Here is a 57,671-nt window from a genome sequence, read left to right on the forward strand (position 1 = left end):
TTCCTGCAAATCATCCTGAAAGGCCTTGGCGGCGTGGTCGGCAACCAAGTCGAAGGCTTCCTCGACCAAGGCATCCAAGGCTATCGTCAACGTGAAGACAACTCTATGTAACGCCCTGCGCCCGCTGATGCTGGGCGCGCTCCTCATCAGTTCCTTCGCCCGTGCAGACGTGACCCCCCTGGACCGCGTCGTGGCCATCGTCGACAACGACGTGGTCATGCAGAGCCAGTTGGACCAGCGTCTGCGCGAAGTGCGCCAGACCATCCAGAAGCGCGGCGCACCGCTGCCGCCGGAGCACGTGCTGACCCAGCAGGTGCTCGAGCGCCTGATCATCGAGGACATCCAGCTGCAGATCGGCGAGCGCTCCGGCATCCGCATCACCGACGAAGAGCTGAACCAGGCCATGGGCACCATCGCCCAGCGCAACCACATGACCCTGGATCAGTTCCAGGCGGCCCTGACCCGCGACGGCCTGTCCTATGACGACGCCCGCGAGCAGGTGCGCCGCGAGATGGTCATCAGCCGCGTGCGCCAGCGCCGCGTCGCCGAGCGCGTCCAGGTCAGCGAGCAGGAAGTGCAGAACTTCCTCGCCTCCGACCTTGGCAAGATCCAGCTCTCCGAAGAGTACCGCCTGGCCAACATCCTGATCCCGGTACCCGATGGCGCGTCCTCGCAGACGCTGCAGGCCGCCGGCAAGCAGGCCCAGGACATCTACCAGCAGCTCAAGCAGGGTGCCGACTTCAACCAGCTGGCAATTTCCCGCTCGGCTGGCGACAACGCCCTGGAAGGCGGCGAGATCGGCTGGCGCAAGGCCGCACAGCTGCCCTCGCCGTTCGACAGCATGATCAGCAGCATCGCTGTTGGCGACGTTACCGAGCCGGTACGCACGCCCGGCGGCTTCATCATCCTCAAGGTCGAGGAGAAGCGCGGCGGCAGCAAGATGGTGCGCGACGAAGTCCACGTTCGCCACATCCTGCTCAAGCCCAGCGAGATCCGCAGCGACGAAGAGACCCAGAAGCTGGCGCAGAAGCTCTACGACCGCATCAAGAGCGGCGAAGACTTCGGCACCCTGGCCAAGCAATTCTCGGAAGACCCGGGCTCGGCGCTGCACGGCGGCGATCTGAACTGGATCGACCCGGAGGCCCTGGTACCGGAATTCCGCGAAGTGATGAACAACACCCCGCAAGGCCAGCTGTCCAAGCCATTCCGCTCGCCGTTCGGCTGGCACGTGCTGGAAGTACTGGGCCGCCGCGCCACCGACAGCAGCGACAAGTTCCGCGAGCAGCAGGCCGCCCAGGTCCTGCGCAACCGCAAGTACGATGAGGAACTGCAGGCCTGGCTGCGCCAGATCCGCGACGAAGCCTACGTCGAGATCAAGCTGTAAGCCGCGCCTCGCGCGACAAGGAAACCCGGCCCAGGCCGGGTTTCTTTTTGTCCGCGCCCGGCTTCGTCGTAGAGTGAAGAACTCACGAATAATCCCGGCCGCATTCGAGCGGTCGACGCCCTGGGATACCCGCCATGCAAGACCCCAAGCTTTTCGCCCTGACCCCCGGTGAGCCAGCCGGTATCGGCCCGGACCTCTGCCTGCTGCTTGCCCGCGAAGCGCAACCGCATCCGCTGGTAGCCATAGCCAACCGCCAGATGCTCGCCGACCGCGCGAAGCTGCTCGACCTGGACATCCAACTGCTGGAAGTCGGCCCGGGACGTTGGCCGCAGCAACCGGCGCCAGCCGGCGCCCTATTCGTATGGGACACTCCGCTCGGCGCCGCAGTCGCAGCCGGTCGACTCGACCCGGCCAACGCCGCCTACGTCCTGGAGACCCTTACCCGCGCCGGCACCGGCTGCCTCAACGGCGACTTCGCCGGGATGATCACTGCCCCGGTGCACAAAGGCGTAATCAATGAAGGCGGCGTTGCGTTCTCCGGTCACACTGAATTCCTCGCCGAGCTGACCCACACCGAACAGGTCGTGATGATGCTCGCCACCCGCGGCCTGCGCGTGGCGCTTGTGACCACCCACCTGCCGTTGCGCGATGTGGCCGACGCCATCACCGCGGAGCGCCTGGAGCGCGTTACCCGCATCCTGCATGCCGACCTGCGCGACAAGTTCGGCCTGGCCAACCCACGCATCCTGGTCTGCGGCCTCAACCCCCACGCGGGCGAAGGCGGCCACCTCGGGCACGAGGAAATCGACGTCATCGAGCCCACCCTGGAGCGCCTGCGCGAAGAGGGTATGGACCTGATCGGCCCACTGCCGGCCGACACGCTCTTCACCCCCAAGCACCTGGAACACTGCGACGCCGTGCTCGCCATGTACCACGACCAGGGCCTGCCGGTGCTCAAGTACAAGGGTTTCGGCGCAGCGGTGAACGTCACCCTCGGCCTGCCGATCATCCGCACCTCGGTCGATCACGGCACCGCACTCGACCTCGCAGGCAGCGGCCGGATCGACGGCGGCAGCCTGCTGGTGGCCCTGGAAACCGCCTACCAGATGGCAGAAGCGCGCAACGCCGGCTAGGTGCAACCGGCCGCCGTTCGGCCAGCGCTACGTGCTGGCCGCCCAGGGCTGGTAAACTTACGCCTTTTTCCGCATCCAGCTGCTGTCAGCTGCTCCCCTGGAGCCTCCATGTCCGAGCTTTTCCAACACCGCGCGCGCAAGCGCTTTGGCCAGAACTTCCTGCATGACGCCGGGGTGATCCACCGTATCCTGCGCGCCATCGCCGCCAAGGAAGGCCAGCACCTGCTGGAAATCGGCCCGGGCCAGGGGGCGTTGACCGAAGGCCTGGTGGACAGCGGCGCGCAACTGGACGTAATCGAGCTCGACCTCGACCTGATCCCGCAGCTGAAATGGAAATTCGGCCTGAAGCCGAACTTCCGCCTGCACCAGGGCGATGCGATGAAGTTCGACTTCTCCACCCTGCCTCAGGCCGGCGAGAAACTGCGCGTTGTGGGCAACCTGCCCTACAACATCTCCACGCCGCTGATCTTCCACCTGCTGGAACACGCCGAGATCATCCAGGACATGCACTTCATGCTGCAAAAGGAAGTGGTGGAACGCCTGGCCGCCGAACCCGGCAATGGCGACTGGGGTCGCCTGTCGATCATGGTGCAGTACTTCTGCAAGGTGGATTACCTGTTCACCGTCGGCCCGGGCGCCTTCAACCCGCCGCCCAAGGTCGAATCGGCCATCGTGCGCCTGGCGCCGTATGCCGAGCCGCCCTACCCGGCCAAGGATCACCGCCTGCTCGAGCGCATCGTCCGCGAAGCCTTCAACCAGCGCCGCAAGACCCTGCGCAACACGCTCAAGTCCTTGCTCTCGGTGGAAGACATCGAATCGGTAGGCGTCGACCCGACGCTGCGCCCCGAGCAACTCGACGTGTCCGACTTCGTCAAGCTGGCCAACCGCCTGGCCGAGCTGAACCCCGATTCCTGATCCACCTGCCCTAGGCGACGACCCCGAGCATGAGCGATCCCCGTTACCAGATCACCGTCAGCGTTACCACCCGCCACCTGCCCGAGCAGTCGCAGCCGGACCAGCAGCGCTACGTCTTCGCCTACACGGTGACCATCCACAACCACGGCGAACAGGCTGCCAAGCTGCTCAGCCGGCACTGGATCATCACCGACGGCGACGGCCATGTGCAGGAAGTGCGGGGTGCCGGCGTCGTAGGCGAGAAGCCGCTGATCGAGCCAGGCGCCAGCCATACCTACACCAGCGGCACGGTGCTCAACACCAAAGTTGGCAGCATGCACGGTAGTTACCAGATGGTCGCCACCGATGGCCACCAGTTCGACGCGGAAATCCCCGTATTCCGCCTTGCCGTGCCCGGGGCGCTGCACTGATGACCACCTACGCCGTCGGCGACGTCCAGGGCTGCCTGGAACCGCTGAAGTGCCTGCTCGATCAAGTCCACTTCGACCCCGCCACCGACCGCCTCTGGCTGGTCGGCGACCTGGTCAACCGCGGCCCGCAGTCCCTGGAGACCCTGCGTTTCCTCTACGCCATGCGCGGCTCGGTGATCAGCGTGCTCGGCAACCACGACCTGCACCTGCTGGCCGTGGCGCACAACGCAGAGCGCCTGAAGAAAGCCGACACCCTGCGCGAGATTCTTGAAGCGCCGGAGCGTGACGACCTGCTCGACTGGCTGCGACGCATGCCGCTGGTGCACCACGACGCCGAGCGCGACGTCACCCTGGTCCACGCCGGCATCCCGCCGCAGTGGAGCATCGAGAAGTCCCTGCTACGCGCCGCCGAGGTGGAAGAAGTGCTGCGCGACGACGATCGCCTGCCGCTGTTCCTCGAAGGCATGTACGGCAACGAACCCGCCAAGTGGGACAAGAAGCTGCACGGCATCGACCGCCTGCGGGTGATCACCAACTACTTCACGCGTATGCGCTTCTGCACACCCGACGGCAAGCTCGACCTGAAGAGCAAGGAAGGCCTGGGCACCGCGCCCGAGGGCTACGCCCCCTGGTTCAGCTATGCCGAGCGCAAGGCCCAAGGACGCAAGATCATCTTTGGCCACTGGGCGGCGTTGGAAGGCCAATGCGACATCCCCGGCCTCTACGCCCTGGACACCGGCTGCGTGTGGGGCGGTAGCATGACGCTGCTGAACGTCGACACTGGCGAACGCATCAACTGCAGCTGTGCCGCCAAGCCCAGCTGACTTTTCCCGAGGTAGAGAACATGAGCGAATTCAAGCGCATAGCCCCCGAACAGGCCCAACAGCTGCGTCAGTCCGGCGCCCAGGTGGTGGATATCCGCGATCCGCAGAGTTTCGCCATGGGCCACATCACCGGTTCGCAGCACATAGACAATTACTCGGTTGCCGACTTCATCCGCCAGGCCGACCTCGACGCGCCCCTGCTGGTGGTCTGCTACCACGGCAACTCCAGCCAGAGCGCTGCGGCCTACTTCGTCCAGCAAGGATTCACCGACGTTTACAGCGTCGACGGCGGCTTCGAACTGTGGCGCAGCGTCTATCCTGCGGATACGGCCAGGGAATCGGCTGACTGAAGCGTCAGATCCCGCGCTTCAAAATTTCTGTAACTTCTCGCCCGATTCCCCTTTACAGGCCGGATAACGAACTATCCTTTTCCTCAGGCCATCCATCAAAGGGGAGAGCCGGCCCACCGGCTTCCGGGATATCGGCAGTGACCATTTTGGGGCGGTTCAGGGCGTAAGCCAGGCACCGTTGGAGTTCTGGGGGGAATCTCGCCGGCTACGCTGGCAGCCCGACCGCACCCGCACACGACCGATCCCGCGCCGGCTCCATGCATCGAGCGAGGAGACGTCATGAGTATTTTCAGTCACTTCCAGGAACGCTTCGAAGCGACCCGCCAGGAGGAATACTCCCTGCAGGAGTACCTGGACATCTGCAAGCAGGACAAGACTGCCTACGCCACGGCCGCCGAACGCATACTGATGGCCATTGGCGATCCTGAGCTTCTGGACACATCCACCGACCCGCGCCTGTCGCGGATCTTCTCCAACAAGGTCATCCGCCGTTACCCGGCGTTCGCCGACTTCCACGGCATGGAAGAGTGCATCGACCAGATCGTTTCCTTCTTCCGCCATGCCGCTCAGGGCCTGGAAGAGAAGAAACAGATCCTCTACCTGCTGGGCCCGGTCGGCGGCGGTAAATCGTCCCTGGCCGAGAAGCTCAAGCAATTGATGGAGAAGGTGCCCTTCTACGCCATTAAGGGCTCGCCGGTGTTCGAATCGCCCCTGGGGCTGTTCAACCCGGACGAAGACGGCGCCATCCTCGAAGAGGACTACGGCATCCCGCGGCGCTACCTGCGTTCGATCATGTCGCCCTGGGCCACCAAGCGGCTGAACGAATTCGGCGGCGACATCAGCCAGTTCCGCGTGGTCAAGCTGTACCCCTCGATCCTCAACCAGATCGCCATCGCCAAGACCGAACCGGGCGACGAGAACAACCAGGACATCTCCGCCCTGGTCGGCAAGGTCGACATCCGCAAGCTCGAGGAATACCCACAGAACGACGCCGACGCCTACAGCTACTCGGGCGCACTGTGCCGGGCCAACCAGGGCCTGATGGAATTCGTCGAGATGTTCAAGGCGCCGATCAAGGTCCTGCACCCACTGCTGACTGCTACCCAGGAGGGCAACTACAACAGCACCGAAGGCCTGGGCGCGCTGCCCTATAGCGGCATCATCCTCGCCCACTCCAACGAATCGGAATGGCACAGCTTCCGCAACAACAAGAACAACGAGGCCTTCATCGACCGTATCTACATCGTCAAGGTCCCGTACTGCCTGCGCGTCGCCGACGAGATCAAGATCTACGACAAGCTGCTGGTCAACAGCTCGCTGGCCCATGCGCACTGCGCACCGGACACCCTGAAGATGCTCTCGCAGTTCTCCGTGCTGTCGCGCCTGAAGGAGCCGGACAACTCCAACATCTACTCGAAGATGCGCGTCTACGACGGTGAGAACCTCAAGGACACCGATCCCAAGGCCAAGTCGATTCAGGAGTACCGCGACTCCGCCGGGGTCGACGAGGGCATGGCCGGGCTTTCCACCCGCTTCGCCTTCAAGATCCTCTCCAAGGTGTTCAACTTCGACCCGCACGAGATCGCCGCCAACCCGGTGCACCTGCTCTACGTGCTTGAACAGCAGATCGAGCAGGAGCAATTCCCGCCGGAAACCCGCGAGCGCTACCTGCGCTTCATCAAGGAATACCTGGCGCCGCGCTACGTCGAGTTCATCGGCAAGGAAATCCAGACCGCCTACCTCGAGTCCTACAGCGAGTACGGCCAGAACATCTTCGACCGCTACGTGCTGTACGCCGACTTCTGGATCCAGGACCAGGAATACCGCGACCCGGAAACCGGCGAGATCCTCAACCGTGCCGCGCTGAACGAGGAGCTGGAGAAAATCGAGAAGCCGGCCGGCATCAGCAATCCGAAGGACTTCCGCAACGAAATCGTGAACTTCGTGCTGCGCGCTCGTGCCGGCAACAACGGCAAGAACCCGAGCTGGCTGTCGTACGAGAAGCTGCGTGTGGTGATCGAGAAGAAAATGTTCTCCAACACCGAGGACCTGCTGCCGGTCATCAGCTTCAACGCCAAGGCCAGCAAGGAAGACCAGCAGAAGCACAACGACTTCGTGCGGCGCATGGTCGAGCGCGGCTATACCGAGAAGCAGGTGCGCCTGCTGTCGGAATGGTATCTGCGCGTTCGCAAGTCGCAGTAGTCTGCCATCGGCGCGGCGGATTCCGCCGCGCCGGTCGCCGTCGCATTCGGACCTCTGCGTGACGGCCGCTCGCCGCCGCGCAGCAGGCCCTGAGGAGCATTCATGAGCTACGTCATCGACCGGCGTCTGAACGGCAAGAACAAGAGCACGGTGAACCGCCAGCGCTTCCTGCGGCGTTACCGTGATCACATCAAGAAGGCGGTCGAAGAGGCCGTCAGCCGCCGCTCCATCACCGACATGGAACACGGCGAACAGATCAGCATCCCCGGCCGCGACATCGACGAACCCGTGCTGCACCATGGCCGCGGCGGTCGGCAGACCGTCGTCCACCCCGGCAACAAGGAATTCACCACCGGCGAACACATCCAGCGCCCGCAAGGCGGCGGTGGCGGCCGCGGCTCCGGCAAGGCCAGCAACCAGGGCGAAGGGATGGACGACTTCGTCTTCCAGATCACCCAGGAAGAATTCCTCGACTTCATGTTCGAGGACCTGGAGCTGCCCAACCTGGTGAAGCGCCACCTGACCGGCAGCGACACCTTCAAGACCGTGCGGGCCGGCATCAGCAATGACGGCAACCCATCGCGCATCAACATCGTCCGCACGCTGCGCTCGGCGCACGCCCGGCGCATCGCCCTGACCGGCAGCACACGGAAGAAACTACGCCTCGCAGTAGCCGAACTGGAACGCCTGAAACGCGATGAGCCAGACAACCTCGGCGACATCCAGGAACTGGAGATCGAGATCGCCCGGCTGCGTGCGCGCATCGACCGCGTGCCCTTCCTGGACACCTTCGACCTCAAGTACAACCTGCTGATCAAGCAGCCGAACCCCACCTCCAAGGCCGTGATGTTCTGCCTGATGGACGTTTCCGGCTCCATGACCCAGGCGACCAAGGACATCGCCAAGCGCTTCTTCATCCTTCTCTACCTGTTCCTCAAGCGGAACTACGAGAAGATCGAAGTGGTGTTCATCCGCCACCACACCAGCGCCCGCGAAGTGGACGAGGAAGAGTTCTTCTACTCCCGGGAAACCGGCGGCACCATCGTCTCCAGCGCGCTCAAGCTGATGCAGGAGATCATGGCCGAGCGCTATCCCACCAACGAGTGGAACATCTACGCCGCCCAGGCTTCGGACGGCGACAACTGGAACGACGACTCGCCGGTCTGCCGCGATATCCTGGCCAAGCAGATCATGCCGTTCGTGCAGTACTACACCTACGTCGAGATCACCCCGCGCGAGCACCAGGCGCTCTGGTTCGAATACGAGCGGGTACGCGAGGCCTTCGAAGAGAGCTTCGCGCAGCAGCAGATCGTCTCCGCCGCCGACATCTACCCGGTGTTCCGCGAGCTGTTCCAGAGGAGGCTAGTCGCATGAGCAAGCGCCAGCCGATCGCCACAGGGTCGGAGTGGACCTTCGACCTGATCCGCCAATACGACCGGGAAATCAGCCGTATCGCCGAGCGTTATGCGCTGGACACCTACCCGAACCAGATCGAAGTGATCACCGCCGAGCAGATGATGGATGCCTATGCATCCGTCGGCATGCCCATCGGCTACAACCACTGGTCCTATGGCAAGCACTTCCTCAGCACGGAAAAGAATTACAAGCGCGGCCAGATGGGCCTGGCCTACGAGATCGTCATCAACTCCGACCCCTGCATCGCGTACCTGATGGAAGAAAACACCCAGTGCATGCAGGCGCTGGTGATCGCCCACGCCTGCTACGGGCACAACAGCTTCTTCAAGGGTAACTACCTGTTCCGCACCTGGACCGATGCCAGTTCGATCATCGACTACCTGGTGTTCGCCAAGTCGTACATCAACCAGTGCGAAGAGCGTTACGGCATTGATGCCGTGGAAGACCTGCTCGACTCCTGCCACGCGCTGATGAACTACGGCGTGGACCGCTACAAACGTCCCTACCCGATCTCCGCCGAAGAGGAACGGCAGCGCCAGAAGGAACGCGAAGAGCTGATCCAGCGCCAGGTCAACGACCTCTGGCGGACCATCCCGCGCAGCGGCGGCAAGGACAAGGAACACGAACTGGCGCGCTACCCGAGCGAACCGCAGGAGAACATCCTCTACTTCATCGAGAAGAACGCCCCGCTGCTGGAGCCGTGGCAGCGCGAAGTCGTGCGCATCGTGCGCAAGGTCGCGCAGTACTTCTATCCACAGCGCCAGACCCAGGTGATGAACGAAGGCTGGGCGACCTTCTGGCACTACACGCTGATCAACGACCTCTACGACGAGGGCCTGGTCACCGACGGCTTCATGATGGAGTTCCTCCAGTACCACACCAGCGTGGTCTACCAGCCCGGCTTCGACAGCCCCTACTACAGCGGCATCAACCCCTACGCCCTGGGCTTCGCCATGTACCGCGACATCCGCCGCATCTGCGAGGAGCCCACCGAGGAGGACAAGCGCTGGTTCCCGGACTACGCCGGCAGCGACTGGCTGGAGACCCTCAAGTTCGCCATGAAGAGCTTCAAGGACGAGAGCTTCGTCCTGCAGTTCCTCTCGCCCAAGGTGATCCGCGAATTCAAGCTGTTCAGCATCCTCGACGACGACCAGAAGGACGACCTGCTGGTCGACGCCATCCACGACGACGACGGCTACCGCAAGATCCGCGAGACCCTGGCCGCCCAGTACAACCTCGGCAACCGCGAACCGAACGTGCAGATATGGAACGTCGACCGCCGCGGCGACCGCTCGCTGACCCTGCGCCACCAGCAGCACAACCGCCAGCCGCTGGCCGAGTCCACCGAAGACGTGCTCAAGCACCTGCACCGCCTTTGGGGCTTCGACATCCACCTGGAAACCCTCAACGGCGAACAGATCGTGCAGACCCACCACATGCCCCCAAAGGGTGAACGCGAGAGCGAGGAGGGCTACCCGCGTCTCGACCTGATCATCCCGCCCATTTGATCGGTTGACCCTCTCCGGAGCGCGACAGAGCATGGCGACTAGCCCAGTCGAGGTCGCCATGCGCCTGTTCGCCATCCTCCTGCTCTGCCTCGCCCTCGCCACCTGCACCACGCAGATTCCCCAGGCGCACGTCACCCAGCTGGCCGACGCGCGCCTGAAGGGCCTGCACGCGTTCCAGCTGATGCCGCCGGAAAATGCCGTCGACGCCCTGCCCTACGCCAGCCGCTATCCGCTGCTCAATGCCTGGCTGCGCCAGGGCATGGAACAACGCGGCTACCGGGACTCTGCCCAACCGCAACTGCGCGTCTACTACTGGCTGGCCCTGCGCGACGCGCCGCTGGAGTTCAAGGTGGATGTGCCGCCACCGCAGAGCCTCGGCCCGTACCTCGCGATCCACCGCCTGCACGACGAAACCGGCACCCTGCGAGTGCGCCTGACCGACCTGCGGGACCAGGTGCTCTGGGAAGGCACGGTCAGCACCGGCCTGAGCCCGCAGCACGCCAGCAGCGAATTGCTGCAGCACGCCACCGAGGCACTGGTCGGCCAGGTGCCGAAAGCGGCACGCTGATTTCGGCTCTGCACAGGAGCGAGCTTGCTCGCGAACCTGCACCCGGCTTGAACCCGCCCCCGTGAAGACCCAAGCTATCCCCTTCACAGGAGACAGCTTCATGCAGATCTACAAGGTGGGCGGCGCCGTGCGCGACCGCCTGCTCGGCCAACCCACCAGCGACATCGACTGGGTCGTGGTCGGCGCCAGTGCCGAAGACATGCTGGAAAAAGGCTACCGCCCGGTCGGTGCCGACTTCCCGGTCTTCCTCCATCCCAAGAGCGGCGAGGAGTACGCCCTGGCGCGCACCGAACGCAAAAGCGGTCGCGGCTACGGCGGTTTCACCTTCTACGCCAGCCCGGATGTCACCCTGGAGGAGGACCTGATCCGCCGCGACCTGACCATCAACGCCATAGCCGAGGACGACCACGGCCGGGTCATCGACCCCTACGGCGGGGAACGCGATCTCCAGGCCCGCCTGCTACGCCACGTCTCCCCGGCCTTCGTCGAAGACCCGCTGCGCGTCCTGCGGGTCGCCCGCTTCGCCGCGCGCTTTGCGCTGTTGGGCTTCCGCGTCGCGGATGAAACCCTGGAGCTGATGCGCGAGCTGTCCGACTCCGGCGAACTGGAAGCGCTGACGCCCGAGCGCACCTGGAAGGAAATCTCCCGCGCCCTCATGGAGACGCGTCCCGACGTATTCATCCAGGTGCTGCGCGACTGCAACGCCTTGAGCGTGCTGATGCCCGAAGTAGACGCATTGTTCGGCGTACCACAACCGGCCGAGCACCACCCGGAAATCGACACCGGCGAACACTTGCTGGCCGTGCTACGCCAGTGCGCCGAACACAAGCAGCCACTGACCGTGCGCTGGGCCTGCCTGCTCCACGATCTGGGCAAGGCACGCACACGGCGCGAGGACTGGCCAAAGCACATCGCCCACGAACACCTTGGCCTGCCATTGATCGACGCGGTCAACGCACGCTTCAAGGTGCCGCGCGACTGCCAGGAGCTGGCGCGCCTGGTCGGCGAGTACCACACCCACGCGCACCGTGCGCTGGAGCTGCGTCCCAATACCCTGCTCGAGTTGCTGCAGGCCTTCGACGTCTATCGCCGGCCGCAGCGCTTCGAAGAGTTCATTGCCGCCAGCGAAATGGATGCGCGCGGCCGCCATGGCCTGGAGCAACGTGCTTATCCACAGGCGGATTACCTTCGCGGCGCAGCCCAGGCCGCACGCGAAGTAGCCGTGCAACCGCTGCTGGAGAAAGGATTCAAGGGGGCGGAACTGGGCGAGGCGCTCAAGCGCGAGCGCCTGAACGCGCTCAAGACCTACAAGGCAGCGCACACGCCGGACGAATAAGCGCGCTTGTAGGAGCGAGCATGCTCGCGAACCTCCGGCGCGCCGACGGTTCGCGAGCAGGAAGTCCGGAACCGGTTAGGCGGCCGGATGCGCCTGGATCAGCTCCGCCGGGGTCAGCTCCATGCCGCGCCACTGGAAGGGCACCGGCCACAGACTCTGGTCGATCTGCGCATCGGCCCAGAGGCTGGCGAAGTCGCGATCAACACCCGGATGGCGAACGTCAGGAGCCAGCAGCGCCAACGGCCAGAGCACGAAGGCGTTCTTCAGCACCTCGGCGCGCGGCAGCACCAGGCCGTCGAAGTCGCCATGCAGGTCGCCGTAGAGCAACACGTCGATATCCAGCGGCAGGCCCTTGCGCTCCGGCGCATAGCGGCCGTTGTCGGCCTCGATGTGCTTCAGCCGCAGGCTCAGCTCGGTGAGCGGCAACTCGGTTTCGCCGGTCACCACCAGATTGAAGAAGGGACCGCTACGGATACCTACCGGCTCGCTCTCGAAGACCGGCGAGCAGCGCAGGTTGTGGACGAACCCGGTGAGCGCCTCGAGGCCGGCGTGCAAATGACGCTCGCGCTCGACGTTGCTCCCCATGCCGAGGAAAACGGTGGTCAGCGGCATCCGCGTTCGATCTCCACGCCAACGCCGGCAGCAGCGGCCACGGCGCCCGGCTTGGTCACCCGCAGGCGCAGCCAGCGGATACCGAACTCTGCCATCAGCAGCGCGGCCAGGCGTTCGGCGAAGGTTTCCACCAACTGATAGTGCGCGTCACGGGCGAACGCGCCGATGCGCTCGGACAGCACGGCATAGTCCAACGCCTTGGCGATGTCGTCGTCCGCCGCTGCCGGCTGATTGTCCCAGCCCAGGTCCAGGTCCAGCCGCAGGCACTGGCGGATCCCCCGCTCCCAGTCGTAGACGCCGATCACGGTGTCGACTTCCAGGCCCTCGATAAAAACTTTGTCCACTTGCTGCACGCTCCAAGGCAGGCGCACGACAAGCGCACGCCGCCCCGCTAGAATCGGGGCAATCTCGTCCCCGGTGGAAACCATGGTCTGGCTTTTGGCGATCCTCGCCTACCTGCTTGGCTCGCTGTCCTTCGCGGTACTCCTCAGCCGCCTGTTCGGCAGCACCGACCCGCGCGCCAGCGGCTCGGGCAATCCCGGCGCCACCAACATGCTGCGCCTGGCTGGCAAGAAGGCCGCCATCCTCACGCTTCTCGGCGATCTGGCCAAGGGCCTTTTGCCGGTCCTCGTCGGCCGCCTGTTCGACGTCGGCGCCATGCAGGAAGCCTGGATCGGCCTGGCGGCGGTACTCGGCCACCTCTACCCGCTGTACTTCAACTTCCGTGGCGGCAAGGGTGTCGCCACTGCCGCCGGCGTACTCCTGGCGCTCTACCCGCCCGCCGCGCTGCTCGCGGTCGTGGCCTGGCTCGTCACCTTCAAGCTTTCGCGCACCAGCTCGCTCGCCTCGCTGGTCGCCACACCGCTGACCTTGCCGCTACTGGCCTGGCAGATGCCGGCGGTGCTGTTCCCGATGACCCTTTTGACCGGGCTCATCGTCTGGCGCCATCGCGGCAACCTTCGCGACCTGCTGGCAGGGCGCGAACGGCACTTCTAGAAAGAAAGCTTCAAGCCGCGAGCCGCAGCCTGCAAGAAGAATGTGGCAGCGCGCCGCTTGCAGCTTGCAGCCTGTCGTTTTCAGCTCACCGTGCTCAGACGGCCGGCAGGGATTCCATCGGCCAGCGGGCGCGCACATCGATCGAGGGGCCTTCCTGTTGGCCGGCGAGCAAGCGCTGGCAGCCAGCGTAGGCGATCATCGCACCGTTGTCCGTGCAGAAGCGCGGGCGCGCGTAGAACACCTGCCCCTTCAGCTCGCCGAGCATCTTCTGCAGGTGCTCGCGCAGCGCGCGGTTAGCGCTCACGCCGCCGGCGATCACCAGGTTCTTCAGGCCCGTCTGCTTGAGTGCACGACGGCACTTGATGGTCAGCGTCTCGACCACCGCCTGCTGGAAGGCCAGGGCGATGTCGCAGCGAGTCTGCTCGCCGTCGTCGCCCTCTTCCCGGCAACGCTGCCAGGTGTTCAGGGCGAAGGTCTTGAGACCGCTGAAACTGAAGTCCAGGCCGGGACGATCGGTCATCGGCCGCGGGAAGACGAAACGCCCCGGGGTGCCCTGTTCGGCCATGCGGGCGATCTCCGGGCCACCCGGATAAGCCAGGCCGAGCAGCTTGGCAGTCTTGTCGAAGGCTTCGCCGGCGGCGTCGTCCAGCGACTCGCCGAGCACCTGGTAGCGGCCGATGCCATCCACCCGAACCAGCTGGGTGTGGCCGCCGGAAACCAGCAGGGCGACGAACGGGAACTGCGGCGGCTGCTCCTCGAGCATAGGTGCCAGCAAGTGGCCCTCCATGTGATGCACGCCGACGGCCGGAACACCCCAGGCGAACGCCATGGCCTGGGCGCAGGAAGCGCCGACCAGCAGCGCGCCAACCAGGCCGGGACCGGCGGTATAGGCGATGGCATCGATCTCGTCCGGCTTGCAGCCGGCTTCGTCGAGCACCTGGCGGATCAGCGGCAGCATGCGCTTGACGTGATCGCGCGAGGCGAGCTCGGGAACCACGCCGCCGTAGACGCGATGCAGGTCGATCTGACTGAACAGCGCATCGGCCAGCAGGCCGCGTTCGCTGTCGTAGAGGGCGACGCCGGTTTCGTCGCAGGAGGTTTCCAACCCCAGCACACGCATGGGTTCGAGCCTTCAGTTCTGGGCAAATGAGAAGCCGCGCATGATAATCGCCGGCTGCGGACGCCGACCAGCGTTTTTCGATCGGAGGCTTTGCATTCCTCGGCCCGAACCGTTAATATCCGCAACCCTTGAAAACCGCCGTCTCCCGTGCCTACTGCCAGGAGCGTGCAAATCCCCGGTAATCATTGATAGGTACGACCTGGATGCCCGCCGTCAAAGTTAAAGAGAACGAACCCTTCGACGTAGCCCTGCGTCGTTTCAAGCGCTCCTGCGAAAAAGCAGGCGTACTGGCTGAAGTCCGTAGCCGCGAGTTCTACGAAAAGCCGACCGCTGAGCGCAAGCGCAAAGCCGCTGCCGCTGTTAAGCGTCATGCCAAGAAAGTGCAGCGCGAACAGCGCCGCCGCGAGCGTCTGTACTGAGTTTTACTACTCAGTCGCACGCGCTGCACATCGCCCGGCCCACTCGCCGGGCGAGTGCCTGACAAGCTACACCGCACTCCGATTCGCGCAGGCGAAGCTCGGAGTTTTTTGCTTTTCGCGCCACTGAAAACCAAGCCCCGCGCAGCCTCGCTGCACTATGCTTGGTCCACCCCGCGTATCGCGTGAGCCTATGGCCGGCCTGATCCCGCAATCCTTCATCGACGACCTGCTCAACCGCACCGACATCCTCGATGTGGTGAGTTCGCGCATCCAGCTGAAGAAGACCGGCAAGAACTACAGCGCCTGCTGCCCGTTCCACAAGGAAAAGAGCCCCTCCTTCACCGTCAGTCCGGACAAGCAGTTCTACTACTGCTTCGGCTGCGGCGCCGGCGGCAACGCGCTCGGCTTCATCATGGACCACGACAGCCTGGACTTTCCCCAGGCCGTCGAGGAACTGGCCAAACGCGCCGGCATGGACGTGCCGCGAGAAGACGGTCGTCGCGGCAAGCCGCGCCAGCCGACCGACTCGCCACTCTACCCGCTACTCGCCGCCGCCGCCGACTACTACCGCCAGGCACTGAAGAGCCATCCGGCGCGCAAGGCCGCGGTGGAATACCTAAAAGGCCGCGGCCTGACCGGCGAGATCGCCCGCGACTTCGGCCTGGGCTTCGCTCCGCCTGGCTGGGACAACCTGCTCAAGCACCTGGGCGGCGACAACCTGCAGCTCAAAGCCATGCTCGACGCCGGCCTGCTGGTGGAGAACCCTGATAGCGGCAAACGCTACGACCGCTTCCGCGACCGGGTAATTTTCCCCATTCGCGACAGCCGCGGGCGAGTGATCGCCTTCGGCGGCCGGGTACTGGGCGACGACAAGCCGAAATACCTGAACTCCCCGGAAACCCCGGTCTTCCACAAGGGCCAGGAGCTCTACGGACTATTCGAGGCACGCAAGAACAACCGCGATCTCGACGAGATCATGGTGGTCGAGGGCTATATGGACGTCATCGCCCTCGCCCAGCAAGGCATCCGCAATGCCGTCGCAACCCTCGGCACTGCGACCAGCGAAGAGCACATCAAGCGCCTCTTCCGCTTGGTACCGAACATCCTGTTCTGTTTCGACGGCGACCAGGCTGGCCGCAACGCCGCCTGGCGCGCCCTGGAATCGGCACTGCCAAACTTGCAGGACGGGCGCAAGGTACGCTTCCTGTTCCTCCCCGAGGGCGAGGATCCGGACAGCCTGGTACGCGCCGAAGGCCCCGACGCTTTCCGCGCCCGCCTGGTGCAGCAAGCCCAGCCGCTGGCCGACTACTTCTTCCAGCAACTGACGCGCGAAGCCGACCCCAGCACGCTGGAAGGCAAGGCGCACCTGGCCACCCTGGCCAGCCCGCTGCTGGAGAAGATTCCCGGAAACACTCTGCGCCTGCTGATGCGTCAGCGCCTGGGTGAGATCACCGGCCTGAGCGGCGAAGCGCTCAACCAATTGAACGCACCGCGCAGCTCGGGCGGCAGCTCCGCCCCGAGCCATTCAGACCAACGCGCGCATGAATATGCCGATTACGACGCAGGGCAATTTGCCGATCACGGCGACTCGCACTACCAGGACAGCTCCAGCTATTTCGAAGCCCCGAGCTCACCCAGCTTCTCCAAGCAGGAGAAGAAACAGTGGAAAGGCGAGCGCAAATGGGACGGAAAATGGGACGGCAAGAAAGGTGGTAAGCGCGGTGATTTCACCCCTCGTCAACCGCGCACCGAGATCGGCGTGGAGTCGCCGACACTGACCGCCCTGCGGACTTTACTGCATCATCCGCAATTGGCGCAGAAAGTCGAAGATGCCAGCCATTTCGCCGGAGAAGACCAGACTTACTCGCAACTGCTGGTCGCCCTGCTCGAGGCCCTGCAGAAGAATCCGAAGCAGCGTTCGATGCAGTTGATCGCCCGCTGGCACGGCACCGAGCAGGGCCGCCTGCTGCGCGCCCTGGCGGAGAAGGAATGGCTGATTTCCGCCGACAACCTTGAACAACAGTTTTTCGACACTATAACTAGGATGGCTGCCAGCCAACGCGAGCGCAGCCTTGAGCAACTGATCCGCAAGGATCGCGAAAGCGGACTCAGTTCAGAGGAAAAGGGGCGCCTCCTCGAACTCCTCACTCGCACCGCAATTCCCGTCGCCCCGACCTCATCTGGCGCTTGAGGTCATCTTTCAGCTATAATGGTCAGCTTGTTTTTTGCCCGCCAAGACCTTCAGTGGATAGGGTGTTATGTCCGGAAAAGCGCAACAGCAATCTCGTCTTAAAGAGTTGATCAGCCGTGGTCGTGAGCAGGGTTACCTGACTTACGCGGAGGTCAACGACCACCTGCCGGAGGATATTTCCGATCCGGAACAGGTAGAAGACATCATCCGCATGATCAATGACATGGGGATCAACGTATTCGAGACAGCCCCGGATGCGGATGCCCTGCTGCTGGCGGAAACCGATACCGACGAAGCCGCTGCCGAAGAGGCCGCTGCGGCCCTGGCTGCGGTAGAGAGCGATGTCGGCCGCACCACCGACCCGGTGCGCATGTACATGCGCGAAATGGGTACCGTGGAGCTGCTAACCCGCGAAGGCGAAATCGAAATCGCCAAACGCATCGAGGAAGGCATCCGCGAGGTGATGGGTGCCATCGCCCAGTTCCCTGGCGCGGTTGACAGCATTCTCGACGATTACAAACGGGTGGTCACCGAAGGCGGCCGCCTGTCCGACATCCTCAGCGGCTACATCGATCCGGACGACGGCTCGGTACCGGCCGAGGAAGTCGAACTCGACCTCAAGGACAGCAGTGCTGCTGCCAAGGAAGAAGAGGACGAGGAAGAGGAAAGCGAAAGCGACTCCGAGGAAGAAGAAGGCGATGGCGGTCCGGATCCGGAAGAAGCCGCGCGTCGTTTCGGCCTGGTCGCCGATCAGCTTGAGAAATTCAAGAAGGCCCTGAAGAAGCACGGCCGTGGCACCAAGCAGGTCGACGAAGAACTGCTCGCCCTGAGCGAGCTGTTCATGCCGATCAAGCTGGTACCCAAGCAGTTCGACGCCCTGGTCGCCCGTGTCCGCGATGCACTGGATCGCGTACGCCAGCAAGAACGCGCCATCATGCAACTGTGCGTGCGTGATGCGCGTATGCCGCGCGCCGACTTCCTGCGCCTGTTCCCGGGCAACGAAACCGACGAAGGCTGGGTCGACGCCGTACTCAAGGGCAAGCCCAAGTACGCCGAAGCCCTGGAGCGCCTGAAGGCCGACGTAGTTCGCAACCAGCAGAAAATGTCTGCCCTGGAAAGCGAAGTCGAGCTGAAGGTCAACGAGATCAAGGACGTCAACCGCGCCATGTCCATCGGCGAGGCCAAGGCCCGCCGTGCCAAGAAGGAAATGGTCGAGGCGAACCTGCGTCTGGTGATCTCGATTGCCAAGAAGTACACCAACCGCGGCCTGCAGTTCCTCGATCTGATCCAGGAAGGCAACATCGGCCTGATGAAGGCGGTGGACAAGTTCGAATACCGTCGCGGCTACAAGTTCTCGACCTATGCCACCTGGTGGATTCGCCAGGCGATCACTCGTTCGATCGCCGACCAGGCGCGCACCATCCGTATCCCGGTGCACATGATCGAGACGATCAACAAGCTCAACCGTATTTCCCGCCAGATGCTGCAGGAAATGGGTCGTGAACCGACCCCGGAAGAGCTGGGCGAACGCATGGACATGCCGGAAGACAAGATCCGCAAGGTCCTGAAGATCGCCAAGGAACCGATCTCCATGGAAACCCCGATCGGTGACGACGAAGATTCGCACCTGGGCGACTTCATCGAGGACTCCACCATGCAGTCGCCGATCGAAGTGGCGACCAGCGAGAGCCTCAAGGAAGCCACCCGCGAAGTCCTCGCCGGCCTCACCGCCCGGGAAGCCAAGGTCCTGCGCATGCGCTTCGGCATCGACATGAATACCGACCACACCCTCGAGGAAGTCGGTAAACAGTTCGATGTAACCCGCGAGCGTATCCGCCAGATCGAAGCCAAGGCGCTGCGCAAGCTGCGTCACCCGTCGCGAAGCGAGCATCTGCGCTCCTTCCTCGACGAGTGAAGACGAACCCCCGGCCCGAAAGCCGGGGGTTTTTCTTTGGGGTTCCAGCAGGCACGGGGGCACGACTACACTTCGCCAATACTCCCTTGACCGAGGCCCCGCTATGCCGCGTCTGCAGGCAGTCTTGTTGTGCTTTGCGTGCTGGGTCGCGCAGGCGGACGCCTTTACCCTCAGCACCGATGAGCAGGCCTGGCTCAAGCAGCATCCGCAGCTACGCCTTGGCGTCGACGCCTCCTGGCCACCCTTCGAATTTCGCGACGACCAGGGCCGCTACCAGGGCCTGGCGGCCAGTTACGTCAAGATCCTCGGCGAGCGCCTGCAGATCCAGCTGATCCCCACCGAATCGCATAGCTGGGCCGAGGTGCTGGACAAGGCCCGGCACGACCAGGTCGACCTGCTGCCCGGCGTGATGTCCACGCCCGAACGCAGCGAATACCTCAGCTTCACCCGTCCTTATCTGGACTTCCCGATCGTCATCCTCAGCCGCAAGAACGGGCCCAGTCCGAGCAACCTGAAGCAGTTGTACGGACTCAAGGTCGGCGTGGTCGACCACTACGCCTCCCACGAACTGCTGATCGCCAATCACCCGGACCTCAATCTGCAGCCCTTGCCCAACGTCCCCGCCGCCCTGCAGGCGCTGGCCACCGGACAGGTCGACGCCTTCGTGGGCGACTTCGCCTCCAGCGTCTGGAGTCTGCGACAACTGAAGATCGAAGGCATTCTGGTGAGCGGCGAAACGCCCTACCGCTATCAACTCGCCATGGCCGTGCCGCATAACGAGGCGATCCTAAGCGGCATCCTCGACAAGGTGCTTGCCGACCTCAGCCGCGACGAGATCGAAGCCCTGCAAACGCCCTGGGTCGGCGGCCTGGTCGACAACCGCACCGACTGGGGCCAGATCCTCAAATTCGGCATACCAGCCCTGCTTCTCGGCACCGCCATCGTCACCATGCTGGTGGCCATGAACCGCCGCCTGCGCGGCGAAGTGGCGCGCCGGGAAAAGCTCGAACAGGCCCTGCGCGACAGCGAGCAGCACTACCGTGGCCTGGTCGAAAGCATGACCGCCATCGCCTGGGAAATGCGCCTGTCGGAGAACCGCTTCACCTACGTCTCGCCACACGCCCAGGCGCTACTCGGCTATCCGTTGAGCGAATGGCTGAAGCCGGGCTTCTGGCAACGCACGCTGTACCCCGACGACGCAGAGCAGGCGATGAGCTACTGCCTCTCCGAGAGCCGCGCCGGGCGCAACCACAGCATGGACTACCGCATGCTCGCGGCCGACGGCCGAGTGGTGTGGATTCGCGACATCATCACCCTGATCCACCACGGCGAAGAACTCATCCTGCGCGGCCTGATGGTCGACATCACCGAAACCAAGCGCACCGAGCAGGCGCTGCGCCTGTCCGAACAGAAGTTCGCCTCGGTCTTCCACCACTGCCCCGACATCATCGTCCTCGCCCGGCGCATCGACGGCCGCCTGCTGGCGGTGAACAGCACCTTCGAGCAACAGGTCGGCATTCCCGCCAGTGAAGCCCTCGGCAGCACCGCCACGGAACTGAACATCTGGGGCGAACCGGGCATGGGCCCGCGCATGCTCGCGCGCCTGCAGGGCGAGAACCTCAACAACATCGAGACCACCCTGCATCGCCGCGACGGCAGCCATTTCACCGCCCTGCTCTCGGCCCAGCAGATCGCCCTGGACGACACCCCCGCACTGGTCGTGGTGGTCCGCGACATCTCCCAGCTCAAGGCCACCCAGGAACAGCTGCGCACCTCCGAAGAGAAGTTCGCCAAGGCCTTCCACGCCTCGCCCGACGGCATGCTCATCACCCGGATCCACGACGGCATGCTGCTGGAAGCCAACGAAGGCTTCACCCGCATCACCGGCTACAACCGCGACGAAGCCAACGACCGCTCGACCCTCGAACTGGGCCTCTGGGCCAATCCGGCGGACCGTCGGCGCCTGCTGCAACTACTGGTCGAGCGCTCGTCCGTGCAGGGCTTCACCGCGTTCATCCGCACCCGCGAGGGCGCCGCACGGCTCTGCGAGCTTTCAGCGCACCACATCGTCATCGGCGAAGACGACTGCCTGCTGACCATCGCCCGCGACATCACAGAACGCCAGCAGATGCAGGAAAAGCTCACCCTGGCCGCCACCGTGTTCGAAAGCACCGCCGAAGGCGTGATGATCACCGACGCGAGCCAGCGCATGATCGCGGTCAACCGCGCGTTCAGCGAAATCACTGGCTACGGCGAAGACGAAGTGCTCGGCCAGTCGCCCCGCCTGCTCGCTTCCGGCCAGCACGACAGCAGTTTCTACCTGGCCCTCTGGCACCACCTCAACGCCGAAGGGCATTGGCAGGGCGAGATCTGGAACCGGCGTAAGAGCGGCGAGCTTTACCCCGAATGGCTGACCATCAGCGCGGTCCGGGACGGCCAGGGCGAGATCAGCCACTACGTTGGCGTCTTCGCCGATATTTCCACGCTCAAGTACGCCCAGGCCCGCCTCGACTACCAGGCCCACCACGACCCGCTCACCGGCCTGCCCAACCGCCTGCTGTTCGAGGCCCGCCTGACCACGGCGCTCAAGGAGGCGCAGGAAGAACACCAGCAAGGCGCCGTGCTCTTCCTCGACCTGGACCGCTTCAAGCACATCAACGACAGCCTGGGCCACCCGGTCGGCGACCAGCTGCTCAAGTCCATCGCCCAACGCCTGCGCGAACAACTGCGCGACGTCGACACAGTGGCACGCCTGGGCGGCGACGAATTCATCATCCTGCTTCCCGGCCTGCACCAGCCGCGCGACGCGGAGCTGGTGGCGAACAAGCTCCTGCAGTGCTTCGGCAAACCTTACCAGGCCAACAACCAGGAGTTCTTCGTCAGCGCCAGCATCGGCATCAGCCTGTACCCCGGCGACGGCCGGGACGTCGCCACCCTGGTGAAGAATGCCGACGCCGCCATGTACCGGGCCAAGGCCCAGGGCCGCAACCGCACCGAGTTCTACACCCGCGAACTGACCTTCCAGGCCACCGAGCGCGTGGCCCTGGAAAACGAACTGCGCCGCGCCCTGGAAACCCTCCAGCTGCAGCTCTACTACCAGCCCAAGCAATCGCTGCTCGACGGCTCGCTGGTCGGCGCCGAAGCCCTGATCCGCTGGCACCACCCGCAGCTGGGCAGCATCCCGCCGGACCGCTTCATCCCCCTCGCCGAGGAAACCGGGCTGATCCTGCCGCTGGGCACCTGGGTGCTGGAAGAAGCCTGCCGGCAAATGAGCCGCTGGCAGCAAAGCCACGCCGCCTTCGGCCCGCTCTCGGTGAACCTCGCCGGCGCCCAGCTGCACCAGGTGGACCTGGTGGAACAGGTGCGCGAACTGCTGCAGCGCTTCAACCTGCACGCGCCCCGGCTGCAACTGGAGATCACCGAGAACTTCCTGATGCACCAGACCGAAGAAGCCCTGATCACCCTCCACGCCCTCAAGGGCCTGGGCGTGCAACTGGCGATCGACGACTTCGGCACTGGCTACTCCTCGCTCAGCTACCTCAAGCGACTGCCGCTGGACATCCTGAAGATCGACCAGTCCTTCATCCACGGCCTCCCCGAAGATGCCCAGGACGCGGCGATTACCCGAGCCATCATCGCCCTGGGCCGCAGCATGGGCCTGACGGTGATCGCCGAAGGCGTCGAGCGCGAGGAGCAGGAGCAATTCCTCGCCAGCGAAGGTTGCGACCACGTCCAGGGCTACGCCCTGAGCCCGCCCCTGCCCGCCGACCAATTCGCCGCAAGATTCCTGACCCCGCTGCATCCGATTGGCGCCCCGCAGACGACGCCGGTATAATCCGCCGGCCTTCTGGGGGCCTATAGCTCAGTCGGTTAGAGCAGAGGACTCATAATCCTTTGGTCCACGGTTCGAGTCCGTGTGGGCCCACCACCTTCCAGATACACGAAAGCCGCGCATTGCGCGGCTTTTGCGTTTCTGGCTGCCAGCCTCTTCGTCGCGCCATACAGCCGGCGCCGGCCGACTCCAGCAGTACCAAAATCAATCCGTCCCCTTTTTCCCACTCGGCAAGCACCAGGACGGCAGCCTCGACAGCGTCCTGGACGCCCTCAACGACAACCTGTGGCCCCAAGTCGTCTAGCCGGTGAGCCGAATAGCCCGCATAATCGGCTCACATCATGAGCCGAATAAGTCGATTATTCGGCTCACCACGTCTTGAGAAGCCCATGCAAAGCACCCAATGGATCTGGCAGCAGCCCGCGTGGCCGCACTTCACCTGGCAGGCCGAGCGCCTCGCCGCGCTGCTGCGCGCCTGCGCCCAGGCCCAGGGCCGGCTGCTCGGCATGGCCGGTGCGGTAGGCGCTGACGCCGAGGCTCAGAACAGCCTCGATGCGCTGCTGCAGAACATCGTCACCTCCTCCGCCATCGAAGGCGAAACCCTCAACGTTGGCTCGGTGCGCTCGTCCCTGGCGCGGCGCCTGGGACTGGTCGCCGAAGGCCGCACCAGCCCGCGCAGCGAAGGCCTGGCCGAACTGCTGCTCGACGCCACCGGCCGCCTTGATCAACCGCTGACCTTCGAACGCCTGCGCACCTGGCACCGCTGGCTGTTCCCGGAAGAAGAACTGCAACTGGGCCAGCGCATCCGCGTCGGCGCACTGCGCGGTGAAGAGCCCATGCAGGTCGTCTCCGGCCGCCTGGACAACCCCACCGTGCACTTCGAAGCGCCCCCACGCGAAGGCCTGGAGCAGCAGCTCGACAGCTTCCTCGCCTGGTTCGCACACAGCCGCGGCGACGTCAGCCTCGACCCGCTGCTGCGCGCCGGCATCGCGCATTTCTGGTTCGTTACCCTGCACCCCTTTGATGACGGCAATGGTCGCCTTACCCGCGCCATCACCGACCTGGCACTGGCGCAGGGCGAACAGCAGGCCATCCGTTTTTACGCCATGTCAGCAAGCATCCTCGACGACCGCGCCGGCTATTACCGCATCCTGGAAGCAAGCCAGAAGGGCACGCTGGATATCACCGCCTGGCTGCAATGGTTCCTCGCAACCCTGCTCAACAGCCTGGAACAGGCCCTTGCTCGTATCGACCGCGTGCTGGTCAAGGCGCGCTTCTGGCAGGCACACCGCAGCCAAGCCTTGTCTGCCGAGCAGATCAAAGTGCTTAACCGCTTGCTCGATGGCGGCGAGAAAGGTTTCGAGAACGGCATCAGCGCCGCGCAATACCAGGCCGTGGCCAAGGTCTCGAAAGCCACCGCCACGCGCCACCTGAGCGACCTTGTTGAGAAAGGCTGCCTGGCTAGGCTACCGGGCGGCGGGCGCAGCACGCGCTACCAAATACAACACTCGGCAAACGCTCACGGCTAACCCGCAGCAACAAAGCAGCACACCGGGCGCACCGTAATGGTGTAGTGCCATTACGCCAGGTTTCGCTACTATCCGGTTAATTCTGGATTACTAGGACAGGAAATGGACTTCACCCCGATCATCGCGCAGACCTGGGGCACACTCGGTTGGGTTATCCCGCTGATGCTGCTGATCGGCCTGCTCAAGTCGCCATGGGCCAAGGGTCATATCGGCGAACTCCTGGTGCGGCTGTTTGCCCATTGGCAGTTGGATAAGCAGACCTACCGCCGCCTGCACAACGTCACGCTCGACACGCCTGACGGCACCACGCAGATCGACCACGTGTTCCTCTCGCCCTACGGCATCTTCGTGCTGGAAACGAAGAACATGAACGGCTGGATCTTCGGCAGCGAGAAGCAGGCACAGTGGACGCAGAAGCTCTACAAGCGCACCTTCAAATTCCAGAACCCGTTGCGGCAGAATTACAAGCACCTCAAAGCCATGGAGGCCACCCTTGGCGTCAGCGTCGAGCACCTGCACTCGGTCATCACCTTCGTCGGCGGCAGCACCTTCAAAACCGAAGTGCCGGTCAACGTGACCCAAGGCATCGACTTTATCCGGTATATCAAGTCATTCCAGCAGCCGGTATTCAGCGAGGCTGAAGTCAACGCCATGCTGCACGCCCTGCAAACCGGCCGCCGCGCGCCGACCTTCGCCACCCACCGCGAGCATGTGCAAAACCTCAAGCGCCGTAGTGATCCGGCAGCCGAACGGCAATGCCCGAAATGCGGTAGCGCGCTGGTAATTCGCACCATTAAAACAGGGGCCAATGCCGGCCAACAGTTCTGGGGCTGCTCAAGCTACCCCAAATGCAAAACCATGCAGAGTCTTTGAACAAGCATAGTTTCAATCACCCCAGCTACTGAGCCAGCTGAACTAGCCCCCCAGCAAGCCCTATAGACTGCCACCGAGGCAGCCTAAGACCTAGCACCGAATTTGGCAGTCTTTGATAGACTAAAGACGACTTTAAACGACTTTAGACAGAAAGCACCCGAGCACAACTGCAATGAACACAGAACCGTGGGTTACTGCCGAGCACGTCGCACAACATCTTGGGGTGGCTAAAGACACTGTTTACCGCTGGCGGGAGCAAAGAGGCTTGCCTGCGCACCGAGTTGGGCGGCTGTGGAAATTTCAGCTGTCAGCCGTGGATGAATGGGTGCGGGCGGGCGGGCCCAATGAGGGCGGAAACACCCAAGCCACGAAATAAAATTGAAGATTAACAAGCACCAGGGAAATAGACCTGGAGGCTTAATGGATGAGACAAAGAATGAGCACGCTGGCAATTAAACGTGATGAAAAGAAAAGAAAAATCTGGAGCCATGTACGCAGCAAATGGCTTGTAGAAACACCTGAGGAAACAGTGCGACAGGAATACTTGCTCGTCCTGGTCAATGAGTACGGCTTTGACCTGCCGCAAATTTCAGAAGAAATGGATTTAACCGGCCGCGGCTCAGCCTCATCCCGCGCAGATTTTGTTATCTGGCGTACAGCTCAGGATAAGGCAGACAACAACGCACCTTTCATCATCGTTGAATGCAAATCCGATAATGTGACGATTAAACCACAGGACTACACACAAGGCGAAAACTACGCTCGTATCTGCGGTGCTCCATTCTTCGTTACCCACAACTCGCGGGAAACCAAGTACTGGCGGGTCAAGAAAGACAAAGTGCCCGGCTACACGGAAGAAATCGAGAACATCCCGCATGGCGACGCTTCGGACAAGGACATCGAGGAGCTGCTTTCCAAGCTCCGCGCCTTCAAAGAAAAGGAGTTCGCCGATCTGTTGCACAAATGCCACAACATCATCCGTAACCGGGAGAAAAAAGACCCGGCGGCCGCCTTCGATGAAATTGCTAAGGTGCTTTTCATCAAGGTCTACGTGGAACGTTCACTGCTGACTCGACGCAATAAAACCAACCTCTTTACCGTCGATGTGCTGAAAAGCCAGATTGCCGAGAACCCGCTCGACAATCTGTTCCAGCAAACCAAGCTCGCCTACGCTACTGACAAGATTTTCGATGACGACGAGCGCATCAACTTAAAACCTGCCACCGGCGAAGCCATCGTCAAGGAGCTGGAGAAATACAACCTCTCCGACACCAGCGAAGACGTGAAAGGCGTCGCTTTTGAGCGATTCCTCGGCCGCACTTTCCGAGGCGAAATCGGCCAGTTCTTCACCCCTCGCACTATCGTCGAATTTATGGTGCATATGCTTGACCCTAAAGAAGGCGAGATTGCATGCGATCCGGCTAGCGGCTCAGGCGGTTTTCTGATTCGGGTATTTGAAATCGTCCGAGAAAAAATACTTGCCGACGCTGACCGCGAGTACAACGAGTTCAAGGCCAGAGTCGAAAAGGACGGATCTCTCAACGAAGAGGAGCGCGCCAAGAAGCTTCAAGACAAATTCACCGAAATACAGGCGCTTCTTGACCAGAAGAATGAGGGGTCCCGTATGTGGAAGCTCTCAAATCGCTGTATTTATGGCACCGACGCCAACGACCGTATGGCACGTACCAGCAAGATGAACATGATCATGCACGGCGATGGCCACGGCGGAGTCCATCACCACGACGGTTTCTTAAATGTTAACGGCATCTTCGAGGGGCGTTTCGATATTATCCTCACGAACCCACCTTTTGGAGCTAATGTCGAGCCTACAGATAAAATTCTCGAGTCAGATATCAAGGTGAGCGCGGTTGCAAAACTGCGCTATCTCGATGAGTACGGAGATCTCTATCTTGAGGCTCAGAATCGTGTGCAAGCAGCATTAAACAAGCCCATTACCAGTTTATTTGAACTGCCTAAAAGCGATAAAGCGAAGATTAAGACCGAAGTGCTCTTTATCGAGCGCTGCCTCGACCTCCTCAAGCCTGGCGGTCGTCTCGGAATTGTGCTGCCGGAAGGCATTTTCAACAATCCATCACTCACCTACGTGCGCGAGTTTACTGAAGACCGCGCCTTCCTCCGCGCCGTAATTAGCCTACCCCAAGAGACCTTTGTCAGCTCAGGGGCCAGCGTGAAATGTTCGTTGCTCTTTCTGCAAAAGTTCACTGAAGAGGAACAGCAGAAATTTGACAATATCTACGCCACTGCCAAGGCGGAGATTGAAGCCAAATACGCTGACAAAACCCAAGCAGAGCGCATGCGACTGGAAAGTGAAATCTCGGCAACCAAACAGACGAAGGACGTCGAGCGACGTAGTGCCCTGCAAAAAGAGCTAAAGGACTATTTGAAGGCAATGGAAGTTCAGCAACTTGCTGAGACCCGGCAATTGCTCAAAAAGCGTTTCGATTACCCAATTTTTATGTACGAGGCGGAAAAAGTAGGCATATCAGCCACTGGCGAAGAAGACCAGAACGAACTTTATCCCAACGCCAACCAGCCCCATTATTGCGACAAGACCTGTTTGGAGTGGTATCGGGAATTCAGGTCAAACCCCGACTCGTTTCTGGAAGCTGGGGAGTAAGAAATGGAGCCTCGCCAAATAAAAAGAAAGCCCGTTATCTCTCAATGGTCACTCTTACCGCGCTGGGACTTTAAAAGCGCTCGTGCAGCTCTTTTTGCCCAGCGCCACCCGAATTTCGTGCCGCTCGGAGAGTACGCAGATGAGGCAACGGAATTAGTAGATCCAAGGAGCGAGCCCGAGAAGGAATGGCCGATTTACGGTATCAGCAATGAGTCGGGCGTGTTTCTTAGCAAGCTTCAAAAGGGAGCTGAGTTCAACTCAAATTACAAGCGTATTCGCCAAGACTATTTTTTTCACAACCCAACGCGGGCCAATGTTGGCTCTTTGGGCAGGGTTGGAAATGTTCCACCAGATGCAATCACCAGTCCCGAATACCAGGTATGGAAACCACGGCCTGGATTGTTACCGACATTCGCGGAAATCCTCATTAAAACCGACTTTTTCTTGGATCAAATCGAGTGTCATAGGGTCGGCGGCGTCAAAGAACGCCTGTTCGTACAGAACCTGTTTGAAATTCCGGTCCCCATTCCGCCGCTGCCGATCCAGCAAAAAATTGTGGCCCATTGGGATGCAGCTAACTCCAAAACTATAGAGGATATGGCTGCCTCACAAGAGCTGGCAAAAAGCACGCCATCCTTGCTCGCCTCAAAGGTCGGCCTCAAAGCGTTGATTACGCCTCACTCACGACGCGCGTTCGTTTCCTCTTGGAAAGAAATTGAGCGCTGGGGGGTGGAGCTCGCACGCGAAATGTCACGACGTCCGAATATTGAAATGAGCCCGTACCCCATCGTCTCTCTTTCTGATGTCATTGATGACCTTCAGAACGGCTGGAGTCCGAAGTGTCTTACGCGGCCAGCGTCAGATGAAGAGTGGGGGGTTCTAAAGGTCGGCGCGGTCTCATTCGGTTGGTTCGATGAGAGTCAGAACAAGGCATTGCCACCAGACCTTAAGCAGAGGGAACAATACGAAGTTAAGTCCGGCGATCTCATCATCAGTCGCGCCAACATTGCGCACTATGTTGGGGCATGTGGCTTAGTTGACAGAGTTCGCCCTAAGCTGATGCTATCTGACAAGCTCTTCCGTGTTATCTGGAAAGAAGAGTCGACAATTTTGCCAAAATATCTAGATGAGATACTCAAAATTCCGCACCTGCGGTGGCAGATAGAGAATAACCTCACCGGCGCGTCACCTACGATGAAAAATATCTCGAAACCGGCCCTTATGGCGTTGCGATTTCCGCTACCCCCTCTGGATATACAAGAGGAAATCATCGCCGAAATTGAAGCAAAGAGAAAAGAAGCCCGCAAGTTGCTGGATGAGGCTAAATTTAGTCTTCAAAAAGCCAAAGAAGAAATCGAAAAAATGATCCTTGATACGCGCTCTGCGGAGGCAAGCTGACATGTCCCGAGGCCGCCAATACATCGAATTCGAGGGGCTATTTTCAGAAAGTGTACTCGGCATATTCCGCATCATTCGGGGCTTTGCCGACCTACGCGACCTTGCAGCTGTCTCAGTGCCCTACAGGATGGAAGACGGTGAGCAAGGCTTTCGGGTTGTGGGACATCAGCGGGTGGAGTCAGCTAAGCATGCGGAGGAGATCAAGAACTACCTGGAGCAGAGCGAAAACCGCTTTCTCCCTGAGGTGATTCTTTCAGTTCGGACCCCTGTAAATTTTCTTGTTGGCGCCGATGTAATTACTCCTGCGCAACTTGCGTCTGGCGAAAAAACAATTGGACTGGGCGAAACGGTTTTCGGAGTGCAGAGCCAGGATGGCGGTCTAATTAACATCAGCCGGCGCTATTCGAGCCCGAGCATGCGCATGCAACGGCTGCGTATCCATCGCAACAATCTGGAGCGACTCAAACAGGAAAAAATTATCCGCCGAATCGATGGGAATCATCGCCTTCATTTGGCCGAGCAGCTAACAGATGACCCTAATACTCCGACCAAATATCTGGCTCCCTTTTGTATGGTCCTGCTCGGTCCGTCAGAAAACGATGTAGATGACTTTGCCGAATCACTGATCTTCCACACAATCAACAGTACTGCTTTACCGCTAGAGTCGGAGCACGGACTACGACTGTTGCTTGGACAAGATCCCGCGCACACCATGACACCAGACAACGAATTCGCCTATAACCCGGCGCTACACCTTACTCGATTGTTGGCTGACCGCCTGAAAGGTTTGACGCCCCAGGCCAGGCAGCGATTTGGCGAGCGCCCTTTGACTGCGCTATGGGAGTCGGCGCGCAATTTGATCGCTATGGACGAGGCCATCGCCCAAGATCGGCAAACCTTGACCGCCTTTGCAGACGATCTGTTTGCCGCACTGGCGGATATTTCTACCCGATTGACCGTGTACCACCCATCTTTGTGTAGCACCTACGGCTTTTTTGAGTTAGCGGCACGGATTTGGCGCGAAGCGGAGGAAGAGGATTACGAGCAGAAAGTTCGGTGGACTGTAAACTACCTCGACAGGATTGGGCATTGGCTTGGCGGCCAAGGAATCACAAGTTTGCTTGATCCTTTGTCTCCGGCAGAGCAACTGCTCAAAACCTTTAAAGCAGCCCAATCCCGAATTCCAAAGAAAGTTTTTCTTGCGCGCTGGTATCCAGCACCGAACGCGCCGAATGACGCGCATAACAAAGCAAATTTACGGCTGCAACAGCTTCGGCAGGCCCTGACCAACCTCCAGCAGCAAAATGGAATCGGCTTGGAATTGGTAGATATGGGTACGGAGGAGGGTGGATCTTTTCCAATTCACAATCGAATGTACGAGGCTATTGCTTCGTCTGACATCATCATTTGTGACCTAACTGGTCATCGCCCAAATGTCTACATTGAAGCCGGCTATGCACTGAAGCATCACGAAGGAAATCGGCTTATTTTCCTATTTGAGCCAAGTAACGCGGAAGACCAAGTCCCATTTGATTTGAACACTTTTAAATATGTAGCCATTAGCCAGGCGGCAGAAATTCCAAATAAAATCATTCCCGAGTTAAAAGCCATTCTAAAGGCCTCTGGCGCGCAAATAATGGAAGAAGGCGCATGAGCGATATTCAGTTATTCCGCCTGAATGGGCAACAAGCCGCACTTGAACTTCCAGGCCGTTCCGTAGCAGTAGAAAAACAGCTACAGAGTTTGATCGAAGCGCAGATGGAATGCTTTCTTGGGGTGCGCTTTCTCGCCAGCGAATACGCTACAGGCAAGACCCACAAAGGCCGCATCGACTCCCTGGGCCTAGACGAAAATGGCTGCCCGGTAATCGTCGAATACAAACGACACAGCAACGAGAACGTGATCAACCAAGGCCTATTCTATCTGGACTGGTTGCTTGATCATCAAGCTGAGTTTCGCTGGTTGGTCATGGAGAAACTTGGGAAGGAAGCAGCCGAGCAGATCGAGTGGAGTGGCACGCGCCTGCTGTGCATCGCCGCGGACTTTACTCGCTACGACCAACATGCAGTGCAACTGATCCAACGCAACATCGAGCTGATCCGCTACAAGCTGTTTGGCGATGACCTATTACTGCTGGAGCTGGTCAATAGTGTAAGCGTGGCGGACGCTTCAACGGTACCCAAGGCAGTTGCTGTCGAGCCAGGCAAGCCAGCGGCCGTAAGTAAGGACAAAAACTGGCAGGAACAGCTAGCTCAGGCGACGCCAGAGATAGCAGCGCTGTTCGAGCAGACCAACAGCTACTTGCACTCCCTTGGTGATGATGTGCAGGAAAAGCACCTGAAGCTCTATGTAGCCTTTCGCCGCCTGAAAAACTTTGCCAGCCTAGTACCCCAGCCCAAGCGCCTGCTGCTGATGCTCAAGCTCAATCCAGACTCAGTAGAACTAGTCGACGGCTTCAGCCGTGATGTGCGCACTATCGGCCATTGGGGCACGGGCGACCTGGAGCTGAGCCTACGCAACCAAGCCGACCTTGAGCGCGCCAAGCACCTAATCGAACGTAGTTATCAGGAGAACTAATCTCTAACGACGATCCTGCAAAGCGACACTGGCAGCCGGTATCCGGGGGGGGCGGTACAAAAAACAGTACACTGGCGGTACAGTGCCCAGCTTTTACAGATTTCGCCAAATTACGCTTAAACCGCTCTACGACGATGCTTTCAGCTAACTGTACCTGCGCTAAGCTACACCCGATTTCACTGGGCTTGCAGCGTTTCTAGGCAACTCCTAGTCCTTCGGTCCACGGCTCGAGTCCGTGTGGGCCCACCACCTTTCAGATACACAAAAGCCGCGCATTGCGCGGCTTTGTCATTTCTGGCCTGCGTGAGCCGAATAACCCTCCTATTCGGCTCACCGGATGAGCCAAATACTCATTCGGGCGAGATTGGGAAAAGTCCTACACTGCGACTGCGTTGCCGTCCTACAAGCCCTCTGCGTAAGGTTTCGGCCGCCTCGGTTTTGCCGGGGTCAGGTGTGGAAACCTGTTGCTCAACGTAACAACGCCATAGCAGAGCTTTTCAGGCACAGCGTGTCGGATTTGCCCTGGCAGTCTATGGCGGACCGTGCGAGGCGGACTTCGGTCCGGCCGGTCTTTGTTACGTTGACCCGGTTTTCCACCCTTGCACGGTCCGCCTCCCCTCCCGGTCTTCCGGTGGCGGCTTCTTGAAAACAGCAAGGAGCTACAGCATGAGTTTCATCCCTTCCCCTTCCTCTGAATCCGTTCTCAAGCCTATGGCTTTCGTGCGTAACCATCGGCAACTGCGGGCGGTGCTGATCGATCGCCAGGCGTGGTTCGTTGCCGCGGATTTGGCGCGGCTGACCAACAGCACGCTCAACGAGCGGATCACCAACAAGCTGGACCGGGACCAGACGCGCAAGGCGGTGCTGCTCAATGGCGGCGGCCAGCCGGAGAGGGAGCTGCTGATCAGCGAGAGCGGGGTCTACATGCTGCTGGTGGTGCAGCTCTATCACCCGGAGAACCGCGAGCTGCGGCAGTGGCTGACCAACGAGGTGGTGCCGGTGCTGCGCGATGCGGAGCTGGACGATCCGGCGTTGCCCCGCCAGCGGCTCGGCGCGGCGCTTTGGCGCAACTCGAGTGTGCTGGAGTGGCAGGGCGAGTTGTGGGGGCGCTTGACGGATGCGATACGGGTGATCGAGTCGGAGTTGTTCCGCAACGGCGCATAACCACCTTGTGGTTATGCGCCCTACGGGGTGAGGCATGGTGCGGGGTCGTACGGCTGCCGCATGGGTTTCGTGCCTCAACCCATCCTGCGAGGCTCGCGAACCTGGCCCCGCTGCGGGGCTGGGTTCGCGAGCAAGAGCTAGGCGTCCCCCTCGCTCCTACAGGACGCGCCTTGCGTCAGAGGAACCAGCGGTACTCGCGGGCGCTGACTTCGTTCATGAAGTCGAGGTGGTCGTGGCGCTTGTTCTCGCAGTAGACGAAGACGAACTCGCTGCCCAGGCCGTCCTTCACCACCGGGTGGTTTTCCATCGCGGCCACCGCGCCGAGCATGTCGCGGGGGAATTCGATGCCGCTTTCGCGATCTTCGTTGAGCGACGGGATCGGCTCCTTGCCGGCTTCCAGGCCGTGTTCCATGCCGGTGAGGATGGCGGCCAGGACCAGGTAGGGGTTGGCGTCGGCGCCAGCGAGGCGGTGTTCGATGCGCAGGTTCTTGCCGTCGGATTCCGGGATGCGGATGCACGCGTCGCGGTCTTCGAAGCCCCAGCTGGCCTTGCTCGCGGCGTTCACGCGGGAGCCGTAGCGGCGGTAGGCGTTGTGGTTGGCGGCGAAGATCGGCATGCAGTGCGGCAGCAGTTCCAGGCAGCCGGCCACGGCGTGGCGCAGCGGGCGCTGGTTGTCGCCGTCGAGCAGGTTCTTGCCTTCGCGGTCGTACAGGCTCACGTGGACGTGCATGCCGCTGCCCGGCGCGTGCAGGTAGGGCTTGCTCATGAAGCTGGCGCGGTGGCCGTGCTTGAGCGCCACGCCACGGGTAGCGCGGGTGAACAGTGCGGCCTGGTCGGCGGCGTGCAGGCCGTCTTCGCAGTGGGCGAAGTTGATCTCGAACTGGCCCGGGCCGATTTCGGCGGTGATGACGTTGGCGTCCACGCCTTGCTCGCGGGCGGCTTCGACCACTTCATGGAGCACGTCGGAGAAGCGCGACAGGCGCTCGATGTGCATGTTCGGCTGGTCGTCTTCGTCGTCGCACAGCGGGTCGCGCGGGTACTGCGGCAGGCCGTCCTTGAGCTTCTTGTCGAACAGGTAGAACTCCAGCTCGAACGCCACTACCGGGCGAATGCCCTTGCCTTCCAGGCGCTTCAGCACGCGGGCCAGCACTTCGCGCGGTTCGAACTCGATGGGCGCCTCGGTGCCGTCGGAGGTGATCAGCATCTGGCCCAGCGGCTGGTTCTCCCAGCGCACCGGCTTGAGGGTGCCGGGCACCAGGCGGCGCGGGGCGTCCGGGTCGCCGTCGTTGAAGCAGTAGTCGCCGATCGGGTGCAGGCCGCCCTGCACGCCCAGCAGGACGCAGTTCTGCGGCAGCTTCAGTGGGCTGCCGGCGGCGACTTTCTCGAGCATGTCGACCGGGTAGCGCTTGCCGTAGAAGTGGCCGGGGATGTCCAGGCAGATCAGGTCGACGTAGCGGACCTCCGGGTACTGGGCGCGGAAGGCGCGAACTTCGCTGAGCAGATCGGGGAAGGTTTGGCGGTTCATCTTGTAGTTGCCTGTGTGTCAGGCGCGGCCGGAGCGTTCACCCGGCAGGCCGCGAGGGCCTGCGAGGGAATCAGGTGAAGATCCAGAGCACCCTCGTTGGTTTGTCGGTGAGATTGCCGTAGCGGAACTTGGCGTGCGGCGGCAGCTGGAAGCTGTCGTTGGGGTAAAGGGTGACGGTTTCGTCCTGGTACCAGAGGGTCAGTTCGCCTTCGAGGACGAAGCCACCCTGCTCGGAGCTGTCGTTGAGGTGGTCTTCACCGCTGGTGGCGCCGGGCGCGAGGATGCTGTCGAGCATCGAGAAGCCACCGGACATGCTCGGCGAAGCGAGGATGTCGGTGATGCCGCCGGCGTAGTAGAGCGTGCGGCGGTCGGCCGGGCGGGTCACCCAGGAGGTCGTGCGCGATGGGCCGCCGGCATAGAAATAGGTGGTCGGCACACCCAGGGCTTCGCTGATGGCGGTGAGGTCGGCCACGGTCGGGCGCGACAGGCCACGCTCGACCTGGGAGAGGAAGCCGACCGAGCGACCGATCCGCTCGGCCAGCGCGCCAAGGGTCAGGTTCTTGTGCTTGCGCAGGTCGCGGATCAGGGTCGCTAGGTGTTCGTTTTCGTGCTCTTGCATAGGCGCTTTCCGGCTCGGGTCAGAAGAAGTCCCGCAACCGATACCAGGCTTTGCCGATGGCTTCCAGTGGCGCGGCAAATCGCTGACCGCCGGGGAAGCCGGGATTGCTAAGGCGTTGATAGAGATCAAGTTCCTCTTCGCGACCGAGCATCGCCTGGCTGACCGCACGGGCCGCGGCCAGGCTGGGCAGTACGCCATGGCCGGAATAGCCCTGCAGCCAGTAGAGGTTGCCGCGACGGCCAACGTCCGGCGTGCGGCGCATGCTGCAGTCGATGTGCCCGCCCCAGGCGTATTCCAGCTCCACGCCACGCAGCTGCGGGAACACCCGCTCGACGTACGGCCGGGTGGCGGCGCGGATGTCGCTGGGCAGGCCGCCCAGGTAGGTGCAGCCGCCGCCGAACAGCAGGCGGTGGTCGGGGGTCAGGCGGAAGTAGTCGAGGACGAACTGGTTGTCGGTGACGCAGCAGTTCTTCGGCAGCAGCGAGTGCGCAAGCTCGGCACCCAGCGGCGCGGTGGCGACCTGGTAGGTGCCGACCGGCAGGATGCGCCCCGAGACGTCTTTATCCAGGCCGTCGATGTAGGCGTTGCAGGCCAGTACCAGGGCGGAGCAGCGCACGGTGCCGTGCTCGGTCTCGACCAGGTAGCCGTTGCCCTGCTCGCTGTAACGCAGCGCGCGGGTTTGTTCGAAGATGCGCCCGCCGGCCCTCTCGATCGCATCGGCGAGGCCGTAGGCGAGTTTCAGCGGGTTGATGTGCGCGGAGTTCGGGTCGTACAGGCCGGCGAGGTAGCGGTCGCTGGCGACCCACTGCGGCAGCTCGGCGCGGGAGATCATCTGCAGGCCTTCGTAGCCCCAGCGTTTGGCGGCCTCTTCCTGCCACTCTTCGAGCATGCCGACGCGGCGCGGCAGCACGGCGGTCCAAAGGTGGCCGACGCGGTAGTCGCAGTCGAAGCCGTGGCGCTGCGGCAGGTCGCGCAATTCACGCGCGGCCCAGAGCATGCCTTGCCACAAGCGCAGGGCGCCTTCATGGCCGAGGTCGTCCTCGATCGGGCCGAGGTCGCTGGACCAGCCGGGCAATGCCTGGCCGCCGTTGCGTCCGGACGCCGCCCAGGCGATGCGGCTGGCTTCGATCACGCACACCTGGCGCCCGCCTTCGGCGAGCTGCAGCGCGGTGTGCAGGCCGCTGAACCCGGCGCCGATCACCAGCACTTCGCACTCCAGCGCGTCCGTCAGTTGTGCGCGGGGCTGCAGCAACTCCGGATTGGCAGCGGCGTAGTAAGTGCCGACAGGCTGGTTCGAACGCAGGAACATGGCGACCTCATGAAATTGTCGTATTTATTTTTCATGAAAAATATCACAACGAATTTCACGAAGCCAGCCCGAGATTTCATCTAGCCGTTGGCGGCGACCGCCGGCAGGCGTTCCTCGCGGTTTTCACGCAGGCTGGCGATGATCACCAGCACCACCAGCACACCGGCCAGCACGGCAGAGGAGCCGATGGTGCCGAAGTCCAGGCCGCCCTTCTCGTGGCTCTTGGTCAGCACGTCGCCCAGGGTCGCGCCGAACGGCCGGGTCAGCACGAAGGCCAGCCAGAACAGCAACACCGAGCTGATGCGGGTGAAGTAATGCAGCACGACGATGCCGGCGATCAGGCTGCCGATCAGCAGCGCCCCGCCGGCGAAGCCCAGGCCCGAGTCGTCGGCGAGGAAGTCACCCAGCGCGGTGCCCAAGGTGTTGGAGAAGAGGATCGCCACCCAGTAGAACAGCTCGCCCTTGAGGTTGCGGATGTCGCCCACCGCCAGCGGCGTGCCGCTCAGGCGCCAGAGCGCGAAGGTGGCGATCAGGATGCTGACCAGGATCGCCGAGCCGCTGGCGTAGCCCAGGCCCAGGGTGCGGTCCATGAAGTCCGACATGGTGGTGCCGGCGGTGCTGGTGGAGAGGATCACCAGCCAGTACAGCCAGGGGTTGTAGCGGCGCGTCGCGAGCTGGCCGAACAGGGTGACCAGGAACAGGCTGATGAGGATCAGCGAGCTGGCCGCGTAGCCGACGTCGAGGGTCATGGACAGCAGGTCGCCGGCGGTTTCGCCGAGGGTGGTGGCGCAGATTTTCATCACCCAGAACGCGAGGGTGATTTGCGGCAATTTGTTCATTGCAGGCACAGCTCCAGTGATAAGCATTTGCGGCGCGCAGCCTGACGAGCGTCAGGTGAAGAACCGGTCAAGGACGGATCAAGAAAAGGTCGGGAATGCGCACTGCAAAGCGGACATGTCTGTCGGCCTACGGATGACAGATGCCCATCTGTTGCTATGTTCTTAGGAGTGAAATCGGCCGCCGGACGCGGTTGCGGCTGGCGTATAGGGGACTATCGGATGAATCAGATGTTGAAGCCGCAACCGTATTGCAAGAACTGTCGACTGGCGCCGCCCACCCTCAGCGACGACAAGCTTCTCGAGCTGGAAGCGATCATCAAGCCCGGCCACCTGCTGCACAAGGGCGACCACCTGTTCCGCCAGGGCGACCCCTTCCACAACGTCTACCTGGTGCGCTCCGGTTCGCTGAAGACGGTGACCACCAACGAACAGGGCATCGAGAAGATTACCGGCTTCTATTACGCCAACGAGATCTTCGGTTTCTCCGGCATGGACGAGGGCAGCTACCCGGTGTCGGCCATCGCCCTGGAAAGCACGCTGTGCAGCGAGATTCCTTTCGACCAGCTGGAGCAGCTGTCGCAGCAGATTCCCGGGCTGTCGCACCAGCTGCTGCTGATGATGAGTCGGAAGATTCGCGAGGATCAGCAGATGAAGCTGCTGCTCTCGCGGCTCAATGCCGACTCGCGGATCGCCGCCTTCCTGCTGAACATTTCCGCGCACTTCCGCGAGCGCGGCTTCTCCGCCCTGCGCTTCCGCCTGAGCATGTCGCGCCACGAGATCGGCGATTACCTGGGGCTGGCGGTGGAAACCGTCTCGCGCAGCTTCACCCGCCTGCAGAAGAACGGCCTGCTGCAGGTAAACGGACGGGAGACGGAGATCGTCGACTTCACCGAGCTGTGCGCGCTGGCGGGTGGCGAGATAGAGCTCTGAAGCCTGGCGCTGCCTGTAGGAGCGCGCCATGCGCGCGATCGCGGGCATGGCCCGCTCCTACAGGTACAACCCCTTCCGGGAATAAAAGCCGCCCACTGGACTAAACAGACGTCCGGGGGCGGACGCGAGGACTTTCGCGGGAAGCCGCCGCGCCAGTCGACGGGCTGCTTCCCAGGCATTCATGGCCCTGCAATCGGGCCGTCTCCTTTTCCACTGCATGCCGGCCGGGCTTTCCGATGCGTTTCCGGCTGGTCGATGGCGCTCGTTACCCTTCGTCTTTGCCTATGAAAACGCCCTGGATGCCGAGGCCTTCCACCTTTGTCTACCGGCTTGTGGAAGCGGAGTGGCACTAGACTAGGCGCTCGGGTAGGTCCCTATCCATTTCGATTTTCCAGTTTCGTTGATAAGCCCCGCTTATGGATTTTCGCCAGCTCCGCTATTTCGTCGCGCTCTACGAGGAAGGTCACGTAGGGCGTGCAGCCGAACGCCTGGCGCTGTCCCAGCCGGCGCTTTCGCAGCAGATCCGCCAGCTCGAGCAGAACCTCGATGTGGCGTTGTTCCAGCGCAGCGGCAAACGCCTGCTGCCGACAGTCGCGGCACACACCCTCTACAACCACGCGGTGCCACTGCTCGATGGCCTGGAGCGCGCTCACGATGCCTTGCGCGGTTTCCGCGGGCACTCCCCGCGCAGCCTCGCCATCGGCGTGTTGCAGACGGTGAATGCCAACCTGGTGCCGCATCTGGTGGAACGTCTGCATACGGCGCAGCCGCACTTGCAGGTGCGCATGTACGAGCTGTCCGGAGTGGAAATCGAACGGCGGCTGATGGGCGGCCAGCTGGATATCGGCATCGGCTTCCTGCCGCCGCGCCAGCCGGCGCTGCACGGGGTGGAGCTGTATCCGGACGAGCTGCAGTTGGTGATCCCGGCGGACCATCCGCTGCGGGAATTCAAGAAAGTCTCGCTGGCCCAGGCCGCGGAGCTGCCGATGCTGCTGCTCGGTGAAGAGTTCCGCGCCCGGCAGATCTGGCAGGAGCAACTAGCCGCTATCGGCCGGCGCCCCAGGGTGCAGGCTGAGCTGAACCACATGACCGGCATCCTCGATAGCCTGCCGCACAGCCAGTTCGCCACCGTGCTGCCGGGGCGCGCACGGCAGACCAACAGCAATCGCGACCTGCTCTGGAAGCCCTTGAGCGAGCCGCGCATTCCGTTAAGTGTGGGATTGGTCTATCGCGATGCGCAGCGTCAGCACACGACGGTGGAGCTGCTGCGCTCATTGCTGGAAGGGGCGGTGTAAGGCTTTTTGTAGGAGTGGATCTCATCCACGAACCGCGCCGGGAATTCCGGCTATCGCGGACAAGGTCCGCTCCTACGTTACTTCTGGGTTCCCGCGTTCGCGGGGAAGACGATAAGAAGCAAGACCCTTACCCCGTCACTCCCGCGAACGCGGGACGCGGCTCTATCGCGAACAGCGCTTGCGCTGGCCCGAAGGGGAATAGCCCCAAAAGTCATTTGCGCCCGTAGAAAACAGCCCGCAAAAATCGCAGGCAAAGAAAAACCCCGCCTTGCGAGCGGGGTTTTGCAGACCGATATCCTGACGTCCGTGCTGGCCACCATCCGTGGTGGAATCCCTTTCTTTCCGTTTTGTCGTTGGCGCTTCCTGCGCAATGTCCTGACTGGTTGTTAGATTACCCACCGAACCAAGCACTCGGTAGACGCCAAATGACACCGCGTCTTGTAAGCCTAGGCTTACAAGGCTGTTATTTCGCTGAAACGAAAAAGCCCCGCCGAGGCGGGGCATTCTCGTGCAGCGCTCGCTTAGAACTGCGCGGCGTCCAGCAGGTACAGCGATTCGCTGCCGGCTTTCACCGAGGCGCTCAGCGAGTGGATACGCGGCAGCAGGCGGGCGAAGTAGAAACGCGCGGTGCCCAGCTTGGTGGCGTAGAACTCGTCCTGGCCTTCCTTGCCCAGCGAGGCGCGGGCCATCAGCGCCCACATGTAGGCGTAGGCGGTGTAGCCAAAGACCTGCAGGTATTCGACCGACGCGGCGCCGATCTCGTTGGGGTTGCCCTTGGCGCGGTCAAGCACCCAGGCGGTCAGTTCTTCCAGGTTCTGCACGGCGGCGTTCAGCGGGCCGGTGAACTCGGCCAGCTCGGCAGCGGCCGAAGCGGTGAAGGCGCGGATCTCGTCGGTGAAGTGCTTGGCGAAGGCGCCACCGCTGCCGACGATCTTGCGGCCCATCAGGTCCAGCGCCTGGATGCCGTTGGTGCCTTCGTAGATCTGGGTGATGCGGCAATCGCGCACCAGTTGCTCCTGGCCCCACTCGCGGATGAAGCCGTGGCCGCCGAAGATCTGCTGGCCGTGGACGGTGGTTTCCAGGCCCATGTCGGTGAGGAAGGCCTTGGCCACCGGGGTCAGCAGGGCGACCAGTTCTTCGGCGCGCTTGCGCGTGGTCGGCTCTTCGCTGTACTTGGCGGTGTCCAGTTGCATGGCGACATAGCTGGAGAAGGCGCGACCGCCCTCGTTCAGCGCTTTCATGGTCAGCAGCATGCGGCGCACGTCCGGGTGGACGATGATCGGGTCGGCGGCTTTGTCCTGTGCTACCGGGCCGGTCGGCGCGCGGCTCTGGATACGCTCGCGGGCGTATTCCACGGCGCTCTGGTAGGAACGCTCGCCGGTCGCCAGGCCCTGGATGCCAACGCCCAGGCGCTCGTAGTTCATCATGGTGAACATGGCCGCCAGGCCCTTGTTCGGCGCATCGACGATCCAGCCGGTGGCGCCGTCGAAGTTCATCACGCAGGTGGCGGACGCCTTGATGCCCATCTTGTGTTCGATCGAGCCGCAGGAAACGGCGTTGCGCTCACCGAGCGAACCGTCGTCGTTGACCATCACCTTCGGCACCAGGAACAGCGAGATGCCCTTGGAGCCGGCCGGCGCGTCGGGCAGCTTGGCCAGCACCAGGTGGACGATGTTCTCGGTCAGGTCGTGCTCGCCGCCGGTGATGAAGATCTTGGTGCCGCTGATCTTGTAGCTGCCGTCGGCCTGGGGCTCGGCCTTGGTGCGGATCATGCCCAGGTCGGTGCCGGCGTGGGGTTCGGTCAGGCACATGGAACCGGCCCAGGTGCCGGCGTACATGTTCGGCAGGTACTTGGCCTTGAGTGCTTCGCTGGCGTGGTTGAGCAGCGACAGGCAGGCGCCGGCGGTCAGCATCGGGTACAGGCCGAAGGACAGGTTGGCCGCGTTGACCATTTCCTCGACCTGCGCGCCGATCACCTTGGGCATGCCCATGCCACCGAATTCCGGGTCGCCGCCCACGCCCACCCAGCCGCCTTCGGCGTAGGTGCGATAGGCCTCGGGGAAGCCAGCCGGGGTCTTCACGCCTTCGGCGCTCCAGCTGCAGCCTTCTTCGTCGCCGCTACGGTTCAGCGGGGCGATCACGCCCGCGGTGACCTTGCCGGCTTCTTCGAGGATGGCGTTGGCGGTTTCGACGTCTACCGTCTCGGCCAGGCCGGGCAGTTGTGCCCAGAGGTTGCCCACCTCGAAGACTTCGTTGAGGACGAACTGCATGTCGCGCAGGGGTGCTTTGTAGTCAGCCACGATCGGATTCCTCTAGCGAACAGCGGCTGAACGGGCAGCCAGCAAAAACGGGATGATTCGTACGCAATGGTGCGCTGCCGGAGTCTACTCCAACACCGCTTCAGGTTTGTAGCGCCATGATATGACCATTTATCTAATTCCGGTCACAAAATTGTGCACTGCAAAATGCAGGAACGAACAGGCCCCCGGTATCAGCGGGGGCCTGTCGGGAATGCGCTGACGCCTTAGAGCGCGAACTGCTCGGCAGACAGGCGCATAAGGCTTTCGCCACCGGCCTCCACAGCCGCCTTGTGCGCTGCGGCGCGCGGCAGCAGGCGGGCGAAGTAGAAGTCAGCAGTGGCCAGCTTGGCCTGGTAGAAATCCGCTTCGCCGTTGCCCGCCTCCAGCTTCTGCTGGGCGACCAGCGCCATGCGCAGCCAGAAATAGCCGAGGGTGATGTAGCCGGAGAACATCAGGTAGTCCACGGCCGCGGCGCCGACTTCGTCGGGGTTCTTCATCGCCGCCATGCCGACTTTCTGGGTCAGCTCGCCCCACTGCTTGTTCAGCGCTGCGAGCTGCGCCACCTGGGCCTTCAGCTGCGGGTGTTCGGCGTGTTCCTGGCAGAGCTTGTGGACCAGCTTGGTGAAGCCCATCAGCAGCTTGCCCTGGCTGCCGAGCACCTTGCGGCCAAGCAGGTCGAGGGCCTGGATGCCGTTGGTGCCTTCATAGATGGGGGCGATGCGGCAGTCGCGGACCAGTTGCTCCATGCCCCACTCGCGGATGAAGCCGTGGCCGCCGAACACCTGCATGCCCAGGTTGGTGGCTTCCAGGCCGGTCTCGGTCATGAAGGCCTTGCAGATCGGGGTGAGGAAGGCCAGCAGGTTGGCCGCCTGCTCGCGTTCTTCGGCGCTTTCGGCGAGGTGCTCGACGTCCAGCAGCTGCGCGGTGAAGTAGGCCAGCGCGCGGTTGCCTTCGTTGAACGCCTTCATGGTCAGCAGCATGCGGCGCACGTCCGGGTGGACGATGATCGGGTCGGCCGGTTTGTCCGGCGCCTTCGGACCGGTCAGGGCGCGCATCTGCAGCCGGTCGCGGGCGTATTTCACGGCGCCCTGGTAGCTGGTCTCGCCAAGGCACAGGCCCTGCATCCCGGTACCCAGGCGCGCGTGGTTCATCATGGTGAACATGCAGGCCAGGCCCTTGTTGGCCTCGCCGATCAGGTAGCCGGTGGCGCCGTCGAAGTTCATCACGCAGGTGGCCGAGGCCTTGATGCCCATCTTGTGCTCGATGGAGCCGCAGGAGACGGCATTGCGCGCACCGGCCTCGCCGGCGGCATCGAGGGTGAACTTCGGCACGATGAACAGCGAGATGCCCTTGGTGCCGGCCGGCGCGTCGGGCAGCTTGGCGAGCACCAGGTGGATGATGTTCTCGCTCATGTCGTGCTCGCCGGCGGAAATGAAGATCTTGGTGCCGCTGATCGCGTAGCTGCCGTCGGCATTGGGCACGGCGCGGGTCTTGATGATGCCGAGGTCGGTGCCGCAGTGCGGCTCGGTCAGGCACATGGTGCCGGTCCAGGTGCCGGCGGTCATGCGCGGCAGGTAGGCGTTCTTCTGCTCGGCGGTGCCGTGGGCGTGGATGGCGGCCATGGCGCCGCGGGTCAGGCCCGGGTACATGCCCCAGGAGCAGTTGGACGCGCCGATCATCTCGCTGACCAGCAGGCCGAGCGACGGCGGCAGGCCCTGGCCACCGTATTCGGGGTCGGAGGAGACGCCGTTCCAGCCACCTTCGACGTACTGCGCATAGGCTTCCTTGAAGCCCTTGGGCGTGGTCACCACGCCGTTGTCGAAGTGGCAGCCCTCTTCGTCGCCGGAGCGATTGAGCGGCGCCAGCACCTGCTCGCAGAACTTGGCGCCCTCTTCGAGGATCGCCGAAACCATATCCGGACTGGCATCGGTCGCGCCCAGCGCCTGGTAGCCGCCGGCGAAATCGAAGACTTCGTCGATCAGGAAACGCACATCACGCAGGGGGGCCTTGTAATCGGGCATGGCAGTTCTCCAGTCGGTACCGCGCCAGAACGGCGCGCGAAAGGTCTGAACCTACTGTGCTCCGGAAACTACAGGCAATCACCCTGCATGCGATGAATGCGCGACCATAACCCGCCGCCGCATCAGGCCATGCGCACCGCGCCGCGACGGCTCTTGCCGTGCACCGAGACGCGGTTGCGGCCGCCGCTCTTGGCCGCATAGAGCGCCTGGTCGGCAGACTTGACCACCTCCTCCGGGGTGCGCTGTTCGGCGTCGCGTTCGGCCACGCCGATGCTGATGGTCACGCTGATCGCCTGGCTGCTCTGCCCGCGCCGCTGGCTGCGGCCCTGGCGGTCGTCGCCGGGGCGCGAACCACGGTCGCGCAGTTGCATGGCGTAGCCCTCGATCATCTGGCGAATGTCTTCCAGGTGCGGCAGGCAGGCTTCCATCGACTTGCCCGGGAAGACCAGGGTGAATTCCTCGCCACCGTAGCGATAAGCCTTGCCGCCCCCGCCGATCTTGCGCAGGCGGCTGGCGACCATGCGCAGCACCTGGTCGCCGACATCGTGGCCATAGGTGTCGTTGCAGCGCTTGAAGTGGTCGACGTCGACCATCGCCAGCACGTACTGCTGGCCGAGGCGCTGGAAGCGCTCGTTGAGCGCGCGGCGTCCGGGCAAGCCGGTGAGTTCATCGCGGAAGGCCATCAGGTAGGCCTCGTGAGCTACAGCCGCAGTGAGGTTGAACATCACCAAGCTGCTCATCGCGTGCAGCGCGTAGGGCAGCAGGAAGACCTTGGGCAGCATCCACAACAGGCCGAACAGACCGAGCAACTGCGCGGCATGCAACGGCCTTGGCTGGCGCAGATAGCTGGTCAGCAGCAAGCCGAAGGCCAGCAGGAACGCCAGGTACGACAGCTGCGCCAGGACCATCCAGTGGACCTGCAGGGACGGCCAGTAGACGCTGCTGACCAGGTCGAGCAAGCCCTGGGGAAAGCTGCGCGATAGCCCGGTGGCCAGTGCGGCGACGGCCGCCAACACGGCGCCGCGGGCGAACATGTCCTGCAGCAGGTGGGTGCGCTCCTGCCAGATGCCATACAGCCCGTAGAGCAGCGGCAACAACAGGCAGACCAGGTGATAGACCTGCGGCGCATCGGCGCGCGGCGCTCCCGTATCGCGGTAGAAATCGACCTGCGTGTCGAGCAGGAAGTAGCCGATGTACACCACCGCCAGCATGAACAGCTGGCGCTGCCGTCCGTAGATCAGGCAGAGGGCGCCGCCGAGCAGCAGGAGCACGGTTGGCAGGACGTTGAACAGGGAGAAGAAGAACTCGTTCATCGCCGGCAAGGAGCCCGCGACAACGCCTGCCGGCAGGAACAACAAGGGCGCGAGAAAATGACTGGGCCGGTAACGGGCAAGTGCGAGCACGAAGGAATCCAGGAGTGGGCCGACGCCTCTTCGCGGGCGCGCGGCAAAGTGGCCCAATGATGGCATTTAATCGCTTGCACTGCTTGCCGGGGCGCACAAAAAAGCCCGCCGGAGGCGGGCTTTTGCACTGTGGGGAGGCCGGGTCGCCCCGGCCGCGCCATCAGTAACCGAGGGCGAAATCTTCCTCGGCCAGGTCCATCAGGTTGCTGGCGCCAGACAGCATGGAACCGACATGCGCGCGGGTACGCGGCAGGATGCGCTGGAAGTAGAAGCGCGCGGTCTTCAGCTTGGCCTCGTAGAAGGCGACTTCGCTGGTGCCGGCAGCCAGTTTCTCGGCAGCCAGGCGCGCCATGTCGGCCCAGAAGTAGGCCAGGCAGGCGTAGCCGGAGTACATCAGGTAGTCGACCGAAGCGGCACCAACTTCCTCGCGATCCTTCATGGCAGCCATACCGACCTTCATGGTCAGCTCGCCCCACTCCTTGTTCAGTGCAGCCAGCGGTGCGACGAATTCCTTGACGGCTTCGTTGCCTTCGTTGGCCTGGCAGAACTTGTGCACGATCTTGGTGAAGCCCTTGAGCGCCTCGCCCTGGGTCATCAGGATCTTGCGGCCCAGCAGGTCCAGCGCCTGGACGCCGGTGGTGCCTTCGTACAGGCAGGAGATACGGCTGTCACGCACGTTCTGCTCCATGCCGTGCTCGGCGATGAAGCCGTGGCCACCGAAGATCTGCACGCCATGGTTGGCGGCTTCGAAACCGACTTCGGTCATGAACGCCTTGGCGATCGGCGTGAGGAAGGCCAGCATCGCATCGGCGGCTTTCTTCTGCTCTTCGTCCTGGCTGCGCTGCACGATGTCGACCTGCTTGGCAGCGAAGTACAGCATGGCGCGGTTGCCTTCGGCGAAGGCCTTCATGGTCAGCAGCATGCGGCGCACGTCCGGATGCACGATGATCGGGTCGGCGGCCTTTTCCGGGGCTTTCGGGCCGGTCAGCGAACGCATTTGCAGACGCTCGCGAGCGTAGGCGATGCCACCCTGGAAACCGATTTCGGCGTGGGCCAGGCCTTGCAGCGCGGTACCCAGGCGAGCGGTGTTCATGAAGGTGAACATGCAGTTCAGGCCCTTGTTCGGCGGGCCGATCAGGAAGCCGGTAGCGGCGTCGAAGTTCATCACGCAGGTAGCGTTGCCGTGGATGCCCATCTTGTGCTCGATCGAGCCACAGGAAACGGCGTTGCGCTCACCTACGCCGCCTTCGGCGTTGGGCAGGAACTTCGGCACGATGAACAGCGAGATGCCCTTGGTGCCCTGCGGGGCGTCGGGCAGGCGGGCCAGCACGATGTGGACGATGTTGTCGGCCATGTCGTGTTCGCCAGCGGAGATGAAGATCTTGGTGCCGGTGACCTTGTAGGTGCCGTCAGCCTGCGGCTCGGCCTTGGTGCGCAGCATGCCCAGGTCGGTGCCGCAGTGCGGCTCGGTCAGGCACATGGTGCCGGTCCATTCGCCGGAAACCAGTTTGGTCAGGTAGGTCTGCTGCTGCTCGGGAGTGCCGTGGGCGTGCAGGGTGTTCATGGCGCCGTGGGACAGGCCCGGGTACATGCCCCAGGACCAGTTGGCCTGGCCGACCATCTCGCTGATGGCCATGCCCAGGGACTCCGGCAGGCCCTGGCCGCCGTGCTCGACGTCGTGGGCCAGGCTCGGCCAGCCGCCTTCAACGAATTGCTTGTAGGCCTCTTTGAAGCCGGTCGGGGTCTTAACGCCTTCCGGGCTCCACTGGCAGCCTTCCAGGTCGCCGACGCGGTTCAGCGGAGCGATCACTTGTTCGCAGAACTTGGCACCCTCTTCGAGGATGGCATTCACCATGTCCGGCGTGGCGTCCTGAGCGCCAGGCAGGTTCTGGTAGTGCGCTTCGTAGCCCAGCAGCTCGTCGCGAACGAAACGGATATCACGCAAGGGGGCCTTGTAATCAGGCATAGCGGTAAACCTCTACGAAGGGTTCTGGTTAATGGGCGACCGCTCGTTCGGTCGCTGTGCGGGAGCGTTCCCGGCCGCCCAGTCGATGCGCGTCCGCGCCCCGACTCTCAAACAGGCGTTTGAAACATACGTTTACGCCAAAACCTTGTCAAGCGCGCAGACCGACCGCCCGGTCACGCTCGCGAGCGCGCGTCAGAGCGCCGCCCGGCAAGGGTTTCTGAGAAACAAGTAAAGCGCAGGGCAAGGGCCTCGGTAAGCGAGTGGCCTACCGAAATGCAGAAATTACTGAAGGGAGATTCTGAAGGGCTACGAAACGTCAGACGCTGATGTCGATCAGCGTCCCGAGGGTCTGGTCAGCCACCTGCAGGGTGCGGCTGTTGGCCAGGGCGGCGTACTTGGCCTGTTGCATATCGACGAGCGGCGCGGTCAGGTCATCGGCGCTGGAAGCAGCCGGCTGCGCGGCGAGCCGGGACGCAGCACGGTCGACCTGCTGCAGGCTTCTGTTCAGACCCTGCAGACCGGTGCTGAATGCATTACCGGAGATTTCCATGCTGTTCACTCGTCGAAGGTGAGACCCGGCTGATATTCAAGCAGGATCTCCAGTGATATTCAAAGGCCATTAGGGTCTGATGACGTTTCGGCACGACCGCGACGGCGCCATTTTTTGCGCGGGGCAAGGCACGAGGAGAGCGGTTTGGTCATTCCAAATGAAAGACGAGTAACGCGGCACCGCGCAAAAAAGGGCCCGTCCCTTCGGGTTGCGCGGCAAATTGCGCCATGCGTCGTTGCGGGACTTGGCAAGGGGGCTCCATTCCCGGCGTCCCGCGCCTAGCCTGGCGCAATTTGTCGCGGCAACGCGGCTCGCGACGAAACGCCATCAGCCCCTACTCGGGCAGGTCGAGAATACCCAGGTCGAGGTGGGAGGCCACGGCGAGCGAAGACGGTGCGGATAGGCGCGGCACGCGACCGATGCAGGGCGCCGGCAGGCGTTCGGCGAGGGTCGCGAGGTTTTCTTCCAGGCGCGAGGTGTGCGGGTCGACGATGTTGGCGACCCAGCCTGCCAGTTGCAGGCCATCGCGCAGGATCGCTTCGGCGCTGAGCACCGCATGGTTGATGCAGCCCAGGCGCACGCCGACCACCAGGATCACCGGCAGCCCGAGCGCGATGGCCAGGTCCGACAGGCTCTCTTCGCCCGCCAGCGGCACGCGCCAGCCACCTGCGCCTTCCACCACGGTGAAGTCGGCACCTTTGGCCAGCACATGGCGCACCGGGCCGATCAGGGTTTCCGCGCTCAGCGCCACGCCGACTTCGCGGGCCGCCAGGTGCGGTGCGATGGCCGGCGCGAAGGCGAAGGGATTCACCTCTTCATAGCTCAGCGGCAGGGTGCATTCGTCCAGCAGCGCCAGCGCGTCGCTGTTGCGCAGGCCTTCGGGGCGGCGCTCGCAACCGGAGGCCACCGGCTTGGCCGCTGCCGTGGACAACCCGGCCTGGCGGGCGGCCTGCAGCAGGCCGCAGGCGATGGTGGTCTTGCCGATTTCGGTGTCGGTGCCGGTGATGAAATACGCGTGGGACATGGAATTCCTCAAACAACAATCGCAAGAGCGAGCTAGCGCGCGCCTACGTAGATCAAGCGGGTTTACGCAGGACGGCGTGAACCACCCTGTAGGTTGCCGGCAGGCCCTCGGGCTGACGGAATTGTTCGTAGGCGTCGATCAGCGCACGCACCCGGGCTCGCCCGGTCAGGCCGCCAGGACGCCCCGGGTTGAGGTTGTGCGCGCCGAGCGCCTTGAGTTCGTGGGTCAGGCTGCGCAGGTCGGGGAAGTGCAGCACGCGGTCTTCGGTGAAGAGTTCGAGCACTTCCAATCCGCTGGCGGCGCACTGCGCCTGGTACCCGGCGAACTCGCGGAAGCGGTTCACATGGACGAAGCCGTCCACCGCCTGCCAACTGGCGCGCAGCTCGCCGAGGGTGCCGACGCACAGGCTGCTGAAGGCGAAAACGCCGCCGCCGCGCAGGACCCGCCGTGCTTCGCCGAGCACCGCGCCCAGGTTGGCGCACCACTGGATGGCGAGGCTGGAGAACAGCAGGTCGCAGCAGCCCTCACGCAGCGGCAGACGCTCGGCATCACCGCCGACGAAAGCCCGCGCACCACCGCGCTCGCGAGCGAAACGCAGCATGCCTTCGGCGATATCCACGGCCACGCCTTCGGCAGACGCGAAGCGCTGCTCCAGGGCCCGGCTGAAGTAGCCGGTGCCGCAACCCAGGTCGATCCAGCGCTGCGGCGCCAGCTCGGCAGGCAGGCGTTCGAGCAGGCTGTCGCCTACTCCACGCTGCAGTTCGGCGACCGCGTCGTAGCTCGCAGCCGCGCGGGAGAAGGATGCAGCGACCTGGCGCTTGTCGGGCAGCACGCCATCGGCCGGTAACTCAGACATCGTCGCCCTCGTGAATGAATTGCAGGATGGCCGCGGCCACCTCGTCCGGGCGCTCCAGCGGCAGGCCATGGCTGGCGCCGTCGATGACGGCGACTTCCACGTCCGGCAGAAACTCCAGCAGATCCTGGGCTGCGCGGGCCGGCACCAGTGCGTCGTTGCCGGCGAACAGGTGCAGTTGCGGGCCGGGATAGCGGCTCAGCGCGCCGCGGGTGTCCAGGCTGCCGAGCAGTTGCAGGCCGGCGGACAGCGCCTCGACCTGCGGGGCCGGCATGGCCACCTGCAGCTGCCGCGCCAGGGTGCGGGCATCGCGGGCGCCCTGGCTGACCAGCAGGGTGAAGCGCTTGAGGGTCAGTTCCGGCTCCAGCAGGAAGGCTTCGAAGAAGTCCTCGAAGACGGTGCTGGGCATGGCGTGAGCCCAATCGTCACGCTGGCGGAAACTGGCGTTGGCGGCGCAGGTGATGAGCCCGCGGCAGGACTCGCCGCGGCGTGCGGCCAGTTCGGCGGCGAGCATGCCGCCGAGGGACCAGCCGGCCAGCCAGGCGTCGCGCGGCACCTCGTCGTCGAGGCTGTCCAGCCAGGACGCGGCGTCGCCATCGGCCGGCAGCGGTTCGACGTGCACGGCCAGGTGCGGTGCCTGCTCGCGCAGCGCATCGCACAGCGGCTCCAGCGGCGCGCTGCCCAGGCCCCAGCCCGGCAGCAGGATCAGGTGGTCACGCATCGTCGCCCTCCTCCGCATCTATTTCCGCCAGCAAGCTGCTCGAAACCTGCCGCCAACTCTGCTCCAGCGCTTCGAGCAGGCGATCGACCTGCGCTTCGCTGTGGCTGGCGCTCAGGGTCACGCGCAGGCGGGCGCTGCCGGCCGGCACGGTCGGCGGACGGATGGCGCCGACCAGGATGCCGTGGTCGCGCAGCGCGGCCGACAGCGCCATGGCCTGGCGGCTGCCGCCGATGAGGATCGGCTGGATCGGCGTGGCGCTGTCCATCAGGGTCAGGCCGATGGCTTCGGCACCGCGGCGGAAGCGCTCGATCAGCACGCGCAGGTGCTCGCGGCGCCAGCTTTCGCTGCGCAGCAGCTCCAGGCTCTTCAGCGTCGCGCAGGCCACCGCCGGCGGTTGGCTGGTGGTGTAGATGTACGGGCGGGCGAACTGGATCAGGGTTTCGATCAGCTCCTCGCTGCCGGCGACGAAGGCACCGGCGGTGCCAAACGCCTTGCCCAGGGTGCCGACCAACACGGGCACGTCTTCCTGGCTGAGGCCGAAGTGCTCGACGATGCCGCCGCCGTTATCGCCCAGCGGGCCGAAGCCGTGGGCATCGTCGACCATCACCCAGGCGCCATGGCGTTTCGCCTCGGCACAGAGCGCGGGCAGGTCGGCGAGGTCGCCGTCCATGCTGAACACGCCGTCGGTGACCACCAGGGTGTTGCCCTCGGCCTTGCCGAGGCGCGACGCGAGGCTGGCGGCGTCGTTGTGCAGATAGCGCGAGAAGCGCGCTCCGCTGAGCAGGCCGGCGTCCAGCAGGGAGGCATGGTTGAGGCGGTCTTCCAGGACGGTGTCGCCCTTGCCGACCAGCGCCGTCACCGCGCCCAGGTTGGCCATGTAGCCGGTGGAGAACAGCAGCGCGCGCGGTCGCCCGGTGAATTCGGCGAGCGCCAGCTCCAGTTCGTGGTGCGGGCCGCAATGACCGTTGACCAGGTGCGAAGCGCCACCGCCCACGCCCCAGCGTTCGGCGCCGTCACGCAGCGCAGCGATCACTTCGGGATGATTGGCCAGGCCCAGGTAGTCGTTGGAACAGAAGGCCAGCATCGGCCGGCCGTCGAGGCGCACCAGCGGCCCCTGCGGCGATTCCAGCAGCGGGCGCTGGCGGTAGAGATCGTCCGCCTTGCGCTGGGCAAGACGGGCGGAGAGATCGAAGGACATGCGCAACCCCTTAGCTTCCTCTGTAGGAGCGAGCTTGCTCGCGAATCAGCCCCGCTGCAGGACCTTCGCGAGCAGGCTCGCTCCTACAAAGAAAAGCAGATCAAACCGAGGCGGCGTTGTAGAACAGCTGCGAGTCGCGTTGCTCGACCAGCGCCTGCTCAATGGCGGCCTGGTGCACTTCGTCGGCGTGCTCTTCACGCTCTTCGGGCTTGATGCCGAGGCGGGCGAACAGCTGCATGTCCTTCTCGGCCTGCGGGTTCTTGGTGGTCAGCAGTTTCTCGCCGTAGAAGATCGAGTTGGCGCCAGCCATGAAGGCCAGGGCCTGCATCTGCTCGTTCATCTGCTCGCGGCCGGCGGACAGGCGCACGTGGGATTTCGGCATCATGATCCGCGCTACCGCCAGGGTGCGGATGAAGTCGAACGGATCGACGTCCTTCTCTTCGGCCAGCGGGGTGCCCTTGACCTTGACCAGCATGTTGATCGGCACCGACTCCGGGTGCTCCGGCAGGTTGGCCAGCTGGATCAGCAGGCCGGCGCGGTCGTCCACCGACTCGCCCATGCCGAGGATGCCGCCGGAGCAGATCTTCATCCCCGCCTCGCGCACGTAGGCCAGGGTCTGCAGGCGCTCGCTGTAGGTGCGGGTGGTGATGATGTTGCCGTAGAACTCCGGCGAGGTGTCGAGGTTGTGGTTGTAGTAGTCCAGGCCGGCTTCGGCCAGCGCCTGGGTCTGCTCCTGGTCCAGGCGACCGAGGGTCATGCAGGTTTCCAGGCCGAGCTTCTTCACGCCTTTCACCATCTCCAGGACATAGGGCATGTCCTTGGCCGACGGGTGCTTCCAGGCCGCGCCCATGCAGAAGCGGGTGGAGCCGATGGCCTTGGCCTCGGCGGCCGCCTCCAGCACCTTCTGCACTTCCATCAGTTTTTCCTTGTCCAGGCCGGTGTTGTAGTGGCCGGACTGCGGGCAGTACTTGCAGTCTTCCGGGCAGGCGCCGGTCTTGATCGACAGCAGGGTCGAGACCTGCACGCGGTTCGGATCGAAGTGCGCACGGTGCACCGTCTGCGCCTGGAACAGCAGGTCATTGAAGGGCTGCTCGAAGAGCGCGCGGACCTCGGCGAGAGTCCAGTCATGACGGGTGGCGACGGATGCGGTTGCACTCATGGGGAAAATCCTTGGACGCTGGAGGGCGCCTCGTTGTTCTCGGACAGCACGCGGGGCGCGCGACGGATCAGGCTTTCGAGGCATCATATGTAAGCCTTGGTCGCTGTCAACCAAGTTAAAGTCACAGGTCGACAAGTGATCAATTATTGATCACTTACTGATTGACCTGCAGGCAATCCGCCACCTCACCAGCAGCATCGATCGGGAACCCCAGGCACCCATGGCAACAGAAGGCGTCTTCGACTGGCTCGGCCAGACTGTCGGCAAGATCATCCGCTTCCTCGTCGAATTCCTCTCCGGGTTCCTCGGCATGATCTGGGGCGCCATGGACGCGTTCCTCCACGGTATGGCCAAGGCCATCGGCATGGACGTCTCGATCTTCAGCTTCGTCCTACTCTTCGTCGGCCTGCTGCTTCTCTACAGTGGCGTCCGCGCCCTGCTGCGGCGCTCGATCTTCGGCGGGCTGATACTCACCTTCCTCGGGCTCATCGTGATGAGCTGGCTGATCCACTGAGTCTCCCGCCGCCTCCCACCCGCCAGGAGGCCGCGGATGCACTTCTCTCGACTCATCGGGCGCTTGCGCCCACGCTGGACCTTCCCGCGCCCGGACTGCCTGCTCTGCGGCGGCGTCGCACACGGCTCCGACCTGCCGCTGTGCGCGGGCTGCGAGGCGGACCTGCCCTGGCTTAGCGGGCGTTGCCCGCGCTGCGCGCTGCCGCTGCCGACCCAGGGTCTGGACTGCGGCGGCTGCCTGCGCCGACCACCGGCGTTCGCCCACACCGAGGCGCCCTGGCACTACGGGTTTCCCCTCGACAGCCTGATCCCCGCCTTCAAGCACCACGGCGACCGGCCAATGGGACGCCTGCTCGGCAGCCTGCTCGCGCGGCATCTGCAGCATTCCTACAGCGAGGGCCTGGCGGTTCCGGACCTGCTGCTGCCGGTGCCGTTGTCCGCCCGCCGTCAGCGCCAGCGTGGGTTCAACCAGGCGCAACTGCTCGCCCGCTGGCTGGCCCGCGACCTGCGGCTGGCCTACGCCGATCCGCTGCGTCGGGTCCTGGACACCCCGCCACAGCAAGGCCTGGACGCAGCGGCCCGCAAGCGCAACCTGCGCCATGCTTTCACTGTGGATACCCCGGCCTCCCTGCGCGGTCGCCACCTGGCGCTGGTGGACGACGTGCTGACCACCGGCACTACCGCCGACACCCTTTCAGCCCTGCTTCTGCGGGCCGGGGCCCGGCGGGTCGACGTCTACTGCCTGGCGCGCACGCCCAAGCCTGGCTGACTCGACCGGCGCACACGCCCGGCGGATTCCGCTTGCCTTTTCCCGACGAGCGCACCAGCCTCGCCTGATTCCAACACCAACAAAAACGATGTCCATGACCACCCTCAGCCTGCTGACCCAGCACGTCACCCGCCGCCCGCAACGCATCGCCCTGCTCGCCCAGATCGCCCTGCTCGGTTCCATCACCCAGGCCGCCAAGGCCGCCGGAATGAGCTACAAGACCGCCTGGGATGCGGTGGACGAGCTCAACAACCTGGCCGAGCGTCCGCTGGTGGAGCGCAGTGTCGGCGGCAAGGGCGGCGGCGGCGCGCGCCTGACCCCGGCCGGCGAACGCCTGCTGGCGCTCTACCAGCGCCTGGAGGTGCTGCGCGAGCGGATGCTCGAGTCAGTCGAGCAGGAAGAGGACCTGGAGCTGATCGGCCGCCTGATGATGCGCACCAGCGCGCGCAACCAGCTGCACGGGCGCGTCTGCGGCATCGAGGAGCAAGGCCTGAACGACCTGATCACCATCGAACTCCCTGGTGGCGCCCACATCCGCGCGAGGGTTACTCGCGAGAGCACCGAGAAGCTGGAGCTGCGCGAGGGTCGGCCGGTGATCGCGCTGATGAAGGCCGGCTGGCTCTACATCGACCTGCCGAAGATCGAATGCCCCCAAGGACTCAACGCGCTGGAGGGGCGTATCGAAGAAATCCGCGAGTCCGGCGACGGCCCCTGCGAAGTGCGCATCCAGTTGCCCAGCGGCCAGACGCTGTGCGCGCTGGTCGACCAGGAGCGCATCGACATCCTGCGTCTGGCCACCGGCGACACCGTGCGCGCGCAGTTCTCCCCGGCCCAGGTGATCCTCGGCACCCCGCTCTGAAAAAAGCCTGCCGCATGTCAATGGAGGCCCGAGGGATCGGCGTTTCAATGCGCCAATCCCACTTGCCACCGGAGCCGCGCCATGCGCCTTCCCACCCTCCTCTGCCTGAGCCTGCTGGCCTTGCCTGGCCTGTCGCAGGCCACCCCTGACGTCCTGCGCGTCGCCAGCGCCCACCAACCCATGCCGCTGCTGGAAAGCCTGGTGGACCAGTACCAGCTGGACACCGGCAACAAGGTGCTGCTCATCGAGGGCAATGACACCGAGTTGGGCGGGGAAATCGCCCAGGGTGCCGCCTTCGACATGTTCTTCCCGGATGACCAGGCAGCTGCCGCGCAACTGCACGCCAATGGGCGCGGAGAAGCACCCGCCACCTACGCCTGCGACGCACAGGCGCGGCGATACCTGGTGCTGGTCGAAGGCCCCCGTCACGCATTGGCCGAGCGCTTCATCGTCTACCTGCGCCAGCATCCGGAGGCACTGCGCCAGGCCGGCTACGCGCTGCCCGGGGAAGGTAGCTGCATGCGCTGAGGCGAGAGGGTTCGGCAAGTGGCGGAGGGCCGCGTAGACTAGAGGGCCGCTCAACCTTCGGACGCCCGCCATGTCGCACCCCTTCTCCGCCCTCACCCCCGACCTGGTCCTCGATGCGGTGGAGAGCCTCGGTTACCTCAGCGATGCCCGCGTCCTGGCGCTGAACAGCTACGAGAACCGCGTCTACCAGGTCGGCATCGAAGGCGAGCAGCCGCTGATCGCCAAGTTCTACCGCCCCGGCCGCTGGAGCGACGAGGCCATCCGCGAGGAGCACGCCTTCAGCGCCGAGCTGGAAGAATGCGAGGTGCCGGTAGTGGCACCGCTGAACCGCGATGGCGAAACCCTCTTCGAATTCGCCGGTTTCCGCTTCGCCCTCTTCCCCCGCCGCGGCGGCCGCGCCCCGGAGCCGGGGAACCTCGACCAGCTCTACCGCCTCGGCCAACTGCTCGGCCGCCTGCACGCGGTTGGTGCGACGCGCCCCTTCGCCCACCGCGAAAGCCTGACTGTGGACAACTTCGGCCACGAATCCCTGGCCACCCTGTTGAACGGCAACTTCGTGCCGAAGAGCCTGCTGCCGGCCTACGAATCGGTCGCGCGCGACCTGCTCAAGCGCCTCGACGGCCTGTTTGCCGAGAACCGCTACACACCGATCCGCCTGCACGGCGACCTGCACCCGGGCAACCTGCTGTGCCGCGACGACGTCTACCACATGGTCGACCTCGACGATTGCCGCATGGGCCCGGCCGTGCAGGACCTGTGGATGATGCTGGCCGGCGAGCGCCAGGAGCGCCTCGGGCAGCTTTCGGAGCTGATCGACGGCTACCAGGAATTCCACGACTTCGATGCCCGCGAGCTGCCGCTCATCGAAGGCCTGCGCGCCCTGCGCCTGATGCACTACAGCGCCTGGCTGGCGCGCCGCTGGGACGACCCGGCGTTCCCGCCGAGCTTCCCCTGGTTCGGCAGCGAGCGTTACTGGGGCGAACAGGTGCTGGTGCTGCGCGAGCAACTGGCGGCGCTGGACGAGGAGCCGTTGCGGCTGTTCTGAACGCTTCACTGGGCTCCCGCGTTCGCGGGAATGACGAGGTTAGGCGTCCCCCCCGCGAACGCGGGGACCTAGAAGTCCGTAAAACCTTCGTTACGCCCTTCTCCTCCGCCACCCCGCCGGCAAACCTGAACACACAGACAACTCCGGGCGCCGCACCTAAAATCCCCCGGCCTTCCTCTTTCTGCCTCAAGGACGTTCCATGGCCACCGCCAATCCCCGCCGGGGATACGCACTGGGTTTGACCGCCTACGTGATCTGGGGACTCTTCCCGATCTACTTCAAACTGCTCGAACGCATCCCGGCGCTGGAAATCATCACCCACCGCGCCATCTGGTCCGCCCTGTTCGGCGCCGCCCTGCTGCTGGTGTGGAAGCATCCGGGCTGGTGGCGCGAGCTGCGCGAGAACCCGCGACGCATCGCCGTGCTCGGCGCCAGCGGCCTGCTGATCGCCAGCAACTGGCTGGTCTATGTCTGGGCGGTGAACAACGGGCACATGCTCGAAGCGAGCCTGGGCTACTACATCAACCCGCTGATCAACGTGCTGCTGGGCATGCTGTTCCTGCGCGAACGCCTGCGCCCGTTGCAGTGGGTCGCAGTGGCCCTGGCCGCCCTCGGTGTGGCCCAGCAGGTCTGGCAATTGGGCAACCTGCCATGGGTTTCTCTGGTGCTGGCGCTGACCTTCGGCTTCTACGGCCTGATCCGCAAGCAGGCACCGGTCGCCGCGCTGCCCGGCCTGGTGGTGGAAACCTGGATGCTGCTGCCGCTGGCCCTCGGCTGGCTGCTGCTGTTCGCCGACGGCCCGAGCGTGCACGCGGACTTCTGGACCTCCTCGCAGGCACTCTGGCTGGTCGCTGCCGGCCCTATCACCCTGGTGCCGCTGGTGAGCTTCAACGCCGCCGCACGCCACCTGCCCTACGCGACCCTGGGCTTCCTGC

The 57,671-nt window shown here is 63.4% G+C and carries 50 protein-coding genes and 1 tRNA gene (2 of these 51 only partly in view); 34 read left to right on the top strand and 17 right to left on the bottom strand.

The window, feature by feature from the left end; translation table 11 throughout:
- The 12 genes from ACA097_RS09915 to ACA097_RS09970 all read left to right on the top strand — a co-directional run.
- On the top strand, nt 1-111 hold the end of the coding sequence (locus ACA097_RS09915) for an LPS-assembly protein LptD (RefSeq protein ID WP_371370020.1). It extends 2,679 nt beyond the left edge of the window; the window shows 111 of its 2,790 coding nt (coding positions 2,680-2,790); its start codon lies off the left edge, out of view; its stop codon occupies nt 109-111.
- Complete coding sequence (gene surA, locus ACA097_RS09920; protein WP_043248834.1) at nt 92-1,384, top strand: peptidylprolyl isomerase SurA; 1,293 nt, start codon at nt 92-94, stop codon at nt 1,382-1,384. Before ACA097_RS09915 ends, surA begins: the two co-directional genes overlap by 20 nt.
- 134 nt (nt 1,385-1,518) lie before the next feature.
- Nucleotides 1,519-2,517, top strand: a complete 999-nt coding sequence (gene pdxA / locus ACA097_RS09925; RefSeq protein ID WP_371370021.1) for a 4-hydroxythreonine-4-phosphate dehydrogenase PdxA — start codon at nt 1,519-1,521, stop codon at nt 2,515-2,517.
- A 108-nt stretch (nt 2,518-2,625) separates the two neighbouring features.
- A complete protein-coding gene (rsmA, locus tag ACA097_RS09930; RefSeq protein WP_371370022.1) occupies nt 2,626-3,432 on the top strand; it encodes a 16S rRNA (adenine(1518)-N(6)/adenine(1519)-N(6))-dimethyltransferase RsmA in 807 nt (268 codons plus the stop codon).
- 29 nt (nt 3,433-3,461) lie between these two features.
- Complete coding sequence (gene apaG, locus ACA097_RS09935; RefSeq protein WP_043248830.1) at nt 3,462-3,842, top strand: Co2+/Mg2+ efflux protein ApaG; 381 nt, start codon at nt 3,462-3,464, stop codon at nt 3,840-3,842.
- Nucleotides 3,842-4,666, top strand: a complete 825-nt coding sequence (locus ACA097_RS09940) for a symmetrical bis(5'-nucleosyl)-tetraphosphatase (protein WP_043248828.1) — start codon at nt 3,842-3,844, stop codon at nt 4,664-4,666. Before apaG ends, ACA097_RS09940 begins: the two co-directional genes overlap by 1 nt.
- Before the next feature lie 20 nt (nt 4,667-4,686).
- Nucleotides 4,687-5,016 carry a thiosulfate sulfurtransferase GlpE gene (gene glpE, locus ACA097_RS09945; protein ID WP_043248826.1) on the top strand — a complete coding sequence of 110 codons (330 nt, stop codon included), beginning with the start codon at nt 4,687-4,689 and terminating at the stop codon, nt 5,014-5,016.
- A gap of 279 nt (nt 5,017-5,295) precedes the next feature.
- Nucleotides 5,296-7,218 carry a PrkA family serine protein kinase gene (locus tag ACA097_RS09950; RefSeq protein WP_371370023.1) on the top strand — a complete coding sequence of 641 codons (1,923 nt, stop codon included), beginning with the start codon at nt 5,296-5,298 and terminating at the stop codon, nt 7,216-7,218.
- 102 nt (nt 7,219-7,320) lie between these two features.
- Entirely contained in the window at nt 7,321-8,592 is a 1,272-nt protein-coding gene (locus ACA097_RS09955) for a YeaH/YhbH family protein (RefSeq protein ID WP_043248822.1), read from the top strand.
- The gene (locus tag ACA097_RS09960; protein ID WP_043248820.1) at nt 8,589-10,142 is read left to right on the top strand and encodes a SpoVR family protein; all 1,554 of its coding nucleotides are present in this window, start codon (nt 8,589-8,591) and stop codon (nt 10,140-10,142) included. Before ACA097_RS09955 ends, ACA097_RS09960 begins: the two co-directional genes overlap by 4 nt.
- Nucleotides 10,143-10,200: 58 nt before the next feature.
- Nucleotides 10,201-10,710, top strand: coding sequence for a DUF4136 domain-containing protein (locus ACA097_RS09965; RefSeq protein WP_160288864.1), 510 nt, complete (start codon nt 10,201-10,203; stop codon nt 10,708-10,710).
- 100 nt (nt 10,711-10,810) lie between these two features.
- Nucleotides 10,811-12,046, top strand: a complete 1,236-nt coding sequence (locus ACA097_RS09970; protein WP_371370024.1) for a multifunctional CCA addition/repair protein — start codon at nt 10,811-10,813, stop codon at nt 12,044-12,046.
- Nucleotides 12,047-12,121: 75 nt separating this feature from the next.
- Here ACA097_RS09970 and folK read toward each other — a convergent pair whose 3' ends face one another.
- Together folK and folB are read right to left on the bottom strand one after the other, a co-directional pair.
- The gene (gene folK, locus ACA097_RS09975; RefSeq protein ID WP_371370025.1) at nt 12,122-12,658 is read right to left on the bottom strand and encodes a 2-amino-4-hydroxy-6-hydroxymethyldihydropteridine diphosphokinase; all 537 of its coding nucleotides are present in this window, start codon (nt 12,656-12,658) and stop codon (nt 12,122-12,124) included.
- Entirely contained in the window at nt 12,649-13,002 is a 354-nt protein-coding gene (gene folB, locus ACA097_RS09980) for a dihydroneopterin aldolase (RefSeq protein WP_371370026.1), read from the bottom strand. The genes folK and folB overlap by 10 nt, the downstream gene beginning before the upstream one ends.
- 82 nt (nt 13,003-13,084) lie before the next feature.
- Here folB and plsY point away from each other — a divergent pair, with 82 nt between their 5' ends.
- The gene (gene plsY, locus ACA097_RS09985; protein ID WP_371370027.1) at nt 13,085-13,654 is read left to right on the top strand and encodes a glycerol-3-phosphate 1-O-acyltransferase PlsY; all 570 of its coding nucleotides are present in this window, start codon (nt 13,085-13,087) and stop codon (nt 13,652-13,654) included.
- Between the two features lie 94 nt (nt 13,655-13,748).
- On the opposite strand, the gene tsaD is transcribed toward plsY, so the two are convergent.
- Entirely contained in the window at nt 13,749-14,774 is a 1,026-nt protein-coding gene (tsaD, locus tag ACA097_RS09990) for a tRNA (adenosine(37)-N6)-threonylcarbamoyltransferase complex transferase subunit TsaD (RefSeq protein ID WP_043248811.1), read from the bottom strand.
- Between the two features lie 203 nt (nt 14,775-14,977).
- Between tsaD and rpsU the strand changes: the two genes are divergently transcribed.
- The 13 genes from rpsU to ACA097_RS10055 all read left to right on the top strand — a co-directional run bounded on the left by rpsU (nt 14,978) and on the right by ACA097_RS10055 (nt 33,310).
- Nucleotides 14,978-15,193, top strand: coding sequence for a 30S ribosomal protein S21 (gene rpsU, locus ACA097_RS09995; protein WP_003085057.1), 216 nt, complete (start codon nt 14,978-14,980; stop codon nt 15,191-15,193).
- Between the two features lie 190 nt (nt 15,194-15,383).
- A complete protein-coding gene (gene dnaG / locus ACA097_RS10000) occupies nt 15,384-17,384 on the top strand; it encodes a DNA primase (protein WP_371370028.1) in 2,001 nt (666 codons plus the stop codon).
- 67 nt (nt 17,385-17,451) lie between these two features.
- Complete coding sequence (gene rpoD, locus ACA097_RS10005; protein WP_043248807.1) at nt 17,452-19,299, top strand: RNA polymerase sigma factor RpoD; 1,848 nt, start codon at nt 17,452-17,454, stop codon at nt 19,297-19,299.
- 103 nt (nt 19,300-19,402) lie between these two features.
- Nucleotides 19,403-23,134 (top strand): bifunctional diguanylate cyclase/phosphodiesterase, encoded by a 3,732-nt coding sequence (locus ACA097_RS10010; protein WP_371370029.1) that lies wholly within the window; start codon nt 19,403-19,405, stop codon nt 23,132-23,134.
- A 16-nt stretch (nt 23,135-23,150) separates the two neighbouring features.
- Nucleotides 23,151-23,227 (top strand) — tRNA-Ile (locus ACA097_RS10015).
- 293 nt (nt 23,228-23,520) lie between these two features.
- Nucleotides 23,521-24,660 carry a Fic family protein gene (locus tag ACA097_RS10020; protein WP_371370030.1) on the top strand — a complete coding sequence of 380 codons (1,140 nt, stop codon included), beginning with the start codon at nt 23,521-23,523 and terminating at the stop codon, nt 24,658-24,660.
- 102 nt (nt 24,661-24,762) lie between these two features.
- Nucleotides 24,763-25,533 carry an NERD domain-containing protein gene (locus tag ACA097_RS10025; protein ID WP_371370031.1) on the top strand — a complete coding sequence of 257 codons (771 nt, stop codon included), beginning with the start codon at nt 24,763-24,765 and terminating at the stop codon, nt 25,531-25,533.
- Between the two features lie 172 nt (nt 25,534-25,705).
- A complete protein-coding gene (locus tag ACA097_RS10030) occupies nt 25,706-25,909 on the top strand; it encodes a helix-turn-helix domain-containing protein (RefSeq protein WP_371370032.1) in 204 nt (67 codons plus the stop codon).
- Between the two features lie 60 nt (nt 25,910-25,969).
- Complete coding sequence (locus ACA097_RS10035; protein WP_371370033.1) at nt 25,970-28,171, top strand: N-6 DNA methylase; 2,202 nt, start codon at nt 25,970-25,972, stop codon at nt 28,169-28,171.
- Nucleotides 28,172-28,174: 3 nt separating this feature from the next.
- Entirely contained in the window at nt 28,175-29,569 is a 1,395-nt protein-coding gene (locus tag ACA097_RS10040) for a hypothetical protein (RefSeq protein WP_371370034.1), read from the top strand.
- A 1-nt stretch (nt 29,570) separates the two neighbouring features.
- On the top strand, nt 29,571-31,223 hold the full coding sequence (locus ACA097_RS10045) for a hypothetical protein (RefSeq protein WP_371370035.1): 1,653 nt from the start codon (nt 29,571-29,573) through the stop codon (nt 31,221-31,223).
- Nucleotides 31,220-32,146 (top strand): DUF5655 domain-containing protein, encoded by a 927-nt coding sequence (locus tag ACA097_RS10050; protein WP_371370036.1) that lies wholly within the window; start codon nt 31,220-31,222, stop codon nt 32,144-32,146. The genes ACA097_RS10045 and ACA097_RS10050 overlap by 4 nt, the downstream gene beginning before the upstream one ends.
- Before the next feature lie 666 nt (nt 32,147-32,812).
- On the top strand, nt 32,813-33,310 hold the full coding sequence (locus ACA097_RS10055; protein ID WP_371370037.1) for a Bro-N domain-containing protein: 498 nt from the start codon (nt 32,813-32,815) through the stop codon (nt 33,308-33,310).
- A 175-nt stretch (nt 33,311-33,485) separates the two neighbouring features.
- Here ACA097_RS10055 and ACA097_RS10060 read toward each other — a convergent pair whose 3' ends face one another.
- From ACA097_RS10060 to ACA097_RS10075, 4 genes are all read right to left on the bottom strand, one after another.
- Entirely contained in the window at nt 33,486-34,835 is a 1,350-nt protein-coding gene (locus ACA097_RS10060) for a glutamine synthetase family protein (protein ID WP_371370038.1), read from the bottom strand.
- A gap of 70 nt (nt 34,836-34,905) precedes the next feature.
- The gene (locus ACA097_RS10065) at nt 34,906-35,454 is read right to left on the bottom strand and encodes a helix-turn-helix domain-containing protein (RefSeq protein ID WP_371370039.1); all 549 of its coding nucleotides are present in this window, start codon (nt 35,452-35,454) and stop codon (nt 34,906-34,908) included.
- A gap of 19 nt (nt 35,455-35,473) precedes the next feature.
- Nucleotides 35,474-36,763 carry an NAD(P)/FAD-dependent oxidoreductase gene (locus ACA097_RS10070; RefSeq protein ID WP_371370040.1) on the bottom strand — a complete coding sequence of 430 codons (1,290 nt, stop codon included), beginning with the start codon at nt 36,761-36,763 and terminating at the stop codon, nt 35,474-35,476.
- 80 nt (nt 36,764-36,843) lie between these two features.
- Entirely contained in the window at nt 36,844-37,602 is a 759-nt protein-coding gene (locus tag ACA097_RS10075) for a hypothetical protein (RefSeq protein WP_371370041.1), read from the bottom strand.
- 219 nt (nt 37,603-37,821) lie between these two features.
- Between ACA097_RS10075 and ACA097_RS10080 the strand changes: the two genes are divergently transcribed.
- Nucleotides 37,822-38,532, top strand: coding sequence for a cyclic nucleotide-binding domain-containing protein (locus ACA097_RS10080; protein ID WP_371370042.1), 711 nt, complete (start codon nt 37,822-37,824; stop codon nt 38,530-38,532).
- Between the two features lie 416 nt (nt 38,533-38,948).
- A complete protein-coding gene (locus ACA097_RS10085) occupies nt 38,949-39,827 on the top strand; it encodes a LysR family transcriptional regulator (protein ID WP_371370043.1) in 879 nt (292 codons plus the stop codon).
- Nucleotides 39,828-40,348: 521 nt separating this feature from the next.
- On the opposite strand, the gene ACA097_RS10090 is transcribed toward ACA097_RS10085, so the two are convergent.
- The 10 genes from ACA097_RS10090 to bioB form a co-directional block, all read right to left on the bottom strand.
- A complete protein-coding gene (locus ACA097_RS10090; RefSeq protein ID WP_371370044.1) occupies nt 40,349-42,127 on the bottom strand; it encodes an acyl-CoA dehydrogenase C-terminal domain-containing protein in 1,779 nt (592 codons plus the stop codon).
- Nucleotides 42,128-42,351: 224 nt separating this feature from the next.
- Complete coding sequence (locus tag ACA097_RS10095) at nt 42,352-44,148, bottom strand: acyl-CoA dehydrogenase C-terminal domain-containing protein (protein ID WP_371370045.1); 1,797 nt, start codon at nt 44,146-44,148, stop codon at nt 42,352-42,354.
- Nucleotides 44,149-44,270: 122 nt separating this feature from the next.
- Nucleotides 44,271-45,551, bottom strand: a complete 1,281-nt coding sequence (locus tag ACA097_RS10100; protein ID WP_371370046.1) for a diguanylate cyclase — start codon at nt 45,549-45,551, stop codon at nt 44,271-44,273.
- 160 nt (nt 45,552-45,711) lie between these two features.
- Entirely contained in the window at nt 45,712-47,517 is a 1,806-nt protein-coding gene (locus tag ACA097_RS10105) for a phenylacyl-CoA dehydrogenase (protein ID WP_371370047.1), read from the bottom strand.
- A gap of 316 nt (nt 47,518-47,833) precedes the next feature.
- A complete protein-coding gene (locus tag ACA097_RS10110; protein WP_371370048.1) occupies nt 47,834-48,067 on the bottom strand; it encodes a hypothetical protein in 234 nt (77 codons plus the stop codon).
- A 334-nt stretch (nt 48,068-48,401) separates the two neighbouring features.
- Nucleotides 48,402-49,091, bottom strand: coding sequence for a dethiobiotin synthase (gene bioD / locus ACA097_RS10115; protein ID WP_160285685.1), 690 nt, complete (start codon nt 49,089-49,091; stop codon nt 48,402-48,404).
- Nucleotides 49,092-49,143: 52 nt separating this feature from the next.
- Entirely contained in the window at nt 49,144-49,947 is an 804-nt protein-coding gene (gene bioC, locus ACA097_RS10120) for a malonyl-ACP O-methyltransferase BioC (protein WP_371370049.1), read from the bottom strand.
- On the bottom strand, nt 49,940-50,665 hold the full coding sequence (locus ACA097_RS10125) for an alpha/beta fold hydrolase (RefSeq protein ID WP_371370050.1): 726 nt from the start codon (nt 50,663-50,665) through the stop codon (nt 49,940-49,942). Before ACA097_RS10125 ends, bioC begins: the two co-directional genes overlap by 8 nt.
- Nucleotides 50,658-51,863: an 8-amino-7-oxononanoate synthase gene (bioF, locus tag ACA097_RS10130; RefSeq protein WP_371370051.1), complete on the bottom strand. Its 1,206-nt coding sequence runs from the start codon at nt 51,861-51,863 to the stop codon at nt 50,658-50,660. Before bioF ends, ACA097_RS10125 begins: the two co-directional genes overlap by 8 nt.
- Nucleotides 51,864-51,963: 100 nt before the next feature.
- A complete protein-coding gene (bioB, locus tag ACA097_RS10135; RefSeq protein WP_043248765.1) occupies nt 51,964-53,022 on the bottom strand; it encodes a biotin synthase BioB in 1,059 nt (352 codons plus the stop codon).
- A gap of 220 nt (nt 53,023-53,242) precedes the next feature.
- Here bioB and ACA097_RS10140 point away from each other — a divergent pair, with 220 nt between their 5' ends.
- The 6 genes from ACA097_RS10140 to rarD form a co-directional block, all read left to right on the top strand.
- A complete protein-coding gene (locus tag ACA097_RS10140) occupies nt 53,243-53,536 on the top strand; it encodes a hypothetical protein (protein ID WP_043248764.1) in 294 nt (97 codons plus the stop codon).
- A gap of 36 nt (nt 53,537-53,572) precedes the next feature.
- Nucleotides 53,573-54,304, top strand: coding sequence for a ComF family protein (locus ACA097_RS10145; protein ID WP_371370052.1), 732 nt, complete (start codon nt 53,573-53,575; stop codon nt 54,302-54,304).
- A 94-nt stretch (nt 54,305-54,398) separates the two neighbouring features.
- Nucleotides 54,399-55,163 carry a TOBE domain-containing protein gene (locus ACA097_RS10150; RefSeq protein WP_371370053.1) on the top strand — a complete coding sequence of 255 codons (765 nt, stop codon included), beginning with the start codon at nt 54,399-54,401 and terminating at the stop codon, nt 55,161-55,163.
- An 81-nt stretch (nt 55,164-55,244) separates the two neighbouring features.
- Nucleotides 55,245-55,691, top strand: a complete 447-nt coding sequence (locus tag ACA097_RS10155) for a substrate-binding domain-containing protein (protein ID WP_371370054.1) — start codon at nt 55,245-55,247, stop codon at nt 55,689-55,691.
- A 70-nt stretch (nt 55,692-55,761) separates the two neighbouring features.
- The gene (locus ACA097_RS10160; protein ID WP_371370055.1) at nt 55,762-56,736 is read left to right on the top strand and encodes a serine/threonine protein kinase; all 975 of its coding nucleotides are present in this window, start codon (nt 55,762-55,764) and stop codon (nt 56,734-56,736) included.
- 199 nt (nt 56,737-56,935) lie between these two features.
- A protein-coding gene (gene rarD, locus ACA097_RS10165) for an EamA family transporter RarD (RefSeq protein ID WP_043248760.1) crosses the window boundary here: on the top strand, nt 56,936-57,671 show its 5' portion. Its footprint extends 149 nt past the window's final position; 736 of the gene's 885 nt are visible here — the first part of the coding sequence; the start codon lies at nt 56,936-56,938; the stop codon falls past the right edge of the window.

Source organism: Pseudomonas sp. QL9 (assembly GCF_041409665.1).
Lineage (GTDB): Bacteria > Pseudomonadota > Gammaproteobacteria > Pseudomonadales > Pseudomonadaceae > Pseudomonas > Pseudomonas knackmussii.

Bases quoted from the DNA above. Each gene is read 5' to 3' on its own strand.
- rsmA (WP_371370022.1), top strand. From the start codon at position 2,626: ATGTCCGAGCTTTTCCAACACCGCGCGCGCAAGCGCTTTGGCCAGAAC.
- pdxA (WP_371370021.1), top strand. From the start codon at position 1,519: ATGCAAGACCCCAAGCTTTTCGCCCTGACCCCCGGTGAGCCAGCCGGT.
- tsaD (WP_043248811.1), bottom strand. From the start codon at position 14,774: ATGCGTGTGCTGGGGTTGGAAACCTCCTGCGACGAAACCGGCGTCGCC.
- ACA097_RS10145 (WP_371370052.1), top strand. From the start codon at position 53,573: ATGCACTTCTCTCGACTCATCGGGCGCTTGCGCCCACGCTGGACCTTC.
- ACA097_RS10150 (WP_371370053.1), top strand. From the start codon at position 54,399: ATGACCACCCTCAGCCTGCTGACCCAGCACGTCACCCGCCGCCCGCAA.
- rpoD (WP_043248807.1), top strand. From the start codon at position 17,452: ATGTCCGGAAAAGCGCAACAGCAATCTCGTCTTAAAGAGTTGATCAGC.
- ACA097_RS09950 (WP_371370023.1), top strand. From the start codon at position 5,296: ATGAGTATTTTCAGTCACTTCCAGGAACGCTTCGAAGCGACCCGCCAG.
- bioB (WP_043248765.1), bottom strand. From the start codon at position 53,022: ATGAGTGCAACCGCATCCGTCGCCACCCGTCATGACTGGACTCTCGCC.
- glpE (WP_043248826.1), top strand. From the start codon at position 4,687: ATGAGCGAATTCAAGCGCATAGCCCCCGAACAGGCCCAACAGCTGCGT.
- bioC (WP_371370049.1), bottom strand. From the start codon at position 49,947: ATGTCTGAGTTACCGGCCGATGGCGTGCTGCCCGACAAGCGCCAGGTC.
- ACA097_RS10025 (WP_371370031.1), top strand. From the start codon at position 24,763: ATGGACTTCACCCCGATCATCGCGCAGACCTGGGGCACACTCGGTTGG.
- ACA097_RS10045 (WP_371370035.1), top strand. From the start codon at position 29,571: ATGTCCCGAGGCCGCCAATACATCGAATTCGAGGGGCTATTTTCAGAA.
- ACA097_RS10040 (WP_371370034.1), top strand. From the start codon at position 28,175: ATGGAGCCTCGCCAAATAAAAAGAAAGCCCGTTATCTCTCAATGGTCA.
- ACA097_RS10020 (WP_371370030.1), top strand. From the start codon at position 23,521: ATGCAAAGCACCCAATGGATCTGGCAGCAGCCCGCGTGGCCGCACTTC.
- ACA097_RS10125 (WP_371370050.1), bottom strand. From the start codon at position 50,665: ATGCGTGACCACCTGATCCTGCTGCCGGGCTGGGGCCTGGGCAGCGCG.
- ACA097_RS10110 (WP_371370048.1), bottom strand. From the start codon at position 48,067: ATGGAAATCTCCGGTAATGCATTCAGCACCGGTCTGCAGGGTCTGAAC.
- ACA097_RS10105 (WP_371370047.1), bottom strand. From the start codon at position 47,517: ATGCCTGATTACAAGGCCCCCTTGCGTGATATCCGTTTCGTTCGCGAC.
- rpsU (WP_003085057.1), top strand. From the start codon at position 14,978: ATGCCCGCCGTCAAAGTTAAAGAGAACGAACCCTTCGACGTAGCCCTG.
- dnaG (WP_371370028.1), top strand. From the start codon at position 15,384: ATGGCCGGCCTGATCCCGCAATCCTTCATCGACGACCTGCTCAACCGC.
- bioF (WP_371370051.1), bottom strand. From the start codon at position 51,863: ATGTCCTTCGATCTCTCCGCCCGTCTTGCCCAGCGCAAGGCGGACGAT.
- ACA097_RS10065 (WP_371370039.1), bottom strand. From the start codon at position 35,454: ATGCAAGAGCACGAAAACGAACACCTAGCGACCCTGATCCGCGACCTG.
- ACA097_RS09960 (WP_043248820.1), top strand. From the start codon at position 8,589: ATGAGCAAGCGCCAGCCGATCGCCACAGGGTCGGAGTGGACCTTCGAC.
- ACA097_RS10085 (WP_371370043.1), top strand. From the start codon at position 38,949: ATGGATTTTCGCCAGCTCCGCTATTTCGTCGCGCTCTACGAGGAAGGT.
- ACA097_RS10075 (WP_371370041.1), bottom strand. From the start codon at position 37,602: ATGAACAAATTGCCGCAAATCACCCTCGCGTTCTGGGTGATGAAAATC.
- ACA097_RS10010 (WP_371370029.1), top strand. From the start codon at position 19,403: ATGCCGCGTCTGCAGGCAGTCTTGTTGTGCTTTGCGTGCTGGGTCGCG.
- ACA097_RS10060 (WP_371370038.1), bottom strand. From the start codon at position 34,835: ATGAACCGCCAAACCTTCCCCGATCTGCTCAGCGAAGTTCGCGCCTTC.
- ACA097_RS09940 (WP_043248828.1), top strand. From the start codon at position 3,842: ATGACCACCTACGCCGTCGGCGACGTCCAGGGCTGCCTGGAACCGCTG.
- ACA097_RS09955 (WP_043248822.1), top strand. From the start codon at position 7,321: ATGAGCTACGTCATCGACCGGCGTCTGAACGGCAAGAACAAGAGCACG.
- ACA097_RS10035 (WP_371370033.1), top strand. From the start codon at position 25,970: ATGAGCACGCTGGCAATTAAACGTGATGAAAAGAAAAGAAAAATCTGG.
- ACA097_RS10055 (WP_371370037.1), top strand. From the start codon at position 32,813: ATGAGTTTCATCCCTTCCCCTTCCTCTGAATCCGTTCTCAAGCCTATG.
- ACA097_RS10155 (WP_371370054.1), top strand. From the start codon at position 55,245: ATGCGCCTTCCCACCCTCCTCTGCCTGAGCCTGCTGGCCTTGCCTGGC.
- ACA097_RS10095 (WP_371370045.1), bottom strand. From the start codon at position 44,148: ATGCCCGATTACAAGGCCCCCCTGCGTGATGTGCGTTTCCTGATCGAC.
- apaG (WP_043248830.1), top strand. From the start codon at position 3,462: ATGAGCGATCCCCGTTACCAGATCACCGTCAGCGTTACCACCCGCCAC.
- ACA097_RS09970 (WP_371370024.1), top strand. From the start codon at position 10,811: ATGCAGATCTACAAGGTGGGCGGCGCCGTGCGCGACCGCCTGCTCGGC.
- folK (WP_371370025.1), bottom strand. From the start codon at position 12,658: ATGCCGCTGACCACCGTTTTCCTCGGCATGGGGAGCAACGTCGAGCGC.
- ACA097_RS09965 (WP_160288864.1), top strand. From the start codon at position 10,201: ATGCGCCTGTTCGCCATCCTCCTGCTCTGCCTCGCCCTCGCCACCTGC.
- ACA097_RS10080 (WP_371370042.1), top strand. From the start codon at position 37,822: ATGAATCAGATGTTGAAGCCGCAACCGTATTGCAAGAACTGTCGACTG.
- plsY (WP_371370027.1), top strand. From the start codon at position 13,085: ATGGTCTGGCTTTTGGCGATCCTCGCCTACCTGCTTGGCTCGCTGTCC.
- bioD (WP_160285685.1), bottom strand. From the start codon at position 49,091: ATGTCCCACGCGTATTTCATCACCGGCACCGACACCGAAATCGGCAAG.
- ACA097_RS10160 (WP_371370055.1), top strand. From the start codon at position 55,762: ATGTCGCACCCCTTCTCCGCCCTCACCCCCGACCTGGTCCTCGATGCG.
- ACA097_RS10030 (WP_371370032.1), top strand. From the start codon at position 25,706: ATGAACACAGAACCGTGGGTTACTGCCGAGCACGTCGCACAACATCTT.
- ACA097_RS10050 (WP_371370036.1), top strand. From the start codon at position 31,220: ATGAGCGATATTCAGTTATTCCGCCTGAATGGGCAACAAGCCGCACTT.
- ACA097_RS10140 (WP_043248764.1), top strand. From the start codon at position 53,243: ATGGCAACAGAAGGCGTCTTCGACTGGCTCGGCCAGACTGTCGGCAAG.
- ACA097_RS10070 (WP_371370040.1), bottom strand. From the start codon at position 36,763: ATGTTCCTGCGTTCGAACCAGCCTGTCGGCACTTACTACGCCGCTGCC.